General features: G+C 43.7%; 58 protein-coding genes (1 of these 58 running past the window's edge). 19 read left to right on the top strand and 39 right to left on the bottom strand.

Annotation, left to right across the window (positions count from 1 at the left end; all coding sequences use genetic code 11):
* The 5 genes in view from BN1765_RS02840 to BN1765_RS02820 are tightly spaced (at most 49 nt apart) and all read right to left on the bottom strand, a layout consistent with a single transcriptional unit that may run on beyond the window.
* Window positions 1–113, bottom strand: partial view of an ABC transporter substrate-binding protein gene (locus BN1765_RS02840; RefSeq protein WP_050613753.1) — the 5' portion only. It extends 961 nt beyond the left edge of the window; 113 of the gene's 1,074 nt are visible here — the first part of the coding sequence; its start codon is at window positions 111–113; the stop codon falls past the left edge of the window.
* Entirely contained in the window at window positions 110–910 is an 801-nt protein-coding gene (locus tag BN1765_RS02835) for an ABC transporter permease (protein ID WP_050613752.1), read from the bottom strand. Before BN1765_RS02835 ends, BN1765_RS02840 begins: the two co-directional genes overlap by 4 nt.
* The gene (locus BN1765_RS02830; protein ID WP_050613751.1) at window positions 897–1,709 is read right to left on the bottom strand and encodes an ABC transporter permease; all 813 of its coding nucleotides are present in this window, start codon (window positions 1,707–1,709) and stop codon (window positions 897–899) included. Before BN1765_RS02830 ends, BN1765_RS02835 begins: the two co-directional genes overlap by 14 nt.
* Window positions 1,699–2,805, bottom strand: a complete 1,107-nt coding sequence (locus tag BN1765_RS02825) for an ABC transporter ATP-binding protein (RefSeq protein WP_050613750.1) — start codon at window positions 2,803–2,805, stop codon at window positions 1,699–1,701. The genes BN1765_RS02830 and BN1765_RS02825 overlap by 11 nt, the downstream gene beginning before the upstream one ends.
* A gap of 49 nt (window positions 2,806–2,854) precedes the next feature.
* Window positions 2,855–3,400, bottom strand: coding sequence for a helix-turn-helix domain-containing protein (locus BN1765_RS02820; protein ID WP_050613749.1), 546 nt, complete (start codon window positions 3,398–3,400; stop codon window positions 2,855–2,857).
* Between the two features lie 445 nt (window positions 3,401–3,845).
* Between BN1765_RS02820 and BN1765_RS02815 the strand changes: the two genes are divergently transcribed.
* Window positions 3,846–4,328 carry a flavodoxin domain-containing protein gene (locus BN1765_RS02815; protein ID WP_050613748.1) on the top strand — a complete coding sequence of 161 codons (483 nt, stop codon included), beginning with the start codon at window positions 3,846–3,848 and terminating at the stop codon, window positions 4,326–4,328.
* Between the two features lie 105 nt (window positions 4,329–4,433).
* Here the strand turns inward: BN1765_RS02815 and BN1765_RS02810 are convergent, their stop codons facing one another.
* The 9 genes from BN1765_RS02810 to BN1765_RS02770 all read right to left on the bottom strand — a co-directional run bounded on the left by BN1765_RS02810 (window position 4,434) and on the right by BN1765_RS02770 (window position 12,694).
* Entirely contained in the window at window positions 4,434–5,396 is a 963-nt protein-coding gene (locus tag BN1765_RS02810; RefSeq protein ID WP_050613747.1) for a siderophore ABC transporter substrate-binding protein, read from the bottom strand.
* Window positions 5,397–5,417: 21 nt separating this feature from the next.
* Window positions 5,418–6,176, bottom strand: a complete 759-nt coding sequence (locus BN1765_RS02805; RefSeq protein ID WP_050613746.1) for an iron ABC transporter ATP-binding protein — start codon at window positions 6,174–6,176, stop codon at window positions 5,418–5,420.
* Window positions 6,173–7,120: an iron chelate uptake ABC transporter family permease subunit gene (locus BN1765_RS02800; protein ID WP_050613745.1), complete on the bottom strand. Its 948-nt coding sequence runs from the start codon at window positions 7,118–7,120 to the stop codon at window positions 6,173–6,175. Before BN1765_RS02800 ends, BN1765_RS02805 begins: the two co-directional genes overlap by 4 nt.
* The gene (locus BN1765_RS02795) at window positions 7,113–8,063 is read right to left on the bottom strand and encodes an ABC transporter permease (RefSeq protein ID WP_050613744.1); all 951 of its coding nucleotides are present in this window, start codon (window positions 8,061–8,063) and stop codon (window positions 7,113–7,115) included. The genes BN1765_RS02800 and BN1765_RS02795 overlap by 8 nt, the downstream gene beginning before the upstream one ends.
* Window positions 8,064–8,388: 325 nt before the next feature.
* Window positions 8,389–8,733, bottom strand: a complete 345-nt coding sequence (locus BN1765_RS02790; RefSeq protein WP_050613743.1) for a hypothetical protein — start codon at window positions 8,731–8,733, stop codon at window positions 8,389–8,391.
* A gap of 53 nt (window positions 8,734–8,786) precedes the next feature.
* Entirely contained in the window at window positions 8,787–9,812 is a 1,026-nt protein-coding gene (locus BN1765_RS02785; RefSeq protein WP_050613742.1) for a FecCD family ABC transporter permease, read from the bottom strand.
* The gene (locus BN1765_RS02780; protein ID WP_050613741.1) at window positions 9,809–10,816 is read right to left on the bottom strand and encodes a FecCD family ABC transporter permease; all 1,008 of its coding nucleotides are present in this window, start codon (window positions 10,814–10,816) and stop codon (window positions 9,809–9,811) included. Before BN1765_RS02780 ends, BN1765_RS02785 begins: the two co-directional genes overlap by 4 nt.
* A gap of 120 nt (window positions 10,817–10,936) precedes the next feature.
* Window positions 10,937–11,875 (bottom strand): iron-hydroxamate ABC transporter substrate-binding protein, encoded by a 939-nt coding sequence (locus tag BN1765_RS02775; RefSeq protein WP_050613740.1) that lies wholly within the window; start codon window positions 11,873–11,875, stop codon window positions 10,937–10,939.
* Between the two features lie 33 nt (window positions 11,876–11,908).
* Complete coding sequence (locus tag BN1765_RS02770) at window positions 11,909–12,694, bottom strand: ABC transporter ATP-binding protein (RefSeq protein WP_147554240.1); 786 nt, start codon at window positions 12,692–12,694, stop codon at window positions 11,909–11,911.
* 417 nt (window positions 12,695–13,111) lie between these two features.
* Between BN1765_RS02770 and BN1765_RS02765 the strand changes: the two genes are divergently transcribed.
* On the top strand, window positions 13,112–15,418 hold the full coding sequence (locus tag BN1765_RS02765) for a YhgE/Pip family protein (protein WP_050613739.1): 2,307 nt from the start codon (window positions 13,112–13,114) through the stop codon (window positions 15,416–15,418).
* A 45-nt stretch (window positions 15,419–15,463) separates the two neighbouring features.
* On the opposite strand, the gene BN1765_RS02760 is transcribed toward BN1765_RS02765, so the two are convergent.
* The 8 genes from BN1765_RS02760 to BN1765_RS02725 form a co-directional block, all read right to left on the bottom strand.
* Window positions 15,464–17,074 (bottom strand): glycosyltransferase family 4 protein, encoded by a 1,611-nt coding sequence (locus BN1765_RS02760; protein ID WP_050613738.1) that lies wholly within the window; start codon window positions 17,072–17,074, stop codon window positions 15,464–15,466.
* 5 nt (window positions 17,075–17,079) lie between these two features.
* Window positions 17,080–18,171 (bottom strand): tetratricopeptide repeat-containing glycosyltransferase family 2 protein, encoded by a 1,092-nt coding sequence (locus tag BN1765_RS02755; RefSeq protein ID WP_050613737.1) that lies wholly within the window; start codon window positions 18,169–18,171, stop codon window positions 17,080–17,082.
* Window positions 18,172–18,345: 174 nt separating this feature from the next.
* On the bottom strand, window positions 18,346–19,491 hold the full coding sequence (locus BN1765_RS20645; RefSeq protein ID WP_050613736.1) for a BclA C-terminal domain-containing protein: 1,146 nt from the start codon (window positions 19,489–19,491) through the stop codon (window positions 18,346–18,348).
* A 141-nt stretch (window positions 19,492–19,632) separates the two neighbouring features.
* Window positions 19,633–20,058 carry a hypothetical protein gene (locus BN1765_RS02745; RefSeq protein WP_050613735.1) on the bottom strand — a complete coding sequence of 142 codons (426 nt, stop codon included), beginning with the start codon at window positions 20,056–20,058 and terminating at the stop codon, window positions 19,633–19,635.
* A 162-nt stretch (window positions 20,059–20,220) separates the two neighbouring features.
* On the bottom strand, window positions 20,221–21,519 hold the full coding sequence (locus BN1765_RS02740; RefSeq protein ID WP_050613734.1) for an arsenic transporter: 1,299 nt from the start codon (window positions 21,517–21,519) through the stop codon (window positions 20,221–20,223).
* 192 nt (window positions 21,520–21,711) lie between these two features.
* Window positions 21,712–23,292, bottom strand: a complete 1,581-nt coding sequence (locus BN1765_RS02735) for an MDR family MFS transporter (RefSeq protein WP_050613733.1) — start codon at window positions 23,290–23,292, stop codon at window positions 21,712–21,714.
* Between the two features lie 171 nt (window positions 23,293–23,463).
* Window positions 23,464–23,952: a DinB family protein gene (locus tag BN1765_RS02730; protein WP_050613732.1), complete on the bottom strand. Its 489-nt coding sequence runs from the start codon at window positions 23,950–23,952 to the stop codon at window positions 23,464–23,466.
* Window positions 23,953–24,157: 205 nt separating this feature from the next.
* Entirely contained in the window at window positions 24,158–24,463 is a 306-nt protein-coding gene (locus tag BN1765_RS02725; RefSeq protein WP_050613731.1) for a hypothetical protein, read from the bottom strand.
* Between the two features lie 165 nt (window positions 24,464–24,628).
* Here BN1765_RS02725 and BN1765_RS02720 point away from each other — a divergent pair, with 165 nt between their 5' ends.
* On the top strand, window positions 24,629–25,105 hold the full coding sequence (locus BN1765_RS02720) for a 2-thiouracil desulfurase family protein (protein ID WP_050613730.1): 477 nt from the start codon (window positions 24,629–24,631) through the stop codon (window positions 25,103–25,105).
* A 1-nt stretch (window position 25,106) separates the two neighbouring features.
* Here the strand turns inward: BN1765_RS02720 and BN1765_RS02715 are convergent, their stop codons facing one another.
* The 3 genes from BN1765_RS02715 to BN1765_RS02705 form a co-directional block, all read right to left on the bottom strand.
* On the bottom strand, window positions 25,107–25,601 hold the full coding sequence (locus BN1765_RS02715; RefSeq protein ID WP_315969824.1) for a P-loop NTPase family protein: 495 nt from the start codon (window positions 25,599–25,601) through the stop codon (window positions 25,107–25,109).
* 630 nt (window positions 25,602–26,231) lie between these two features.
* Window positions 26,232–27,056 carry a GNAT family N-acetyltransferase gene (locus tag BN1765_RS02710; protein WP_050613729.1) on the bottom strand — a complete coding sequence of 275 codons (825 nt, stop codon included), beginning with the start codon at window positions 27,054–27,056 and terminating at the stop codon, window positions 26,232–26,234.
* 112 nt (window positions 27,057–27,168) lie between these two features.
* Entirely contained in the window at window positions 27,169–28,242 is a 1,074-nt protein-coding gene (locus BN1765_RS02705) for a class I SAM-dependent methyltransferase (protein ID WP_230199493.1), read from the bottom strand.
* Window positions 28,243–28,399: 157 nt separating this feature from the next.
* On the opposite strand from BN1765_RS02705, the gene BN1765_RS02700 reads away from it, so the two are divergent.
* Window positions 28,400–29,062: a lysoplasmalogenase gene (locus tag BN1765_RS02700; protein WP_050613728.1), complete on the top strand. Its 663-nt coding sequence runs from the start codon at window positions 28,400–28,402 to the stop codon at window positions 29,060–29,062.
* 55 nt (window positions 29,063–29,117) lie between these two features.
* On the opposite strand, the gene BN1765_RS02695 is transcribed toward BN1765_RS02700, so the two are convergent.
* Window positions 29,118–30,296 carry an iron-containing alcohol dehydrogenase gene (locus BN1765_RS02695; protein ID WP_050613727.1) on the bottom strand — a complete coding sequence of 393 codons (1,179 nt, stop codon included), beginning with the start codon at window positions 30,294–30,296 and terminating at the stop codon, window positions 29,118–29,120.
* Window positions 30,297–30,470: 174 nt separating this feature from the next.
* Between BN1765_RS02695 and BN1765_RS02690 the strand changes: the two genes are divergently transcribed.
* The 3 genes from BN1765_RS02690 to BN1765_RS02680 all read left to right on the top strand — a co-directional run bounded on the left by BN1765_RS02690 (window position 30,471) and on the right by BN1765_RS02680 (window position 33,164).
* Window positions 30,471–31,409 (top strand): ring-cleaving dioxygenase, encoded by a 939-nt coding sequence (locus tag BN1765_RS02690; protein ID WP_050613726.1) that lies wholly within the window; start codon window positions 30,471–30,473, stop codon window positions 31,407–31,409.
* Between the two features lie 31 nt (window positions 31,410–31,440).
* Window positions 31,441–32,046 (top strand): alpha/beta hydrolase, encoded by a 606-nt coding sequence (locus BN1765_RS02685; protein WP_050613725.1) that lies wholly within the window; start codon window positions 31,441–31,443, stop codon window positions 32,044–32,046.
* Between the two features lie 128 nt (window positions 32,047–32,174).
* Window positions 32,175–33,164, top strand: coding sequence for a Gfo/Idh/MocA family protein (locus BN1765_RS02680; protein WP_050613724.1), 990 nt, complete (start codon window positions 32,175–32,177; stop codon window positions 33,162–33,164).
* A 33-nt stretch (window positions 33,165–33,197) separates the two neighbouring features.
* On the opposite strand, the gene BN1765_RS02675 is transcribed toward BN1765_RS02680, so the two are convergent.
* From BN1765_RS02675 to BN1765_RS02665, 3 genes are all read right to left on the bottom strand, one after another.
* A complete protein-coding gene (locus BN1765_RS02675) occupies window positions 33,198–33,404 on the bottom strand; it encodes a hypothetical protein (protein ID WP_050613723.1) in 207 nt (68 codons plus the stop codon).
* Between the two features lie 191 nt (window positions 33,405–33,595).
* Window positions 33,596–34,804: an MFS transporter gene (locus BN1765_RS02670; protein WP_050613722.1), complete on the bottom strand. Its 1,209-nt coding sequence runs from the start codon at window positions 34,802–34,804 to the stop codon at window positions 33,596–33,598.
* A gap of 390 nt (window positions 34,805–35,194) precedes the next feature.
* Entirely contained in the window at window positions 35,195–35,374 is a 180-nt protein-coding gene (locus BN1765_RS02665) for a hypothetical protein (protein WP_050613721.1), read from the bottom strand.
* 306 nt (window positions 35,375–35,680) lie between these two features.
* Here BN1765_RS02665 and BN1765_RS02660 point away from each other — a divergent pair, with 306 nt between their 5' ends.
* From BN1765_RS02660 to BN1765_RS02645, 4 genes are all read left to right on the top strand, one after another.
* Window positions 35,681–36,148, top strand: coding sequence for a hypothetical protein (locus BN1765_RS02660; RefSeq protein WP_050613720.1), 468 nt, complete (start codon window positions 35,681–35,683; stop codon window positions 36,146–36,148).
* Window positions 36,149–36,228: 80 nt separating this feature from the next.
* Window positions 36,229–36,744 (top strand): PadR family transcriptional regulator, encoded by a 516-nt coding sequence (locus tag BN1765_RS02655; RefSeq protein ID WP_050613719.1) that lies wholly within the window; start codon window positions 36,229–36,231, stop codon window positions 36,742–36,744.
* Between the two features lie 145 nt (window positions 36,745–36,889).
* Window positions 36,890–38,014, top strand: coding sequence for an ABC transporter permease (locus BN1765_RS02650; RefSeq protein ID WP_050613718.1), 1,125 nt, complete (start codon window positions 36,890–36,892; stop codon window positions 38,012–38,014).
* The gene (locus tag BN1765_RS02645; protein ID WP_050613717.1) at window positions 38,014–38,709 is read left to right on the top strand and encodes an ABC transporter ATP-binding protein; all 696 of its coding nucleotides are present in this window, start codon (window positions 38,014–38,016) and stop codon (window positions 38,707–38,709) included. The genes BN1765_RS02650 and BN1765_RS02645 overlap by 1 nt, the downstream gene beginning before the upstream one ends.
* Before the next feature lie 84 nt (window positions 38,710–38,793).
* On the opposite strand, the gene BN1765_RS02640 is transcribed toward BN1765_RS02645, so the two are convergent.
* A complete protein-coding gene (locus BN1765_RS02640; protein ID WP_050613716.1) occupies window positions 38,794–39,282 on the bottom strand; it encodes a DinB family protein in 489 nt (162 codons plus the stop codon).
* A gap of 154 nt (window positions 39,283–39,436) precedes the next feature.
* Window positions 39,437–40,054 carry an NUDIX hydrolase gene (locus tag BN1765_RS02635; protein ID WP_050613715.1) on the bottom strand — a complete coding sequence of 206 codons (618 nt, stop codon included), beginning with the start codon at window positions 40,052–40,054 and terminating at the stop codon, window positions 39,437–39,439.
* 278 nt (window positions 40,055–40,332) lie between these two features.
* Between BN1765_RS02635 and BN1765_RS02630 the strand changes: the two genes are divergently transcribed.
* Window positions 40,333–41,148, top strand: a complete 816-nt coding sequence (locus BN1765_RS02630; protein ID WP_050613714.1) for a MurR/RpiR family transcriptional regulator — start codon at window positions 40,333–40,335, stop codon at window positions 41,146–41,148.
* Between the two features lie 223 nt (window positions 41,149–41,371).
* On the opposite strand, the gene BN1765_RS02625 is transcribed toward BN1765_RS02630, so the two are convergent.
* Both BN1765_RS02625 and BN1765_RS02620 read right to left on the bottom strand, forming a co-directional pair.
* Complete coding sequence (locus BN1765_RS02625) at window positions 41,372–42,058, bottom strand: N-acetylmannosamine-6-phosphate 2-epimerase (protein WP_050613713.1); 687 nt, start codon at window positions 42,056–42,058, stop codon at window positions 41,372–41,374.
* 3 nt (window positions 42,059–42,061) lie between these two features.
* Window positions 42,062–43,603 (bottom strand): maltose/glucose-specific PTS transporter subunit IIC, encoded by a 1,542-nt coding sequence (locus tag BN1765_RS02620; protein WP_050616659.1) that lies wholly within the window; start codon window positions 43,601–43,603, stop codon window positions 42,062–42,064.
* Between the two features lie 345 nt (window positions 43,604–43,948).
* On the opposite strand from BN1765_RS02620, the gene BN1765_RS02615 reads away from it, so the two are divergent.
* From BN1765_RS02615 to BN1765_RS02605, 3 genes are all read left to right on the top strand, one after another.
* Complete coding sequence (locus BN1765_RS02615; protein WP_050613712.1) at window positions 43,949–44,395, top strand: MerR family transcriptional regulator; 447 nt, start codon at window positions 43,949–43,951, stop codon at window positions 44,393–44,395.
* Between the two features lie 18 nt (window positions 44,396–44,413).
* Window positions 44,414–45,100 carry a zinc metallopeptidase gene (locus tag BN1765_RS02610; protein WP_050613711.1) on the top strand — a complete coding sequence of 229 codons (687 nt, stop codon included), beginning with the start codon at window positions 44,414–44,416 and terminating at the stop codon, window positions 45,098–45,100.
* A 73-nt stretch (window positions 45,101–45,173) separates the two neighbouring features.
* Window positions 45,174–46,466 carry a hemolysin family protein gene (locus BN1765_RS02605; protein ID WP_050616658.1) on the top strand — a complete coding sequence of 431 codons (1,293 nt, stop codon included), beginning with the start codon at window positions 45,174–45,176 and terminating at the stop codon, window positions 46,464–46,466.
* Window positions 46,467–46,736: 270 nt separating this feature from the next.
* Here the strand turns inward: BN1765_RS02605 and hflX are convergent, their stop codons facing one another.
* The gene (hflX, locus tag BN1765_RS02600; protein ID WP_050613710.1) at window positions 46,737–48,014 is read right to left on the bottom strand and encodes a GTPase HflX; all 1,278 of its coding nucleotides are present in this window, start codon (window positions 48,012–48,014) and stop codon (window positions 46,737–46,739) included.
* A gap of 657 nt (window positions 48,015–48,671) precedes the next feature.
* Between hflX and BN1765_RS02595 the strand changes: the two genes are divergently transcribed.
* The 3 genes from BN1765_RS02595 to BN1765_RS02585 all read left to right on the top strand — a co-directional run bounded on the left by BN1765_RS02595 (window position 48,672) and on the right by BN1765_RS02585 (window position 52,489).
* Window positions 48,672–49,259, top strand: coding sequence for an NAD(P)H-dependent oxidoreductase (locus BN1765_RS02595; RefSeq protein ID WP_050613709.1), 588 nt, complete (start codon window positions 48,672–48,674; stop codon window positions 49,257–49,259).
* Window positions 49,260–49,355: 96 nt separating this feature from the next.
* Window positions 49,356–50,384, top strand: coding sequence for a serine hydrolase domain-containing protein (locus BN1765_RS02590; protein WP_050613708.1), 1,029 nt, complete (start codon window positions 49,356–49,358; stop codon window positions 50,382–50,384).
* A 641-nt stretch (window positions 50,385–51,025) separates the two neighbouring features.
* The gene (locus tag BN1765_RS02585) at window positions 51,026–52,489 is read left to right on the top strand and encodes an NADP-dependent glyceraldehyde-3-phosphate dehydrogenase (protein ID WP_050613707.1); all 1,464 of its coding nucleotides are present in this window, start codon (window positions 51,026–51,028) and stop codon (window positions 52,487–52,489) included.
* 122 nt (window positions 52,490–52,611) lie between these two features.
* Here BN1765_RS02585 and BN1765_RS02580 read toward each other — a convergent pair whose 3' ends face one another.
* From BN1765_RS02580 to BN1765_RS20700, 5 genes are all read right to left on the bottom strand, one after another.
* Window positions 52,612–52,845: a glutaredoxin family protein gene (locus BN1765_RS02580; RefSeq protein WP_050613706.1), complete on the bottom strand. Its 234-nt coding sequence runs from the start codon at window positions 52,843–52,845 to the stop codon at window positions 52,612–52,614.
* A gap of 54 nt (window positions 52,846–52,899) precedes the next feature.
* Window positions 52,900–53,196 (bottom strand): rhodanese-like domain-containing protein, encoded by a 297-nt coding sequence (locus BN1765_RS02575; protein ID WP_050613705.1) that lies wholly within the window; start codon window positions 53,194–53,196, stop codon window positions 52,900–52,902.
* A gap of 125 nt (window positions 53,197–53,321) precedes the next feature.
* Window positions 53,322–53,555 (bottom strand): glutaredoxin family protein, encoded by a 234-nt coding sequence (locus BN1765_RS02570; protein WP_050613704.1) that lies wholly within the window; start codon window positions 53,553–53,555, stop codon window positions 53,322–53,324.
* Window positions 53,556–53,738: 183 nt separating this feature from the next.
* Window positions 53,739–54,935, bottom strand: coding sequence for a class I SAM-dependent rRNA methyltransferase (locus BN1765_RS02565; RefSeq protein ID WP_147554136.1), 1,197 nt, complete (start codon window positions 54,933–54,935; stop codon window positions 53,739–53,741).
* A gap of 139 nt (window positions 54,936–55,074) precedes the next feature.
* The gene (locus tag BN1765_RS20700; RefSeq protein ID WP_390621187.1) at window positions 55,075–55,482 is read right to left on the bottom strand and encodes a methyl-accepting chemotaxis protein; all 408 of its coding nucleotides are present in this window, start codon (window positions 55,480–55,482) and stop codon (window positions 55,075–55,077) included.
* 749 nt (window positions 55,483–56,231) lie between these two features.
* Between BN1765_RS20700 and BN1765_RS02555 the strand changes: the two genes are divergently transcribed.
* Complete coding sequence (locus tag BN1765_RS02555; protein ID WP_050613702.1) at window positions 56,232–57,647, top strand: MBL fold metallo-hydrolase; 1,416 nt, start codon at window positions 56,232–56,234, stop codon at window positions 57,645–57,647.
* The last annotated feature ends 24 nt before the right edge of the window (window positions 57,648–57,671 follow it).

Below are 57,671 nucleotides of genomic sequence, written 5' to 3'. Positions count from 1 at the left end.
GTGACCGTTTTATCCCCTGAATATCCTTCAGAAGCATTCAAATGGTTGATAAGATACAAAATGCCGAAAGACACGACAAAAACTAAAATAAACACACGTGTTAATTGCTTCATTTCTTAGCCCCCACTTTCGGGCGGATATTGCGTTGAGTAATAAAGTAGTAACCGATGACCAGCACAACAGTGAATAAGAAAATCAATGTGGATAGTGCATTAATCTGTAGAGAGATTCCTCTGCGGGCAAGTGAATAGATCTCAACGGATAGAGTGGAGAATCCATTCCCGGTTACAAAGAACGTTACTGCAAAATCATCCAGAGAGTACGTCAATGCCATAAAGAAGCCGGCAAATATCCCAGGAGTGATGTAAGGGATGATGACCTTCGACAATACATCAAATTTGCTTGCTCCCAGGTCAGTGGCCGCATCAATCAATGATGTGCTCATCTCCTGCAGTTTAGGCAGAACCATGATGACGACAATTGGAATAGAAAAGGCGATATGCGATAGCAATACCGAAACAAATCCCAATTTAATGCCAATCATCGTAAAGAGAATCAGGAACGATGCCCCAATAATGACATCCGGGCTGACAATCAATACATTATTCAGCGACAGAATCGTGTTTTTTGTTTTTTTGTTTTTCATATATAAGATGGACAAAGCACCCAATACGCCGATAATCGTCGCGATTGCGGCTGATAACAGGGCGATGACCAATGTGTTCAATACGATAATCCATAGGCGTGTATCCTGAAGCACTTCTTTATACCAATCCAATGTGAATCCATCAAATCCGGTCATATTGCCGGCGCTATTGAACGAATAAAACATCAGGTAAAAAATCGGCGCATACAGAATGAAGAACACAACCATCAAATAAATAGTAGATAGCTTACTATTTTTTTTCATGTTTCATCCCTCGCTTCCGTTTGCCAGTCACGCCCATAATGATAAACATGACAATGATTAAGAATACAGCGATCGTGGCACCCATTCCCCAGTCCTGTGTAACAAGGAAATGCTGTTCAATAGCTGTACCAAGTGTGATGACACGGTTGCCGGCAATCAGTCTCGTAATCATGAAGAGCGATAGCGCCGGTATGAATACGGCTTGGCATCCGGCCTTTACGCCGTCGATCGTTAACGGGAAAACGACCCGTTTAAAGGTGATCCAGTTGGAAGCCCCCAAATCCAGCGATGCGGATAGCAAGGAAGGATTCAATTTTTCCAACGCATTGAAAATCGGCAAAATCATAAACGGGATGAAAATATAGACAGACACAAAGATAAAACTGAAGTCTGTAAACATAATCTGTTTGGAGCCTATTCCAATCACATCGAAGAAGGAATTGATAGGACCATACGTTCCGAAAATGCCGATGAATGCATATGCTTTCAATAATAAATTAATCCATGATGGCAGTATGATCAGCAATAACCATAATTGCTTATGCTTGGTTTTGGTCAGCAGATAAGCCGTCGGATAAGCAATTAACAAAGAAAAAGCCGTAATTAAAAAGGCATACCAAAACGAACTCAGTACCATTTTTAAATAAACGGGCGTGAAGAACTTCTGGTAGTTAATCAGAGAAAAGCTTCCTTCTATATCAAAGAATGAATAATACACAACAAGAACAATAGGCGCTATGACGAATAAAAGAATCCATACATAATATGGAATGGAATACAGTAGGCGATTAGTCTTCATTTTCTGCCTCTTCATAAGCTTCTAGGCGCGCATCGAATTCTTCTTCAGTCTCGCCTGGACGCATTACGTGGATTGCTTCAGGCTCAAAGAATAGCCCTATCTCTTCGCCGACCAACGCTTTCTTAGTGGAATGGACAAGCCACTCATTTCCATCCTTGTCATAGCATGAAATTTCATAATGGACGCCGCGGAATAATTGCGTATCCACCTTCACTTGCAGTTTGCCTTGCTCCGGTGAAGTAATCTCCAGATCCTCCGGCCGTATCACAATTTCAACCGCTTCATTCGGTTTTAGGCCGGCATCCACACATTCAAATTGTTTGCCTGTAAATTCCACCAGGTAATCTTCTATCATTTTCCCTGGCACAATGTTAGACTCTCCGATAAAGTCGGCAACAAAACGGTTGATCGGCTCATCATAGATATCGATTGGCGTGCCGCTTTGTTCGATGTTTCCTCTGTTCAAAACAAAAATTTCGTCACTCATAGCCAACGCTTCTTCTTGGTCATGCGTTACAAAGATGAAGGTGATGCCCAGACGGCGCTGCAACTCTCTCAATTCATACTGCATTTCTGTCCGCAACTTCAAATCCAATGCAGATAACGGTTCATCAAGCAGGATAACCTCAGGTTCATTGACGATAGCACGTGCGATTGCCACACGTTGGCGTTGGCCGCCGGACATTTCGCTGATTTCTCTGTTTTCATAGCCCACAAGGTTGACGAACTTAAGGGCCTCTTTCACTTTTTGTGTGATGGCGTCATTTTTCATTTTTTTGATGCGCAGCCCGAATGCAACATTTTCGAATACATTCAGATGCGGGAACAATGCATAGTCCTGAAAGACCGTGTTCACTTGTCTTTGGTTGGCAGGCACATTGTTGATCAATTTATTGTTAAAGTATATTTTACCCTTGGAAGGGCTTGTGAATCCGGCAATAAGGCGGAGAATTGTTGTTTTTCCGCAACCGGAAGGGCCAAGCAATGTATAGAATTTTCCTCTTTCAATCTCAAAGCTGACCTCATTTAGTACGGCAGGATCATCGTCATATTGCTTAGTGACCCCTTCAAACCGAATAATAGTTTGTTCTGTCATTGTAGTCTCCTTTTCCCGGTATTTCCCAGTCATTTTAAGTAATCAAATCTTACAGATATGAATCTGTTGCAACTAATATCAGTTGCGAATGGCCGGGGTTTTCATTGACGATCTGATGCCTGTCGGAGGCATGGAAGTAAATGGCCTCCCCCGCTTTCGCATAGTATTCGTTTCTTCCCAGCAGAACTTTCACTTTTCCTTTTAATACGTAACCGAACGTTTCGGATAATGAAGGTTCGAACACTTTGTACTCCCCTTCTTTTTGAAACGTAAGGATAATGGGCTCCATTTCTTTTTCATTGGATTCTGGCACAAGCCACTGGATATGGTAGCCTCGCTCTTCATCCTCAAAGCATGTCTGGTCTTCCTCTGTATACACCACTTTTTGCACTTGGTCCTCTTCACTGAAGAATTCCTTCGGGGAACAGCCAAGCACTTCAAGGATATTAAAAAACGTTTCTATGGAAGGTGAGCTTAAATCCCGTTCCAATTGTGATATATAACCTTTGCTCAAATCAGTCCGTTCACCCAATTCTTCTTGAGTTAACCCTTTTTTCAATCGTAGATTTTTCATTTTCCTTCCGATCAATTGCATGATTATATAACCCCATATTGTTTAAAGTTAGTAAACTTCCGATAATTATTGTTTATTGTTACTTTACTTAGAGTTTACTTTTACCATTAGCTATTATACAAGATTGTCCTAAAACTTCAATAGAAAATACTTTATTTCCCCACACTATTTTTACCTGTTCTACCTGGTGCGAAGATTCGAAGTGGGATAGCGGCAATAAGATCTCAACTGATGTTCGTTAGGGGAAAAAGGATATCGAAAGTTTCACTGTGCAGAATAGACAGGCTGATTTTTCCTATATAGATATGTATTTCACTTCCATCTGTATTTCAAACAAACTCTTTCGGCTTTCCTCTATGGGTGGGGCTGTATATCCAATAATCGTCTAAACCTTTTATTATTTCAGAAAAATATTTATAATAAAAGTACATCCTGATAACTACTAATGATAAAGGTTGTGAACAAAATGAGTTGTTTAATCGTTTATGCATCGAGAAACGGCAGTACTGAAAAATGCGCGCTGAATCTGCATGAAAAACTAGATGATTCCGTCATTCTCAACCTTGAGGAGTGTAGCCCTCCGCTCTCTGAATTTAACACCATCATAATCGGCAGCTGCATTCGCTTTGGAAAAATCCATAAACTCGCCAGAGAATTTATCAACACGAACTTGGATATTTTATTGCAAAAGAAAGTAGCTATTTTTATTTGCTGCGGCATGCAGGAGCAGGTTGAAGACCATTTTAAATTAAACTTTCCGCCTGCACTCTTAGAGCACGCCATGGCGGCCGTGAGCCTTGGCGGCGAATTCCCCGACCATCCCGGCAAACGCCTAGATGCTTTCGTCCTGCGCCAGGTACGCAAAAATTTTAGTAAAGAAAAGAAGCCGCTGCCGCATATTGACGAAGATAAAATAGATGCTTTGGCCCGTACTGTCTGCAATCCGTGAAGCAGGCCCTTTTTGGCCATATTAAAAACCCGCATCCATTTATAGCGGATGCGGGTTTTATCTCTATGAAGAAAAGAGGGGGGCTCTTTTCGGATGGAGACATGATTATTTTGTAATAGCGCTTGAAACTTCATTCACCATTTCTGCGACTGATTCTAGACCGCCGCCAGATAGGTACCAGTAGTTAGGATCCAAGTAAACAATGTGGCCATCCTTATAGGCATTTGTTTTCTTCACTAAATCGTTCTCTACTGTTTTCTTTGCTCCTGAATCTTTTCCATCTTCACTTGTCACTACCTTATCGCGGTCCACAACGAATAAGTAGTCAGGATTTTGTTTCAGTACGTATTCAAATGAAGCTGTTTGGCCATGAGGCGATTTGCTGTCAATATTCTTGTCTGATGGAGTGACGCCAAATTCATCATGGATGATGCCGAAGCGTGATTGCGTGCCGTAAGCACTGATTTTGCCGCCGGATGCAAGAATGATAAGTCCTTTCTTATCAGGATCGACTTTATCCTTCAGCTGTTGCACGGAATCTTTCACAGCAGACAATTCTTTATTGGCTTGCTTTTCTTTATCGAAAATTTGGCCGATTGTCTTCACATTGCTTTCGAATGACTTCATGTAATCCTTTGTATCAACGCCCATATAAATGGTAGGTGCGATTTCACTGAACTTATCGTAGGAATCCGCTTGTCTGCCGGAAATAATGATTAGATCAGGCTGGATTTCATTGATTGCTTCAAAATCCGGCTCTTTTAAGCCACCGACATTTTTATACTTAGAATCTTTGTATTCCTTCAGATAAGATGGAACATTGTCTTGAGGAACGCCAGTCACATCAATGCCCAATTTATTCATTGTATCAAGAGTGCCAAAGTCGAACACAACCACTTTTTTAGGATTGGCAGGCACTTTGGTTTCGCCGTAATCATGTTTGACAGTAATTGTTTTTTGTTCTTCTTTGCTGCCATTGCTTTCATCTTTCTTGTCATCTTGTGCACCGCAAGCTGCCAGCACGATTGTAAATAGAGCAAACATAATCGCGATCAATGATTTTTTCATTTTCTGCACCTCTTCATTTTATTACGTAAAATATACGCATATTTTTTGGCAATTTACATTTTGGATAGCGATATCCATATCATAAATATCTCTTAGCACATCCGAATTGATAATCTCTTCAGCAGGTCCTTCTTTGACGATTTTCCCATCCTTTAATGCGACGATATAATCGGAATAACAGGAAGCGAAGTTGATATCGTGTATCACGATGACAATCGTTTTGCCTAGTTCGTTCACCAAGCGGCGCAGAATCTTCATAATCTGGACAGAGTGCTTCATATCCAGATTATTCAACGGCTCATCCAAAAGGATATATTCCGTATCCTGTGCAATGACCATCGCAATATAAGCCCTTTGCCGCTGCCCACCGCTCAATTGGTCAAGATACTTATCCTGCAAATCTTCCAATTCCATATAGGCAATGGCTTCATCTACTTTTCTCCAGTCTTCTTTGGATAATCGGCCCTGCGAGTATGGAAAGCGGCCAAAAGATACCAGTTCCCGGATGGTCAAGCGGATATTGATATGGTTCGTTTGCTTAAGAATGGCGATTTTACGCGCCAAATCATTGCTTTTGATCTTGCCGATATCATTCCCCTCTATTAATACTTCACCCGTATCCTTGGCGATCAAGCGGCTAATCATGGACAACAATGTACTCTTCCCCGCTCCATTCGGCCCGATGAAAGACGTGATTTTTCCTTTTTGGATAGAGACAGAAACATCATCCACAACACTTTTGTTACCATACAATTTTGTTACATTCGCTACTTCAATCATGTCCGATTCTCCTTTAATAGAAGATATATAAAGTAAATGCCACCGATAAAATTAATAATGACACTCAGTGTAGTTGAGAAGGTGAACACTCTCTCAACAAGCAAAAGGCCTCCGACTAACGCTGTAATACTGATAAGGACCGATCCTAGGATCAAATATGTATGTTTATACGTTCCCAGGAATTGATACGCTACATTGACGACAAGCAGGCCAAGGAATGTAATCGGGCCTACCAAAGCTGTAGAGATGGAGATCAATACAGCCACAACCACCAATAACCTTCTGACCACATAATCATATGGAACACCTAGGTTGATGGCTTGTTCCCTTCCCAGCGCCAAGACGTCCAGATATTTAATGAACTTCAGCGAGTAAAGGAAAATGGCAACAATGCCTATGATGGATATCGTTAATAAATCCGTGTTTACATTATTGAAGCTGGCAAACATTTTATCTTGGATCCTTGTATATTCATCCGGATCGATCAACACTTGCATGAAGGTTGAAGCGCTTTGGAATAGCGTGCCGAATACAAGGCCCAGAAGCAACAGAAAGTACAGATTCTGCCCTTCCCTTTTGAACAGCAACCGATAAAGGAATCCGACGAAAATGATCATCAGGACAATTGTAATGAGGAAATTGACATTTTTATTGACGACGCTCAGAGTCGTAGACCCAAAAGCAAAAATCAATACAGTCTGGATCAGCATATAAAGGGAATCCAATCCAATGATGCTCGGTGTCAAGATCCGGTTATTCGTAATCGTCTGGAATACAACAGTTGAAAAAGCAATGCATGTACCGGTAAGGACGACGGCCAACATTTTATATCCTCTTCTCGGAAGCACATATTCCGGAAAATTCCCCATTTCCGTGAATATGAACACGCCGATCAAGGTAATGGCCACTACTCCCACTAAGGTTAGTTTCGCTTTATCACTCATAGGCTCTTCTCCTTAATAGCAAGTAAGCAAAGATGGCGCTGCCTATTACTCCAACTGTCATGCCGATCGGGATTTCGTACGGAAAAATAACCAAACGGCCCAGAACGTCACACACCAATATAAAAACGGCTCCCAGCAATGCTGTATGCGGCAAATTATTCTTTAAATGATCACCCTTATAAATGGAAACAATATTCGGGATAATCAAACCAAGAAACGGGATGGTCCCCACTGTGAGAATAACGACAGCCGTAATCATTGCCACTAAGATTAAGCCGGTATTGACCACTTGCTTATATTTCAGTCCCAGGTTCAGGGCAAAATCCTCGCCCATTCCCGCTACCGTAAATTTGTTGGCAAATAAATATGCCAGAACCATTAATGGGATCGAGATATAAATCATCTCGTATTTGCCTGTCATGATGCCGGAGAAATCCCCCTGCAGCCAAGCAGACATATTTTGGATCAGGTTGTTTTTATAGGCAAAGAAGGTCGTTATGGAACTAACGATATTCCCAAACATCAGCCCTACCAGAGGGATGAAAACCGCATCCTTGAATTTGATTTTGTCTAAGATTTTCATGAAGATCAAGGTTCCCGCCAAAGCAAAAGCAAAGGCAATCAGCATTTTTTCCATTTGGGATGCTGAGGAAAAAAGAAGCATGCTCACCATGATTCCAAGCCGTGCTGAATCCATTGTTCCCGCAGTAGTCGGCGAAACAAATTTATTTCTGGTCAATTGTTGCATAATCAAACCAGCCAAACTCATGCTCATGCCCGCTACTATGATACTGACCAGGCGCGGCAAGCGGCTGATTAGCAAAATTTCTTTCTGCTCATCGCTTAAGCTGAACAAATCCAAGGGTGAAACATCACTCACTCCAATGAAGATGCTTATAAAAGATAATATAATTAATCCACTCAGTAGGTATCTTTTCTTCATAGGAATCCTCTTTTCAACAACCTGCCATAATGACGACGTTTTCTTTCGAAAGACAATCATTCTCAGGATACCTGTAAAAATAGCACACTGCACATGACTCGATTTCGCGAAATCTGTTTCTTTTTTACCGATACTGAGAATATAACTTACATAACAAATGATAATGATTATCATTACCACTTGTCAACACCAATTTTGTATTTTTTTCGATTATTTTTCCATTTTTCCTGGCTCTCTCTCAAAACAATGGGTGATTTAGGCAGGAAGAACCTAACTCCGCCCACTAAAAAAAGACAGCCAAATGGCTGCCTTTCTTCTTCCATATTCAGAATGCATCTTCATTATTTAAGGTGGTTCTTCCCAAAATCCCCATTGAATCTATATGGGCCTTCGTTTCCGCATCTCCCAATTGATAGATTTTTTCATACAGGGAAATCAGCCGTGAATCATATTCATCGTTTTCTTTGTCATGATGGTATTCCAGAAAAGGAATCTGCGCCCGAAAATGCGTCTTTAAGTCACTGTCATACAATTCGTTTGCTAGGACTTCAATATCACGATACTCCTGGTCAGTGGCTATAATCCGGAATTGGCTGTCCCCTTCCTGTGGCTCCCTGGAAACCTGGCCGCTTTGGATACTTATATAATATACTTCTTGTCCGTCTTGCATATGGATCATCTCCTTTTTAGAAGATTTACCACAAAACAGGAAAAATAATCCTTTTACACACGGGATTTAGCAAGCAAGTAGATGAAATAAGGAGCCCCAACCACTGCTACAACAATTCCAGTTGGAATCCCGCTCGGCTGGAGGATCATCCGGGCAATTGTGTCACTGTTCAGCACAAGCAAAGCGCCCACCAGAGCCGATGCCGGCAACAAGTAACGGTGGTTTGTGCCCACCAGCCTTCTTGCCAAGTGCGGGGCGATTAAGCCGGCAAAGCCGATACTGCCGCTTACCGATACACACGATGCTGCCAGGGCCGTTGCGAATATAAGCAATAAAATCCGCTCTTTTCCTACGGCAACCCCCAAACCACTGGAGAGATCCTTTCCAAATGACAGGGCATCCAGCACTCTTGCTTTCACAAAGGACAGCGGCAGCAACACGATTAGCCAAGGCAGAAGGACAATCACGTAATCCCACGTTTTGCCCCAAATATTCCCGGACAGCCATTTGGCCATAAACTGAAATTCATCCGGCCTTAAACGGATGGTGAACATGATCATCACGCCGGCAATTGCTGCGCTTAAACCGATCCCCACTAACACAAGACGCGATGGATCAATCCCCTCATTCTTCCGGTATGAAAACAGATATAAAAGGACAGCTGTGAGGGCACTTCCTATAAAGGCTGCGAATGGAAGGGCAAGCAGATGTTGGATGGATTCAGACTGAAAGAACAACAGATAGACCACAATCATGATGCCGGCTCCATTATTAATGCCCAGAATGCCTGGATCAGCCAATTCATTTCGCGTCAGCGCCTGCAGGATACAGCCGGACACGGCAAGCCCCATTCCAACTAGGACAGCCATCACGATGCGCGGCATTCTCATCTGGAATAAAATCAAATTTTCCTGCCCATTGCCATTGCCGAATAATGTCCGGATTACTTGTCCCGGCGAAAGGCTTATTTGGCCCAGTGAAACGGAAATGAGAATACTGACTATGATCAGCACAAAAAATATAGCCAAGTAAATGGCTTTTTTACGGTTACGTCGCCTCATTAATTCATGCATATTCATATTAGCTTTCTCCTTCTCGTCACTAAATAGATGAAGAAAGGAACAGAGATGAACGATATAATGGCACCGATCGGCGTTTCGAACGGCGGATTAAGCGTACGTGCCCCAATGTCAGCCAAAAGCATCAATGCCGCTCCAGCAACCGCACTTCCCGGTATGATCCAGCGATAGTCGACTCCTACGATATAACGGACGATATGAGGAACAACCAAGCCGACAAAAGCAATCGAACCGACCGTAGCTACAGCGGAACCCGCCAGCAATAGAACAACAATCGTAGCTATTGCTTTTACTAGCACAATATTCTGCCCCAGTCCTGTCGCCACGTCTTCTCCGAAGCTTAGGACCGTTACTTTACCTGAAATGGCCACTGCCCCTGCAAGGGAGACTATAATCACTGGAAGAAGGATTTGGATATCATTCCATGTCAATGTTGCCACTCCTCCCGATGTCCAGAACGTCAAATCTTTGCTGACATTGAAATACAGAGCAACCCCTTGGGCAAGCGCGCTTAATAAAGCGGAAACCGCCGCTCCTGCCAGTACTATCCGGAAAGGCGACATGGCGCCCTTAACCAGCCAGACGGACATAAACACAAGCAATGCCCCCAAGCCTGCCCCGACAAAAGAAAAGGCTAGATGCCCCATAAAGCCTAAAGCAGGAAAAAAGGCAAAGCTAATCGCCAACAGGAAAGAAGCGCCTGCATTTAAACCAAGCAATCCTGAATCTGCAAGCGGATTCCGGGTCATTCCCTGCATGATGGCACCTGCAGCCGCTAAGGCACTGCCGACTAGGGCGGCACTGATTTCTCTCGGAAGTCTAACATCTCTGACAATTATATGTTCTGTCATCTCATGATTGTAGTGGGCAATCGCCTGCCATACCGTACCAAGCTCTATATGGGCCGATCCCACAATCACACCAAATGGAATAAGGAGAAAAACCAGAATAAGGCCAGAAGTAATCAACGCCAATCCCCTTTTTCTGTTCTTATGCTGCTCCATTATAAATAGCCACCTCGCTTCCCATTAACACCTGTTCACCCTATATTTGAAAATTAGGTTTCCAGACAGTAAGAAAACGACAAAAACGGATGGCTTTTGTCGTTTACGTCTTCTTCTGTTTTATTTACCTGTCAAATTTGAAACAATCTCATCCATAATGTGATCCAGTGTAACCGGGTCGGAGAAATAAGATGTTTTTGGATTTAACGGAAATACATTTCCCGCTTTTACAGCAGGAAGGCTCTTCCAAACCGTACTGTTCTTAATTTTATCATTGGATGATTCTTCGCCTGCCCAGCTGCCGAAGAAAATATAATCGCCAGCATATTCAGGGATATTCTCTAATGATACTTCAGCAAATCCACTCTTGTCGATGACATTTTTTTGGACAGCTTCCGGAGCTTTCAAGCCAAGCGCCTTATAGATGACTTCTCCCCCGCGGCCGAAGTTATCACCAAAAACGTATACGCCTTTTGAGAAGCTTTCCATGATTGATACAGTCTTGTCACCTACAGCCGACTGTACTTTTTCCTTGTTTGCCGCAACTTTATCATTCCACTCGGCTATCCATTCCTTCGCTTCTTTTTCTTTATTCACCAATTGGCCAATGGTTGTCATGTTTTCAAGATAGTCGCGTTTGCCCCACTCGAAAGCAACAGTTGGTGCAATATCCTGAAGAGATTTAATGTTTTCATCTGTCGTGCCTGTAATAATCAGATCCGGTTTAAGAGAAAGGATTTTTTCCAATGCATCCGATGTCACTTCTTCTGTACCGTCTAGCTTTCCTTCAAAATAAGGGTTTTCAAGAGCTAGCTTTTGAGCGGCTACCGGCTTTATTCCGACCTGCAATAAATATCCTACATAAGAAGCTTCTAGAACAACCACCTTTTTAGGATTAGCCGGTACGTCTATTGTGCCGTTATCTGCCTTAAAAGAAACGGTTTTCTCGTCTTTGTGATCTTTTTTATCTGATGTATCATTGTTATTATTGCTGCAGGCTCCTAGCATCATGAACATGCAGAGCATGATGAAAGCCCCTGCCATTTTCCATTTTTTCATCTTCTAATCAACCTCGCTTCTTTTATCTTATTATTAATGTGCTAAATCATAGGATAAACATACTGGCTTATTGGTGTTGGGATCGGTAACGATTGTTGCATGAATGCCAAAAACCTCCAGAAGCACTTCTTTCGTCATGACTTCCTCCGCTTTACCGAAATGGACGACCTTGCCTTTCTTCAATGCACAGATATAATCCGAAAAACGGACAGCCTGGTTAATATCATGAAGAACCATCGCAATGGTGCGCCCCTCCTTCTGGTTCAAGTGGTTCAAAAGTTCCAACACTTCCATCTGGTGGGCCATATCTAAGTAAGTTGTCGGTTCATCCAACAGCACCAATTCTGTTTCCTGAGCCAGTGCCATTGCAATCCACGCCCGTTGGCGCTGGCCTCCTGAAAGCTCGTCCACATGGCGGTCATGGAACGCGGACATCCCGGTGACGCCAAGCGCCCACTCAATCACCTCTTTATCCTTCGCAGTTAAGCGCCCCATCCCTTTTTGATAGGGATATCTGCCATATGAAACAAGCTCATAAATGGTCATACCCACAGGCGCTTCTGGAGATTGCGGCAATATAGCCATCTGCATGGCAATCTCTTTTGTAGAAAGAGAATGTATATCTTTCCCATCCAAAAGGACTGAACCTGAACGCGGCTTATGAAGCCGGGCGATTGTTTTTAAGATCGTTGATTTCCCGCATCCATTTGCGCCTATAAAAGATGTGATTTTTCCTTTTGGAATATTTATAGTGAGATTTTGAACGACATTTTCTTTTTCATACCCGATCGATAAATCCTTGGTTTCTATGTGTGATATAGTAATCACCTCACTCATACTGACTATGATAATCATTATCAAGTATAGTAATATACTTATTGAATCGCAACCTCTGTATTCAAAAATACCGGGCTTATTTCTATAGTAGAATCTATTTTTATCTTTTTTCCACCATTCATGCATATTAAACGCAAATAATAGTCCATAAGTATGACCAATAGCTACTAAACCAAAAATTTTCATGAATAAAAAGAAGGTATTTAAACAAAAATTCAGAATATTATATAATTATGAATGTAATGAATAGCCATTCATTACATTCATGTAAACGGCTGTTTTCAAAAGCTTTGTTGCTTTTTACTAAATTGGCGCCCGCTTTTCACAGCAATTAACAACGAATTAAAACAACAGCCTTTTAGAAAACAGTACAAAAAATGAATATATTGGAGGTCTTGTATGAAAGATTCCGCTGTATCTCTTGCTCGAATGAAAGATAGGAGAGGCGTTTTCATCGCTCTTGCAGCCGCTATCTTGGTGCCGCTCATTTTTGCAGCCATTATTCTTACTCCTACCTGGGGCCCTTATGACAACTTGTCCAATTTACCGGTTGCCGTTGTGAATGAAGATGAAGGTGCCCTTTCAGGCGAAACACCCGTCAATGTCGGTAAAGACTTAGTAGCCGACCTGAAAAAGAACAAAACCCTTGGCTGGGATTTTGTAGATGCTAGAGAAGCTGAGGAAGGTATGAAAAATCTGGACTATTATATGGTTATCCAAATTCCTAAAGACTTCTCGCAGAGAGTAACGACCGTATTGACGGACAATCCTACAGTTCCCGAACTGGTGTATACCCAAAATGAAGGGCTGCATTTCATGGCCGCCCAGGTGACCAAAAGCGCCACCGAAAGGATCCGCGAGCAATTGGCCAATAAAATCACTGCCACCTATGCTCAAAATATGTTCGATCAGTTGAGCCAAATTGCATCCGGCTTTACAGACGGCGCAGATGGCTCTAATAAACTCCACGATGGCTCTGTCACCCTAAAAGATGGAACAGGCCAAATCCTCCAGTCTCTTCAATCTAAATCCGGCGATATCAGTAAACTCGCTGATGGAACACAGGAATTGAAAAGCGGGACAGACACCTTACTTCAATCACTTCAATCCAAAGCAGGAGACATCTCCAAATTAGCAGCGGGGACAGCCAAAGCGAAGGATGGGACCGGGCAACTCCTTCAGGCCCTGCAAGGCGGCACAGGCAGCATTAACCAACTGGCTGCAGGATCCAAAGAGTTACAAAATGGAGCAAATTCCCTGCAAGACGGTTCCAGCAAAGTATTAACCGGGTTAAAATCTGCCCAGGCCGGCAGCAAAACATTAAATGATGGTTTGGCTAAGCTAGCGCCCGGAAGCAAAGAAATGGCTGCTGGCGTCGGTACCGCTGTGGATGCAATCGGTTCAAAACTGGAGCCGGGTGCACAGCAAGTCGCTGCGGGCATTGAGCAAATGTCTAAACACCCTATGTTAGGACCTATATTGGCCGTAAATCCGGACTTCCAGAAGTTATTGGCTGGCAGCAAGGAACTGGCTGGTGGGCTGAATCAACTAAAACAAAAATCAGTTGCATTGAAGACAGGCGCAGACCAACTTGCCGGAGGACTTGCGCAGGCCGCTCCAGGAGCCTCTCAATTGAAAGCAGGCCTTGACCAATTAGTCGCTGGACAATCACAAGTGGTTCAAGGATCTGCGAAGCTAGCAGGCGGTGCTGCCAAGCTTGCGAATGGAAACGCTTCCTTAACCGGATCTTGGGGCAAGCTGACAAACTCTGTCGCTACACTTGATAACGGCATGTCTGTCATCAACGATGGAAACCACTCTGTGGATGCAGGTTGGAAAAACCTTACTACCGGGGCACAAAAGCTGAATTCAGGCATGACACAAGTCAATGACGGCAACCAGACAGTTAAAGTCGGCTGGAACGATCTGACTGCTGGAGTGCAGCAAGTCGACAATGGCATCCTCCAATTGCAAGATGGCTCAAAGCAGCTCGCTTCGGGATTGCAGGGAGGCGCTTCAAAAGTAAATGCTATAAAAGTAAACCAGGATAATATCAATATGTTCTCTTCTCCGGTTGAATTAACGGGCAAGACGATTCACTCTTTCCCGATGTACCGCTATGCGAACGCACCCTATATTTTGTCGCTTGCTTTATTTGTAGGTGTGCTTGTTCTGACTCTGCTTTTTGATATCCACAAACCATATGATCTGGCTGTTTCCAGCTTCCGATGGTATTTCGGCATTTATGCAAAACTTGCAGGATTGGCTGCCATTCAGGCTATCATTATGAGCGCTTTTGCTTTATTCTTTATCAGGCTTAGTGTTTCTAATGGCATCCTGCTTATGTTATTTGCGATTCTTGCCAGCGTGACATTCCTTGCCATGGTGTTCTTCCTGATAGCACTGGCCGGAAATATCGGCAGATTCCTGGCAGTTGCATTTCTGGTCTTGCAATTATCCACCACTGGCGCAAGCTTACCGGTTGCCATGCTGCCTGAGGGGCTGCGGGCACTTAGCTCCTGGCTGCCGATGCGTTACTCGATCGATAGTTTCCGTGCCCTTGTATCGTTGGACAACACAAGTTCCGCTTGGGGAAATCTGAGCATCCTGCTTATCTATTTAATCGTCTCCATTCTCTTAATCAGCCTTGTTGCCTTGTTCAGCAGCAAAAGACATCTTTCCTCAGACCGTCCGTTGGAGGCGTAGACGAACAGAAAAAGGATCCGCCCGGTCTTGGCGCGGATCCTTTCTTTATTCTGTCAGGGTTCTCATATAGTCAACCAATTGGGGCATTACTTTTTCATAACGGAAATCCAGTGCGGTCATACGGCCATTGGCTGCCAAATACCTTCTTTTTTCTTGATCCGCCAACAGGCTTGCAACATGCTCGGCCAGAGCCCAGTGATCTCCCGGTTCAGCCATCAGGCAATTATAGTGATTCAGAGCATACTCCTTCACGCCTCCACAATCCGTCATCACAACCGGTAAACCGCATGCCATCGCTTCTAGCGGCGGCATGCCAAAACCTTCATACCATGATGTGTACAGAAATAAATCCGCATTCTGATAACAACTGACCAACTCGGATTCTTTCGGCTGGACAATGTATTCGATTGGAAAAACGGCAGTATGCGCAGGCACTGTTTGGCAAACCCATTTCACCTTGAATCGATGTCCCTTTGCCCATACAATGGACAAGGTTTTAATGGCATCATTAAACGATTTGAAACGCAAATTCGGATTACCCACCAATAGTATGGTCGGTCTATCGGATGGTGGCCTTGACTCAACTGGCGTATATTTTTCGACATCAATGCCATTTGGGAGCACATCCGTCTCCAATCCATACCGCGCAGAAAGGACTCTAGAAACAAAATTCGAGACACTTAGTATGGGAATCCCAGCCTTATAACAAAGTGCAAGGCTTGAACGTATCGCTTGTATATGGCTGTATTCGGGAATATCGCCAAATAGTGATTCATGCCCCTGTTCCCAATAGAACACAGGGGTATTCGCATTTTGCATTTCGGCTAGCTGGTAGATCCATCCTGCCACAATCACATCACAGTCTCTGCAATGATCCTTTAACAAATGATCGAGCGGCACGAGCACTTGGCGGTCCACCTCTATATCCGCCCACTTGGGAAGAACTGTACTGCCTTCCTCTCCCTTAAAAAAAGCCGTAATATGGTGGCCTTGTTTATGGAGCAAATCCATCTGGTTCAACAGCATTTTCATGCCTCCGGTCATTCCGTGGTGCGGTAAAAGATAACCGATTTTCAAAGGCTTTTCCTGCTGCTTGCTTTTCTTTTCATCTGGAAAAAACTTAAATATATATGCTCCGTTATCCCCTACTTTCACTTCACTGAAATGATAATCATAGTCAGCGAAATCCACAATCGACCATCGGCTTCGGTGTGTCTCCAATTCATTCCCCAAGTAGTCACCTTGCACGGAAGGAATAATCGGGGTAGAGACAATTAATGAAGTATTGGTAATTGCAAGTAGCTGGTCGATCAATTGAAGTCCCTCTTCTTTGTCAAAATGCTCCAGAACATCGATCAATAATAATGTGTCATAACTCTGGGTGAGCTCCGGCAAAACCTTTGATACCTTCCCATAATAAACGTGGTCATACACATAATCATGGATAGGATTCCGATACCCTTCGAACCCTTCAATTCCATCGATTTGTAGGAGCCAGGCTTTCTTGTCGTAGCGTTCATATGGAATATCAAAGGCTTCCCGCAGCAAGAAGCCGTATTTTCCAAAACCGATTCCTATATCCAATACAGACTTCGGCTGATCCAGCATAACCAAATCAATGATCGCCGGGACCGCCTGATACCAACTGGTTGGCAATTATCCTACACCTCCCTCTCTTTCATTACATTCTCTAAATACTGTTTATTGTTTAAAATGCTCGCGTTATTCGGCTGGTATAGGCGGGCTATTTCATTATGGTAATAGGCCTGTTCGATTTTTCCGATCGCGTCATAGCAAACGCATAGCTGCAAATGGGGAAGCCAGGTGTAATAGGCATAGTTGATAAAGGCCCCCGTTGCCTTTACTCTCTCTGGATCTGATTCAGCTGCTTGTTTATACCAGTAGATGGCCTGTTCATATTTTTTCTCCTGCAGGCGCAAATACCCAAACTTGAAGCATAGGCTGGCCCGTGGCAAATCGTATGTGAAGGACTCCAGAATATACGCTTCCGCTTCTTTTTTTCTGCCTAACTGCAGCAATGCTTCGGCAGCCTGGTCGCAGGCGCGTATACAGTCCTCCACCCAGCCCCTCTTCGTATCCAGGAATGAACGGTAATTCTCAACAGCTCTCTCGAATAATCCATGGTCCATACATTCATTGCCGAAATAATAGAGATCGCGGGGACTGAATTCATGCCCGTCTTTTAGTTGTTTCTCATAGATTCGTAAATTTCGGTCAGATTTGGTTGTTTTCGCGCTTCTGTGGGTAATACAAATATCACTATGAAAAATAGGGCCGCTCACGTCCAAAAATTCATGAACCGCACCAATCCACTTATACTGCCTCGCCGTTTTGACCAACCGGTTTCTGCTGAGACTGCTGACGGGGATCCCATTCTCATCAGTGGCCAGTACATAAACCATTTGGACTGAATCATAGGATGTATCCAGTGTCTCTTTCAATCTCTTGATCTTCTCCTGGTCTTCCTTCAAGATGACATCATCGGCATCAAGCCACAGCGTATACTCCTTGGTTGCTTTGGAGAAAGCGAAATTACGGGCCTCTGCAAAACTATCTACCCAAACAAAATCATAGATATTGTCCGTGTAATTTTGAGCTATTCTTTTAGTCTCATCAGTTGAACCGGTGTCGACAATAATAATTTCATCCACCAAGTCTTTTACACTGTCTAAACACCGGGCCAATACCGCTTCTTCGTTTTTTACGATCATACATAAACTGACCGAAATCAAAAGAACCCCTCCTATTCAACCCTCCTGACAATATATGCGTATCAGGGGATGTCCTACTCATATTTCCCGAAAGAAAAAGCTGTTTCGTCCATTCTTTGCCATGCCATCCAATCTAGCTAAAAAATGCCCAGCATCGATTGTGTTGCTGGGCATTTTTTATTTTTTGCAAACCAACTATGCAAGTCTAACAATCGCTACGTTTGCGCCTGATCCGCCCCCAAATAGTGTCGCGTTGCCCACTGAACCGAACAGTTGCAGTGTAACTGTCGTATTCGCAGGGACAGTTACTATCACCTTATTCTTAAATCCTAACATTGTCAGCGCTGGTGAAATCTGAGAAGCAACATTCCCGGCTCCATTTATTAATAACCGCGATCCGACATTCAGCCCAGCTATTAATTGAATGGTGTAATCAATATAGTATCTTCCAGCTTCTAATAACGTGAATGTATCGGTAGCAAACGTAATTCCAGGACCGATATCTTGAGAATCAGGCAACGGAATATTGGTGCCGTCCACTGAAACTTCAATTTGCCCTCCCCCTGTATTGGCCGCATAAGCGGAAGTAGCTGTCGTCCCTGTTCCGGTGGCTCCCGTTGGCCCCATCACTCCCACAGGGCCGGTTGCTCCTGCTAATCCGGTGGCTCCCGTTGGCCCCATTACTCCTGCTGGCCCGGTTGCTCCTGCTAATCCGGTGGCTCCTGTTGGCCCCATTACTCCTGCTGGCCCGGTTGCTCCTGCTAATCCGGTGGCTCCTGTTGGCCCCATTACTCCTGCTGGCCCGGTTGCTCCTTTGGCTCCTAATGTCCCCGGCGGTAATAGGACCGTGAAATCAGGTAAAGTGCCTGGCACTCCTACCGGTCCATTTACGTTGGCGGCGTATATTCCGCCTTCATGATAAACAATCTGTCCCCTTGGATATAACGGTGCAAGTTCCGAATTGAAAACTGTCATATCAGTCAGGCCAATGCCAGCCCGACCGGTCGCCCCCGTGGCTCCTATGGCCCCCGTTGGCCCCATTACTCCTGCTGGCCCGGTTGCTCCTGTTGGCCCGGTCGCTCCTGTTGGCCCCATTGCTATCGCCAGGCCGGTCACTTCTTCTAATCCTGTGGCTCCCGTTGGTCCCATTATTCCTGCCAGGCCGGTTGCTTCTTCTAATCCTGTGGCTCCTATTGCATTTCTGCCTGTTCCTCCTGTAGATCCCTGAAGGTCCAACTGTTCAGGCATTCCGGAGGTAAAACCGCTAGCACCCGGAAAGCCGCCACTTGGTATAAAATCGCGTTTACTTGACTTGCGACGGTATGAGCGTTTTTTCCCCACTGTGCAATCCCCTTTCATTCTTCTATTTCCGGTTATGTTATGAAAAAGCATAACTATATGTAACCAAGCAATCTTATTTTTAGTAAAAAAAGGCTTCCACATAAAAAAAAGCATTGCCACCGAGGGACAATGCTTTCTTCCTTATTTATTTTTCGAGAGTTCTTTATAAGCGATCACTTTTAAAGCCTGAATTTCATCAGGTGATAATTTTTTCTCCACCTGGCTCATGATTTCTTCTTTAGAAGCTGTACCGTTACTCACTTGAGTCTGCATGTTCTTTAGTTTACTGATCCCCACTTTTCGTACAAGAACCCTAGTGGCCTCCTCTTTTGTATGGAATGGAAGTTCACTTTCATCCACATTGGCACCTTCTTGGACGAATTTTTTCAGTTCGGGATCCTTCTCGATGTACTTTTTCACAGCTTCCACTTGCCCGCTGTTTTCTAATTGGTCTGAAACCATATCCATCACTTTGTCTGAAGCATAATTAGTGCCGAAATAATAAATGCCATAACCAGCTGCAGCTAAAATAACAGCCAGTACAAGGATTACTTTTAAAAATTTCATGCACATTCCTCCCCCTTTTACCTGTCCCCAGAATACAACTTGGAATCAGTTCTTGGCAAACGCAAAGCATCGTCACCAAAGTGATTACATGATATACCGTCCATTAACAGCGGGCAACTACCAGCCTATCAATCTGCCAAATTCGAATTAAATCTTTTACAGTTAATAAATAATCCGCAGCCAAATATATAATCCGGCCAATGTGACGAATAAAGTAGGAACCGTCAAGATGATCCCTACCCTAAAATAATATCCCCATGATATATGGAATCCTTTATTCCGAAGCACATGCAACCAAAGAAGTGTTGCCAATGAACCGATTGGTGTCATTTTCGGGCCAAGATCAGAGCCGATTACATTGCTAAACACCATGGCTTCATGCAGGATACCAGTCGCCTGTATATCCGAAATGGCCAATGCATTTATCATAACAGTAGGGAGATTATTCATAACAGCTGACAATACAGCCGCTATGAATCCTGTACCCACCGTCGCCGCAAACAAGCCGTGATCGGCAATCCAAGCAATCGCGTTTGCAAGAAGGCTTGTTAATCCCGCATTTTTCAGTCCGTACACGACAACATACATGCCGATTGAAAAGAAAACGATATTCCAGGGAGCACCTTTAATGACTGCGGGAATCGAAACAGCTGTGCTTTTTTTGGCCAATAAAAGAAAAATCACACTGATGGCTATTGCTATAAAGGAAACCGGAATGCCGATTTCTTCCCCTCCAAAATAGCCAATTAATAACAGTCCCAATACCCACCAGGCATAGCGGAACATTTTAGGATCCTTAATGGCTTGAGCTGGACATTTCACTTGTTTTGGATCATATGTACGCGGCAAATCTTTTCGGAACAGCAAATACAGCACAATGATGCTGCCGATTAAACTGAAAAAATTCGGCACAATCATCCGTGAAGCGTATTCGCCGAACGTAATATGGAAAAAATCAGCTGATACAATATTAACTAAATTACTTACAATGAAAGGCAATGAAGTTGTATCAGCAATAAAGCCGCTGGCCATGATGAAAGGAATAATCATCCGGTCTTTGAAGTTCAAAGCCCTGACCATGGCAAGGACAATAGGAGTCAGAATAAGGGCTCCTCCATCATTAGCAAATAAAGCCGAAACAATGGCGCCAAGCAAGGAAATAAGCAGGAACATGACCAGTCCATTCCCTCTTGCCAGTCTGGCCATATGCAATGCTGCCCATTCGAAGAAGCCTATTTCGTCCAGGATTAATGAAATAACGATCAAGGCAACAAAGGTAAGAGTCGCATTCCAGACAATACCGGTGACATCCATCACATCCTGAAAGGTCACTATGTGAAAAAGGAGGGCCAGAATCGCTCCACCGCAAGCACTCCAGCCAATCCCCAGGCCGCCTGGCTGTCTGATGACCAAAGCCAGTGTACCAATAAATAGAATAATTGCAATCGTCGTTGTATACATCCTTACACCCCATAATTATTTGCTTCGTTTCTTGTCTGAAACTCTCTTCTTATGATAGAGTCAGCCTTCACGCAATGCAATAAAGTGAAACTTTGGGGACAAAAAGAAAAAGGCTTTCACCCTCAAACTCAATAGATGAAAGCCTTTCTGCTTAATTCCTACTGGCGTTCCCCTCATACTCTTTTATGGCTTTTATTCCTCTGTATCCGACCATTTATGTTCTTTCAACGCTTTATCTCTTTTAATCCGGCCATTGCCTATGAATAAAGCTGCAGCGATACCGAAGATAATGAAAATTAACCCGGTAAGAAATACAGTGGAAAAGGAATTAGCCCAGGCGGCGCTGATTCCTTTTATGATTTCTGCCCGCAGCTCGGAAGGAAATGGGATTCTCGACGGTTCAACCAGAAGGCCGAACAGGACATCTGTTTTTTCAGATAAAGCTTCCAAAGCCTTTTGTGCCATAGATGCATGTGCAGACGAACTTTCTTTCAACATATTTGAAACGATTGTATGATTCATGACACTATTCAAAACCGTCACCCCGATTGTTCCGCCGATTGAACGAAAGAATGTCGCCGCCGACGTCACCGCCCCCAATTGGGAAGATGAAAATTCACTCTGGATTGCAATCGTAATGGTCGGCATGACGAGCCCCATTCCAAGGCCAAGTACTACCATGTAAGAATAAGCCTGCAACCGGGTGGAATCGAGTCCCATCGTACTCATCAAATAAAAGCCGAGAGCCGCAATACACATACCGGCCGCCAAAACGGTACGGAATTTTAATCTCAACAATAATCTTCCCCCGATGACGCTTGAAACAATCAAGGCAATCATCATTGGCGTCATTGTTGAGCCAGCCTGTGTAGGCGATACGCCCAATATGCCTTGCATAAACATAGGCACAAACATAACGGCCCCGAACATCCCTAATCCAAGAAAAAAACCAAGGGCATTCGAAACGGCAAATACCCTGTTTTTAAAAAAGGCTAAATCCAGAACGGGGTCTTTTACTCTTCTTTCGATATAAGCGAAAATAAGCAATAGGACAAATACCGTTCCAAAAAGCGCGTAAGATGTAGGCGAATTCCAAGCGAATTTATCCCCTCCGAATGTCATCCCTAGCAATAGCAGGATAATGGCAGGAATCAGCGTAAAAATCCCAAAGAAATCGATAGAGACTTTACCCTTGCGCACAGGTTCATGCTTTAAGCCGTTAAAGATTAAAAGGGCGGATATGAATCCGAATGGCATATTGATTAAAAAGATCCAGTGCCAGCTCACATAATCGACGATGATCCCTCCCAGGAATGGCCCTAAAACAGAACTCAGTCCATATAAAGCCCCGAACACACCCTGCCATTTGGCTCTTTGTTCGGCGGTGAATATATCGCCTATGATGGTTTGCGAAAGGGGCATGATCATCCCGCCTCCGACTCCCTGCAACCCCCTGTAAAGAACAAGCTGTTCCATCGTGTTGGCTGTCGCGCATAACCCTGAACCGATGACAAAAATAATCGCGCCAAGCAAATAAAGCTTTCTTCTTCCATAAATATCAGACAGCTTCCCGACGATCGGCACAACCGTTGTTGAAGCAATCATATAGGCTGTCGTGACCCAGGCAAAGATGTTGAACCCATTCAGTTCGGCTACTATTGTTGGCATAGCTGTCCCGACAACTGTTTGTTCCAGCGAACTGAAAAACATACCGATCATCAATCCTGTCAACACCCTATTTTTGTGGATGCCAGGTGAAACGATTGATTTCATGCTTTTCTCCTTTAGGAAAGTAAAAAAATGATTTGATACTAACTCTTTCTTTTTAGGATGGGCTAATTGCACAAAAAAATTCTTAATCAAACGTTTGATTAAGAGAGTAAAAAGCAGGAAAAAACGGACCTTTATCCAAAGGTCCGCTTTATGTTGTACTATGAAATCGGGTTATTTTTTCATCGCTTCCATTTCTTCTTTAGAAGGGCCATACACACCAGGGATCACAAGGCCTGCCTGACGCATCAGAACAGTCATTTGTCCTCGATGATGCGTCTGATGATTGAGCAATCGTTTGACAAGATCACTCTTGGATAGCTGTTTCCCCATCATAGAAACCTCTTCCGCCATGTCTTGGTCAGACCATTGCTCCTTGATCGCCTGCCCGAAATCAGCCGTTATCTTTCTGTACGTTTCCGCAATTTCCTTGGCGGACGATGGAACAGGAGCATCCTTTTCCACCCCGTGAAATTCAAGTCCCAACCCCTTTGAAAAGAAACCTAACACAGAAGAAAGATGCCAACCCAATTCACCTAACTTAAAGAAACCAGGCGCCACTTCCTGCTGCAAAGATTCATCCGTCAGCACATCCAGTTCTTTTTGGGTAATCCTTGCTTCCTCTTGCCAATCTTTTAGGAATTCATCAACTGATTGATACATCGCATTCACTCCTTATAGAACATGATCTCTCTCCATTATCCCATAACCGATATCTATTCTCCTTCTTGATGCTTATATTCTTCACCTGGGAAAAAAGCAGACAAATAGGGCACTCTTCATCGGCTCTCCCTAAAAACCGTCAGTGGAGATATCAAGATGGAATCATGAGAAAAGGCACCTCTCCTACCGGGGCGCCTCTTTTGCATCAGCTGGCCATTTTCTGGTTTTGCGCAGCATCGATCAATATAAAAATGGCGGACAAAATATGTAAAATCATACCCAGAAACGGAATCCACCCTACAACAGAAGTAACAATGCCCAGTATGTTTCCCGTGGCTTTCATGCCATTATTATAGGCAAGAGCAACGACTATTATATGAAGAATGAACATGATGGCCAGAGGAGTCCATGAAAAGCTTAGGATGACCGTCCCCCCTATCAAAGGAATACCCAGAAAAGCTTCCAGCCCGCCAGTCACCCATTTCAGTATATTTACATTAGCAGCATTCATTTTTCCGCACCTCTTTTCACTTTCCTTTTTACCTGCATAAAGAGGAAATAAACATCAAAATAAAACCTACTTTTGTCCAATCAGTAAACAGATTCTTTCTACGAAAACATTCACATGATATGGTAAGAGGGTATCTTAACTAGTTGAAGAAAGAGGGAAACACCCATGATTCTGATCAGTTCCTGTCTGGCAGGCAGCATGTGCCGCTATAATGCAACCCACTGCCTGGAAACCAAACTTCATACATTAATCAAAGAAAAGAAAGCAGTCATGGCTTGCCCGGAATTACTGGGCGGATTATCCACCCCTCGGGAGCCCGCAGAGATTCAGGGAGGTACGGGCAGAGACGTTCTTGAGGGGAAGGCCCAAGTGCTGACAGCTTCAGGAAAAGATGTGACGCAGGCTTTTATCAATGGTGCCAATAAGACACTTGCGTATGCCCGGCAAATTAACGCTACTCTTGTTGTATTAAAGGAAAACAGTCCTTCTTGCGGGTCTACTTCCATTTATGATGGATCTTTTCAGGGAGTGAAGCAAAAAGGGGAAGGCGTGACGGCAGCATTGTTGCGAAAAGAAGGATTTGCGGTCATGTCAGAAGAAGAGTTCCTGCAAACATGGATGTCTCATTCAGCTGAGGATTAAATTAACTGGTGATTTTTAATGTACGGAGGTAGCCATCCACCTCCCCTTTGCTTTTCAGGATGACTACCTCTTTTGTGGTTGATGCCTCCTTCAATCTTTTGTGCATAGCCGCTTTTCTTGCCTTATACGTACTGATCATAAAATGGATGAATGCAACATCCATTTTATCCGGGCATCCTTCCGCCATATCCATCCTTGTTTTTCCGTGGTTAGCTACCCTTCTTTTGAGCACTCGATAAAGGCATGTCCGCAAAGGGAGTTCTAAATAAATAATGGTATCCGCCCTTTCCATACGAGTTGGCAGAGAACTGCTGTAATTGCCGTCTATAATCCACTTTTCCTCCCTGGCCAATTCTTCTTGTGCTAATCTAAATTCCTCTTCTTCTGCTTGAATCCAGCCTGGTTTCCAAAAATAAGCATCAAGATGGTAGACAGGAAGCTGCAGGATGGCGCCCAAGGCTGAAGGTAGACTTCCCCACTCCAGCAGAAACGCCAATCACGATTATTCTATTCACACTATCCCTCCTTATTTTAAAATTACATAAAGTGAAACTTTAATCGTTGGGTTTCCTTTCATCCCCCTACACTTGTTCTTTATTCAACTGGCCGGTTCTAAGAAATACAGTAAAAAAATAAAAAGCATCTATTACGATGCTTTCACAGTGTTGAAAAACAATCTTTTCAATGAACAAAATAGAAAAACGGCTTCAATACCTCCTTTTAAAAAAGTAAAAAAAGAGCCAAGGTGCAAGCGACGATTGATATCCGCTCCAGGATGCTCGCTTTCCGCGGGGCGGGCGGTGAGCCTCCTCGGCGCGCATCGCCTGTGGGGTCTCACCTGTCCCGCTGATCCCGCAGGAGTCTCGCACCTTCCGCTCCTATCAATCAACCTTATGATCAATCACTCACCTTATTTAAAAACAACCACCTTTTAGAAAATAGACTGGTGATAAGATGGATGACTCAATACCTAAAAAGGTTTCGTTTTATGAGACCACAAGTCAACAGGTAAGACCGTCGACAAATGAGCTGGACGTTGAGTATGATAAAAAACGCCATGGCTGACGGATGGTACCATGGAATTCATAAAGTAAAAGCACTTGGTGAGTGCCATCATTACGATGCTTTATCTTGCATACGCATAATAATCCTGCGTATGATATGCCTCAAATCCGCTTCGTTTATACAACTGAAGTGCTCGCTCGTTTTTCACAGCCACTTCGAGGCGGAGATCTTCCTGTCTTTGTGCTTCAAGGCTAACCGTCTGCCTTAAAGCACTTGCCCCGATTCCTTTTCCTTGTTCGTCCGGATGGATGGCAAAGCCATTGATCCACGTTTCATCTTTGTTGCGGGACACCTGGATTTTGCCGACCGCCGCACCATTATGCCCAATCATATAGGCATCTTTACCGCTCCCCTCTTTGAAAGGGCCATCGTAATCGGATGCCTGCGCGTCCTTTATTCCAAAACAAAGGGCATCAAGTTCCATTTGAAAAGGGACATCTTTTGGCATAGCTTTCCTGAGTGTGACAGGAGTTGCACCTCCATCCTGCTCCAATGGAAATAAAGGATTCCATTTCATTTGGATTTCCGAAAATTCATAGGATGCCCGATGCTTCTCCAGCCATTTTTTGGCCGAAAGAGAACCCGCCGGCGCATTGAGAAGGATCTGTTCTCCATCAGGAATCATGGCCATCAGCCTATCAAATAATAAGCTGAACACTCCTTTTCGGCGGTAATCCGGATGGACCATCCCGCAGACTTCCACTTCATTGCCGAATTTATAGAAAGCGATGAATGCAGCAAGCTTTTCGCGGCCATAATGAAGGATTTCGCATTCTTCCTTTCTGCTTGATAGTGTGGGAATATTCAATTTCAACTGAATGCCGTCATACTGCTCGCATTCCTGCTGTAATTGTTGAATTTCGTTTAATTGGTGTTCGGTTAACATATTAATGCCCCTATTCTTTTATAGTGAGAACACTTTTGAAAAGACATTCTTGCTTTCTCTTAAACAATTGAATCTTTTCCCCAGAATCCGTAAGCCGGTTTGGCCCAAATCTCTATCGCGGCCGGGCGACGATTCCGTTATGGACCTTTATATAACCATGGCGGAGGATCTCAAAGCCGCCCTCATAAACGTACAAACCCATCTGCCTGATATCCATCAACTCCCGGTAAGTATGATTCATGACATCCGCCATAATTTCATAAAATAATTTGGATTTCAGCTGCGATCTTGGCGTCGTCATAATGGCATATCCTCCAGGTTTTAAAAACTTCCTATGCCAGTCCATGACCTCCTGCTTATATCGGTCGGGGAAATGCTCAAGAAGCCCGACGCTGATCACCACATCAAATTCCTTCCCGAATGAAAGATTGCGGATATCATCAATTACATACTCGATGTTCATTTTTTCTTTATGCCATACTTTTGGGTGGCCCGATGATGGATTGATGCCAAGGAACGGATAACGCTCTGGAAAATGGCCGAAACGGTCTGTCGCACAAAATTCATCGTAATCGACCATAACCACTTCTCCTCCAGGATACATCGCATAAAATTGCATGGCTTCATAGCCTTCTGCCGCACCAAGGAACAGGATTCGCGGCTTCTGCAGATCCAGTCCTTCAAATAGTGCCCGTTTTCCCCGCGGATCCCAGATGCCATCAGATATGCGGTGGACATAATTCCAAATGGATAAGCGGATTGTTTCTCCAAGCGCTTCTTTCACATCACCTAACTTAAAGCGCGCCAAATGCCGGCGCATCTCTTTTTTTGCCTGCGATAATTCGGCGGGCACATCTTTCACAAACCACTCATGAAAAGATTTATTGAAGAATTCCCAAGATGTTTTCGCAGACATATCCCCATTTTCTTTTTCCCATTCTTTTTTTGAACGAGCCACGCTTTTGACTTCATAGGGCTTGCCAATCGCTTTCCACGTGACTTGCGACCAATCAAGCACTTGATTTGCATTGATGAATTGGTCAAGATTCTTATTCGTCGGATTTCTAAGGTCGATCCTGTAGCTTGGCTTTAGTTCCGTATAGCCGAATTCATAAACGGCGGGATGCATCATTTCCTCTTCCCTCATCGCCAATGAAAGCCCTCCATTCATCCACCATTTTCCCATTCACCTACATATTCGCCATAAAACGCCCATTTCCTTTCTTCATTCTATGAAGGGTCCCTACCATGTATCCTGCTTCTTTTTTTGCCAGGATAGAGAGGGTTTTTGTCCAGAGCAGCGAATATACACATAACCCCGAATGCGAAGGAGGCAGTGATACTTGAAAAGAACGTTTATCTTGATTTTATTTGCCGTTGCTTCACTCTTATTCACTTTTGAGATACCGAAGGAAAAGGATTCCGTCCACTTGCTATTTAAAATAATTCCTCTTGTCCTTTTACTCTTGATGGTATGGATGCGCCCCAACTCGCATCTAAAAAGATGGATCTTGGCCGGCCTTGCCTTTTGCATGCTTGGAGATGCATTCATTATTTTCGCTTTTCTTCCGGGCCTGGTTTTTTTCCTGATAGGCCATCTCTTTTACATCGGAGCTTTCTTGACGCGCAAAAAAGAAGGCCTGCTGCCTGCTTTATCGCTCCTTCCCATTGCCATCTACGGTGTCTATATGGGCTGGAAAATGGTCAACGCTTTGCAGCAATCGGAGCAATCCTCCCTGATTATTCCTGTGATCATTTATATCCTTGCCATTTCACTGATGGGTTGGGCAGCCATTATGACCAGAAATCTATACGCGGCAATAGGGAGCCTTTTATTCATCACTTCGGACAGTATCCTATCGTGGAATTTATTCGTTTCTTCCGTCAACCATGCGGCTGTTTGGATTATGCTTACCTATTATGCAGCACAAGGGCTGATCGCTTGTAGCATACCGGCCGGCAAAAAAGAAATATACATCAGGCGGACAAACTATCAGATCAAATAGCAAGGCAGGTCCAATCCCTTGGGCTTGGGGCCTGCCTATTCGATTCACCCTTCACTTATTCTGTTTCCCCTCTTTTTCCTCCAGAAAGCGCTTGTCCAAATAAAAGAATAAACTCTTTTTGCGTCAATGGGCCGCGTGTTGCCATATCTGAGGAAAGATGTGCAGCCCGCGCAGCTAATTCTTCCGCTTCGGAGCACCTTGCCTCAGGTAGAGCAATCGAGCCAACCGGATCCAAAGTCAACGGAGCGGCAAGCGTTTTCCATTTCTCGATGGCTTCACAAGCCGTTTCTTCCGTTGTTTTCCCCCTTGGATCCACTCCCAACTTTTTAGCCGCTTCAGCATGTTTTTGAAGATAAAACGGCATATGGTATTCAAATACAACCGGCAAGGCTAGGATGCAGGCCTCTTCTGACCGCATGCCGTACAGGCCGCTTAATGATTCAGCCATTATACGAACCGTTTTCGCTTCCGCAAAGTTGTATGCAATTCCTGCCATCAAGCCGCCCATCATCAATCGTTGCCTAGCTTCCATCTCTTCTAAATCCCGCTGGAATTGACCGGCCATCAATTCGATTGCATACCCGGACAAAGCTTCTGAAAAAGGATCTGCTTCTCTCTGTGTATAGGCATCAACAGCTTGGGCCAAGGCAGCCAACCCATCAAAAGCCATCGTGCGCGCAGAGAGGCGATCTGTTATATCGGGATCCAATATGGCGACTTTCGGGGCAATCCGGCGATCGTAAATGACCCTTTTACGTAAGGTCTTGGCATCAGTCACCGTTGCCAAAAAGGAAGTGGCACTGCCTGTTCCCAACACAGTAGGGATGGCAATGAGTGGTGTGCTATCAGCGATAAGTGTATGCGGGCCGAACCGTTCCCGGGCAGTACCCCCATGCGCTAAAAGCACACCTACCACTTTAGCCATATCGATACACTCCCCGCTTCCAAGGCCGATTAATAGATCCACTTTTTCTTTTTTTGCCCTGCGAAAAGCTTCCATACAATCTGTATCTAGCGGGTGCAATGGAACAGAATCATACAGAAGATAAGGAATCCTCCCATGATCCAGTATTTTGGCCACCCTCTCTGCTATACCCGATTGCACCGCCTTTTGATTGGTCACAACCATCGCGCGGCTCCCCTTCATTTCTTTGATGTAATCGAGCAGTAGATGGACCTTTTTTGTGCCGAACTCAATTATTGTAGGTATGTTACATGTAAAACTTCCTTTCATATAAACGCCCCCTCTTTTATCCTGGCTTTTAAACTGTTCTGATTTGCCGCCTCCTTGACGCCAAAAACAGCAGAAGCACATTTTTTGACGTTCCAGATAAAAAGACGTACGATTATCTCTAATTAGAGATATTTAAATTAGAAATAATTGGCCTTTTCGAAAGGAGTATTCTATATGACAAAACAAACAAAAGGCATACACCATATTACTGCCATAGTAGGCCACCCTCAGGAAAATGCCGACTTTTATGCTGGTTTCCTCGGCCTTCGCCTCGTCAAAAAAACAATCAACTTTGATGATCCCGGAACCTATCATCTCTATTTCGGCGATGAAATAGGAAATCCTGGTACCATTATTACCTTTTTCCCGTGGCCCGGCGCCCATCAAGGAAAGAATGGCAGCGGCCAGGTAGGCATCACTTCATACGCTGTGCCGCCGGGTTCCTTTCCTTTCTGGGAAAAGCGTCTTCACGCCTATAATATCGAATACTTAAAAATTACACGCTTCGGTGAAGATTCCCTGCTTTTTGATGATCTTCATGGCTTGCACATCGAACTTGTTGAACGGGAAGAAGGTCCGGCCAACGCGTGGGCGAATGACGGATTCTCTTCAAAGGTAGCCATTAAAGGGTTTGCCGGCGCCACCCTCCTAACTGCCCAGCCCGAGCAAACAGGCCTCTTGCTTGAAAAGGTTATGGGGCTTACAAAAGTGGGTAAAGATAAAGACTTTGTCAGATATCAATCAATCGGAGACCTGGGAAATAGAATCGATGTCAAACAAACCGTTATGCCTAAAGGCCAAATGGGGGTCGGCACTGTGCACCATATTGCCTGGAGAGCAGAGAATGATGCCGATCAGCTTGACTGGAAGGACTATCTTGAAACGGAAGGAATGCAGGTGACCCCAGTAAAAGAACGGCAGTATTTCAACGCTGTTTACTTTCGGGAACCAGGCAGCATCTTGTTTGAGATTGCTACAGATCCACCAGGATTCACAATCGATGAAACACGAGAAGAACTGGGCACAAAACTGATGCTGCCGAAGTGGTATGAACCGCAGCGCGGATCTATTGAAGAAATGCTTGCTCCGTTTGAAGTGCGGAAACTCGATTAAGAAGGAAACGCAAATAGAGAGGAGAACCACCATGAAACATATATTTAAAAAAGGAACGAAAGCGGATGGCACAACTTTATTGCTGTTGCACGGAACCGGCGGAACTGAAACAGATTTGCTGCCGATTGCCGAAATGATCGACCCAGAAGCGAATGTTTTGAGCGTCCGGGGAAATGTCCTCGAAAACGGAATGCCCCGATTTTTCCGCCGTTTGGAGGAAGGCGTATTCGATGAGGAGGACTTATTGTTGAGAACAGATGAATTGAATGATTTCTTAATCGAAGCCTCCGAGAAATACGGCTTCGACCGCAATCTGATTGTGGCAATCGGTTATTCAAACGGCGCTAATATTGCTGCCAGCTTACTGTTCCATCACCGCTATGCATTAAAGGGAGCGATCCTTCTTCATCCAATGGTTCCTCGGCGCGGGGTAGAATTGCCTGATTTGACCGGAACCGCTGTCTTTATTTCAGCAGGGACCAATGACCCCATCTGTCCAAAATCTGAAGCAAGAGAATTGCGGGACCTATTGGACGGAGCCCATGCTTCTGTGCAGCTGCAATGGGAAGATTACGGACATCAATTAACACAATCAGAAATCATGCTGGCCGGACAATGGTATAAAACACACTTCTAAATTTGTCCGGCAAAAGACCCTTTCAGTGCTGCTGAAGGGTCTTTTGATGTATGTGCTTATCGCAGCCTTCCATTCTCCAACCTGAAATCGCTATAATATATATATATTAAGAAAGGGAGGCTATACATATGATACGCTTTGGATTGATTGGAACCAACTGGATTACAGACCGATTCCTAGACGCTGCTTCAGGGATAGATGACTTCCAATTGAAGGCCGTCTATTCCCGGTCGGAAGAAAAAGCAAAGGAATTTGCACAAAAGCATGGAGCAGAGCTTACATTCACAGATATAGAAACGATGGCCAAGCACGAAGGCATCGATGCTATCTATATTGCCAGCCCTAACGCATTGCATGCAGAACAAGCGATTCTATGCATGCAGAATGGCAAGCATGTACTCTGTGAAAAACCGCTGGCATCCAATGCCAAAGAAGTGAAAGAAATGATTGCTGCAGCAAAGAGCAACGGTGTCTTACTGATGGAAGCCATGAAATCCACTTTCATCCCAAGTTTTATGGCCATTAAAGACCATTTGCACAAAATTGGCCCTGTCCGCCGCTATACAGCTTCGTTCTGCCAATACTCTTCTAGGTATGATGCTTATAGAGCCGGTGAAATCCTGAATGCCTTCAAACCTGAGTTATCGAACGGTTCATTGATGGATATCGGCATCTATTGTCTGTATCCGGCCATCACATTATTCGGAAAGCCTACCAGCATTAAAGCCAATGGCCTTTTGCTCGATTCCGGCGTAGACGGACAGGGGAGCATTTTGTTGCAATACGACGAAATGGAAGCAGTGATCACCTATTCTAAAATTACAGATTCCGCACTTCCTAACGAAATTCAGGGGGAAGATGGCACCATTCTCATTGACAAGATCAGCTCACCAGCAAAAGTAACACTGTTGAAACGGGACGGCTCGACAGAAGATCTATCTCAGCCTCAAGTTTCGAATACCATGTTTTATGAAATAAACGAATTCATTTCATTGATCAAAGCAAATAAGACAGAGTCAGCTATCAATACATTTGAACGATCCTTGGCAGCTGCAGAGATCATGGATGAAGCAAGAAAACAGATTGGTGTTGTTTATCCGGCAGACACCCATTCATGAGAACACCAAAAAGCTTAGAGATATAATCGGTCTCTAAGCTTTTTCTAAATTTTCTGTTATTTCTGTGGATACAATAGGAGCTAGAGGCACCTTTTCTTGTTTCTTAGCCATCTCTTCCGCACGCTTCTGACTGGACAAATATTGCCACATCCATAGAGGAATCAATAATGGAGCGATATAGTAGCAACCGATCATAACCACTTTACTGACAAAGATAAATACCATCGCAAGTGTCGCCATCGAATCATTCCTTCCATTTATTTTCCTTTTCATACATTTTATGTCTAAAATGTGAAAAATGCAAGCGTTTACAAAAGAAAAACTAAAAAATAGGTATTTTTTCATTGACAAATTATTTGATTTATATTCAAGTATACTTTCATATCCAAACAAGGCCCAAATCACCGATTAGGGCCTTGCCTGTTTATCATCTATTTTTGATCTAATAATCGCTTTTGTTTCCTCCAAATAGTAAATACTCCGAATAAGAGGATCAGGGATGCTCCTATAAATAGCGAACGGATATCCCATGCCTCCGCAACTGAACCGGCAAGAAGTGATGAACAGCCAAACACCAATCCGATCAGAGAGCCTTGGGCCGCATAAACCTTGGGGAGTTGTTCTGCCGGGACATTTTTCTGGATCATAGTCACTGTGACAATTTGCTGGAGTTCCTCACCAAAGCCGTATGCAAAGGACAGCGCCAACGCAATAATAGGCATTGTTGTTAAGCCAAACAATAACGTCACAATAGAAAGTCCCGCTGTAAAGAAAATCAACATACGGCTCTTTCTTTTTTCAATCCAGGCAGTCCATTTCATTCCGGCGGCACCGCCCGTGATCAAGCCAAGAAAAAAGCATGTATTGATGAATCCCCACCAAGTTTGCGATACACCTAATTGTTGCTCCACATATACATACAAAATGGCCGCAATCCAAACCACATTTGCTGCCGCACCAAGAAACATCAACAAAGTAAGATACCGAAGCGCCCGGTATTCCCAGATCAACCGCCAACCTTCCTGGAGAGAAGAACGCATATTTTGTTTTTTAGCGGTTTCACCGCTGGCAGGCAAACGAGTTTCCTGGATAAATCCCATCACGGCTGTAGAAATCACATACAGCAAGCATGTAGCCACTAAAAGCCCATCATCTCCAATCAACACGCATAAAATACCACCAAAAGCCCAGCCGCCCAGCTGGACCACCTGATCCAACATTGAGGTGAATGCATTCGCCTTCATCCATTCTTTCTCCTCCACCAATCTTGGCAGCAACGCCCCTTTTGCCGGATTTGCCCAACCATCAAGGAATGAGATGATAAAAACAAATGTAAACACGAACATTAGCTGGGGATTTTCCCAAGCAAATAAGAAAGCCGCCAGACAGGCCAACAGCATGGTCTTGCCAGCCTGGGAGTAAACCAATACCCTCTTTAATGGCCAGCGGTCGATTACTAGCGGAGCAGCAAAGCCAGCCAGAAACTGTGCGATTGTTATGGTAAACGGCAAAGCAGCGGTCACGAAGGCAGACTCGGACAGGCGGTATAAGGCCGTTATCAAACTAACAATATAAAAAACATCCCCTGAATTAGCCAGCATTTGGCCGATCCATAAACATCTAAACGATCTTGTTTTCATCACTTCTACCCCTTTTTCTCATGTTATTTCATCTGACATGCAGGGATAGATTCTTACACTGGCCAACCTCCTTCAAGCGCCTATTTCCATCAGTTTATACAAATGAAAAACCTACACTCGTTTCACGTCCTTTCAGCATACTGAAATCAAAATAGATCCTTTGCTATATAAAATAAAACTTAGATCAGCTTGGGGCTCATATCCCCCACTGATGTTTAGGTGAACCAACTGGATTCTTATTATCGCTTGATCTCCCACTTTGTCGTTTTCACTCTCGTGTTGAAGCAGGAGTCTTAGACGCCAGTCAGAACGTTAAAAAAAGCCCTCTTGAATTCTATTACTTTATAGAATTCAAGAGGGCTTGCCTATATTCCTTTCTATTTATCCATATCATTCAACAGATTCATACATCAATACAGTTACATGATGTTCTGCTTGAAGTTGCCGGGTTTCCTGAGCGGACACTGGCTTGAAACCAAGCATTGCCGTAATGGCGTGCATAATGACAAACGAGCAGATAAAGCAAATCAATACAATAAGCGTCAATTTAAAGACAGGCATTAACTTCATGACCGCTTCCTCCTTCTTATGGTTTGACCAAATCACGCTATCTCCAGCATCCCATTCAGCTTGCACTTTATTTATTTGTACTTCTATTACCATTTCTCTATGAAACTAAACCTTATTTCCAACTGGGCAGCGATGGCTTTTTTACACTGTATTGACTACCCCATTATTTGGTGTAATATTTTGAGTTGTAAGTTAAGAAAGATTAAGCTCCATAATCCTGTGCACTACAGTGAAAACGTAGGAAGGTTAAAGGCCTTTAAGAGCAGGATAAACTTTGAATAAACGGAAAGGGAGAACAAACCACCTATGTATACAGTAAAAAATGCCATGATCGGCATCATTCTCATTTTAACAGTAGCCGGGCTCTCATCCCATGTGTTCTTTCCTTTTGACGATACAACAGCTTATGTGAAGAATGCGTCTGCAGACCCTCTTACCAAAAAGAATCTCCTTGCGGCTGCCGGTCCATATTTTAAAGAATCTGCTTTACTTATCGATAAAACCCGTTTCTATAAGGACGGCAAACAATATCCGATTCCTTATCGATCCGGCAGCAATCTGCATGTTTTCATAGAAAACAAAGGAAGCAGAACACTAGCATACACGCTCGCCTCCCCTCAGGGCACCTTAAAAGAGGGTGTTTTGGCCTCGGGTACATCAACCGACCAGAAAGTAACCGATCCCACACCAGGCTTTATCTATCAATTATCTGTCAGAGATACAGCAGGAAGAGGCGGCTCTGTAAAAATCCAAGCATGGGCCGGCCAAAACTGATTGCAGATTCAGCAAGAAGGACTATTCATTGCCTGAAGTGCTATACTAATAAATAGAAAAAGATAGAGGAGGATCTCTCCATGAACCAACGATCATTGGTTATCTTAGGATTATTGATGTCTCAAAGCCAACACGGCTATCAAATTAACGAATTCATTGAACGAAATTTAAATAATATTACCGATATGAAAAAACCGACTGCATATGCGACACTGGATAAACTGAGCCGCAAAGGGTACATCGATGAACGTCTAGAGCAGGAAGGAAATAGGCCGCCAAGAAAAGTGTATACAATCAACGAAAAAGGAACTGCCTATTTTTATGAACTATTGCTTCAAAATCTAAGCGCCCCTGAGAGCATCCATTTCCAAGGCGATATCGGCTTGATGTTTATCGACCACCTTCCCCTTGAACAAAGTATAGCCGCTTTACATGTCCGACTCCAAAATAGCCAGAAGCTGCTCGACCAATTGAAAAAGATGCCGGAACATGAAGAAGGCATCGGTGTAAATCTAGCCATGAAACATAAATGGCAAATGCTCCAAACAGAAATCCAATTCTTGAAACAGACCATTGCCGACCTCCAGGATCAATAACTTGCCGACAAAGGCTCAGCTACCCTTGCTGGGTTTTTTTTCGTCCGATTAGTCAAACTTGACCATTTAGGGAGAACAGGGCTATACTAAAGTAGATTAGTCAATAATGATTAATCAAATTCATACAATACAAGGGGTGGAATACATGTTTCTGGCTTTAAAAGAATTAAAGCACGGTAAACTGCGCTTTCTGATGATTGGCCTCATTTTTGTTCTTATTTCCTGGCTCGTTTTCTTATTATCGGGCTTAGGGACAGGCCTTAATACCCTTAGCGCAGCTTCATTCAAGAATATTGACGCTAACTACGTAGCCTTCGAGAAAGGCGCTCGCGCTTCAATGAGCCGATCCATCATTTCGGAAGACGCCATGGATCAGATAAAGGAGCAAAAGAATGTTAACAAAGTGGCTCCGCTCGGCGCAGTAAGTGTCACTATTATGAAAGATAAAAAACATATAAACGACGATGATAAATATGACGTCACCGTTCTCGGGGCTGAACCAAATAGCTTTCTGATCCCCAAAGTGACAGAGGGCAAGACGATTTCCGCTTCCCGTCCCAATGATGTGATCGTCAACGATTCCTTAAAAGATAAGGGCTTCAAAATTGGTGACACAGTAAAAGTCGAAAGTTCAGATGAAAAAATGAAGATTGTGGGCTTTATGCATAACGAAACCTATAACCATGTAGCCACCGTCTATGCGCCGGTAGATAAATTCCGGAGCATGCGCTTTGCGGCCCCAAAATCAGATGACGGCGTGAAGAATCCAGTTAACGCCATCATGATTCAAGGGGATGATCTTAATGCCAAACAAATCGAGAAAAATATACCCGGCCTAGAAGTCGTCACAAAAGATACAGCTATCCAGGGCATGCCTGGCCATAAAGAAGAGAATGGAACCATCACTATGATGCTTGTCTTCTTACTTGCCATATCGGCCGTAGTAATCGCCGTATTCTTCTACGTTCTTACACTGCAGAAGTCAAACCAATTCGGTATTATGAAAGCCATCGGCGCAAGCAATGGATTCCTCGGTCGGACAATTGTTTCCCAGGTCTTCATTCTGTCATTATCAAGCATACTGGTTGGTGCATTGCTGGCTTATCTGGTAGCAGTCATTCTGCCTGAGGGCACACCATTCTCCCTTGATCCTAAGCTTGTACTGATATATGGTATCGTCCTATTGATTGTCTCTGTACTAAGTTCTATCTTGTCTGTGCGCAAAATTACAAAAATAGATCCGCTTCAAGCAATTGGGAGGGTTGAATAATGTCTGGTATTCAGTTGAAAAATGTATCTAAATATTACGAGGAAGGCGAAAGTAAAGTCATTGCGCTGGATCACGTATCCTTGACTGTAGAACCCGGAGAGTTTGTCGCCATCATTGGTCCTTCCGGTTCAGGTAAAAGCACCTTTCTTTCCATAGCCGGAGCTTTGCTGCAAGCATCAGAAGGCGAAGTCATCCTTAACGGAACCAAAATCGCCGGACAGACTCAAAAAGAATTATCGCGGATTCGCCTTAAAGAAATAGGCTTCATTCTACAAACATCCAATCTCGTACCCTACTTAACCGTATTGGACCAATTGCTGCTGGTGAAAAAAATGAGTGGTAAAGTAAAAACAGCAGACCGCATATTTGCACAAGACTTGCTGAAGGATTTGGGTTTAGGAAAAAAACTGCAGAAGTTTCCTGACCAATTATCAGGAGGCGAACGCCAGCGAACCGCTATTGCGCGCGCATTCGTCAATGACCCAGATATCATTCTGGCAGACGAGCCTACTGCCAGCCTGGACACACACCGGGCACATGAGGTTGTCCAATTGATCGCCAAGGAAGTAAAAGCACGCAATAAAGCGGCCATTATGGTTACCCATGATGAGCGGATGCTTACCTATTGCGACCGTGTCTATCATATGGAGGACGGCAAACTGTCGCCGGTGCCCCATACTCCAGCACATGCCTAAAAATTGAATGAGAGAGGCGGATAAACCGTCTCTCTTCTTTTTTTAAATCGTTCATGTTTCATGTGAAACGTTATTCAAAATATTTTACACTATCTGTTTTTTCTCGACGGAACACTCAAGAAAGCGCTTTAATAACTGGATATGCGAAAGATGTATGCCCTCATGGTAAATGGTGCGGACAAGAACTTGCGAAAGTGTCTGCATGCCCGATTCGATGGGTGCGTACTCGATCTCCAGTCGATTGCCGTATTTTTCTTTAATATAATTCACCTGGTTGCTTAATTGGAGGATTAAATTTTTCATGGTTGGCGGAGACGTCTGCCATACTGTTGGACTTGTGCCATGCCCGAACCAATTATGGTACTCTTCCGGTATATAGATGGGCTCTTTCGTCAAATGCTGTATCCATAAATATTGATCCAGGTAAATATGGCCGGCGTTCCAGCGGATATTATTGTGGAAGCCATCGGGAATCATGTCGGCTTGTTCTTCACTGACTGTATGGAGAAGATGGATTAACTGCTGGCGATAGTCATTCAATTGGTTGAACAGAATCTCATGTTTCTTTGACATTTTGGGTAGCCTCCGTCCCATTCCTTTTTTATACAGCTGTTTTATCCAACTGTAAGATAATTCTAATAATTAACACCCTTTTTGTCAATTGAGCCTCCTAGAAAAAATGTTCCATACTCAGAACCGCGCCGGAAAAGAAACAGTTCTGGTTGGGTCAATCAATGGCGGCTTGCTTATCCGGATTGCGGTCAAATTCAAACATCAGGCGAAGCTGTGTTTCTGTATTGCGCCGGTAAGAGAGAGGCGGCAATTCATCCTCCCCAAAGAAGGCTATTCCTTTCGTTTCAATTCCTTTTTCCGCATGGCCACCCACAATTTTGCATTGGATAAATAGTTTATAGTAATGGAATGGCTGCCTTTGCAGCGGATATTTATTGCTGTCCAAAACTGCCAGTAATTTAACCGGCTCCACGTCATAACCGGTTTCCTCTTTCAACTCTTTCGTCACATTTTCACTTGGCGACAAACCGACATCACCAAACCCGCCAGGCAATGCCCATCTGTCATCCATCTTTTCCTTCACAAGCAAGATTTTCCCTTCACGGAAAGCAACACCACGGACGTCCACTTTAGGGGTTTGGTACCCACTTTCTTCTGCAAACATGGCTTTGATCGCATCCACTTCAAGGCCAGAATGATCGGCCATCATTTCTGCGCTTATGTTCAAAAGCTCTTCATACCTTTCCCTATCAAAAATATCTTTTGAAAAAGCCAGGCCAGATTGCCCGACAGATTGAATACGCCTTGCCCAATCAATCCATTTGTCGCTCATAAGCCCCCTCCTTTATCACGCTATATAATAGCTCCTTTTTTTGGTCTATGAATTAAACAATCAGCATAGCAGACATATTGCTGTGTATACTAACCGTTTAACTTGATTTCTCCCCTTATTTAACAACTATTTATTCGAATGTAATCTATATCCAAACAATTAACAAGAGAATGATCATCCTATATATTCTATGATGAAAATAAAACATCGAATAGGATTCAACCCTATTATTTGAGATAATAGAAAGGAATAAGTGAAATATAGGATGGGATAATGCAATGAAAAAATACTATGTATTGGATAGCATACAAAGGAACTACCACACATTTTCAATGAAAGAAAAGGAAATTGCCGACTACGTTTTGAACCATAAAGAAACAATTCTTAACATTAATATCAAGGATCTCGCCCAAAAAACGAATGCTTCAACCTCGACCATTACCCGCTTTTGCAAGAAAATAGGCGTGGAAAATTTTGTTGAATTCAAGATTTTACTTAACCGTGAAGTGGAAAAAACCAACGAATCAAATGACACATTCGAATTGGTAAACCATATGTATAATGTCATTATTAAATCTACCCAAGAGTTGGTTGACCATGAACAGATCAAACGAATCATCCACATCATGAAACAAACACCAAACATCCTGATATTTGGATTGGGCAGTTCTGGTCTTACAGCCCTTGAGCTAAAATACCGGCTAATGAGGATGGGATTCAACGTTGATGCCATCATCGACCCCCATATGATGTTAATGGGATCAGCCCTTATCCAACCTAACAGTTTGGTATTCTGCATCTCAAACTCCGGCACTAGTGCGGAAGTGATCAACGCAGCCAGCATCGCAAAAGAAAATGGTGGATATGTCATCAGCATCACCAACTACGATCACACAAAGCTTACTGAAGTTTCCGATGAAGTCATCTTTACATCCAGCTTAAAAATCATCGACCAAGACAACTTCATCAACAGCCAATTATCCATCTTCTACATTCTCGACATCGTCAGCATGCTCTTGCTCGAAGATCCAGCCTACCTAGAAAAAAGAAAAAAAACCCTCGAAACCATCCACAAAATGAGAGGCGAACAATAAAGAAAAGCGAAAGGGCACGTTTAGCTCCGTAATAAACTGGAGTGTTTCTCTCAAGATAAAGGAAACACAGCGAGCGTAGAGAGCTGATGTTGACTTATTGAAGAGAGAAACGCGAAGTTTGCTAGTCCCTGGCTGCTGCAGCTAAATCAAGAAAAGCGAAAGACCTCCGTCCCGCGACGAATAAAGCCCCCTGCTTATAACCAGGGGGCTTTATTCATGTGATTTATCTGATTGCATCCACAAAGCGCTTAGCAATTTGTTGTGGCCTTGTTATGGCGCCTCCGACGACGACCGCATGAACACCAAGCTCCAGTGTCCGTTTCGCCATTTCGGGCGTTAGTACATTCCCTTCAGCGATTACCGGAATGGACAGTGATCCTATAATCTGTTTTAATATAGCAAAATCTTCATCAAACAATTTATGGGCGGATGTCTTCGTCGTGTAGCCGACCAATGTGGTGGACACACAATCGAACCCTAATTTTTCAGCATAAATAGCTTCTTCCAGCGTGGAGATATCAGCCATTAAAGCAATATTGGGAAATGCTGTACGAATCTCCGTATAGAACTCCTTCAATGTTTTGCCTTCAGGACGCAAGCGATCTGTACTGTCCAGAGCAATCATCTCACAGCCACTTCCCACCAACTCTTCGATTTCCTTCATTGTTGCTGTGATATAGATGTCGGAATCCACATAGTCTCGCTTGACAATCCCTACAACAGGCAAAGCAACTTGTTTTTTGATTTCAATAATATCTTCTTTTGAATTGGCACGTATGCCAACCGCTCCTGCACTTTCAGCCGCAACGGCCATCCGGCCCATGATGAATGAGCTGTGCAACGGTTCATTTTCCAACGCTTGGCAGGAGACAATCAACCCGCCTTTTACTTCAGATAAAAAATTCTTCATTTATTACGCCCCCATTAATTCTTCTACTTCGTTCTTGATAATAGTGACATGTGGACCGTAGATAACTTGTATCCCATTGCCCTTTTTAACGATTCCTTTAGAACCTGTGCTTCTCAATATATCATCTGCTACGAGGCTGCTATCCTTTACGGTGACGCGCAAGCGAGTTGCGCAACAATCCACATCCTCAATATTTCCCAGACCACCAAGACCTTTAATAATAGTTTGGGCTCTTTCACTTGTTGCTACTGCTGCAATTTCATCCTGCACTTGATCATCTTCGCGGCCAGGAGTTTTGAAGTTGAATTTCACAATAACAAAACGGAAAGTAAAGTAATACAAGGCAAACCACACTGCACCGATCACCGGTACCCATAAGAAGTTTGTTTTGTCATTGCCCTGCAGAATGCCGAATAAAACATAGTCGATAAATCCGCCCGAGAAGGTTTGCCCGATTGTGATCTGAAGAATGTGGGCCATCATGAAAGCAAGCCCGTCAAATACCGCATGGATCACGTAAAGTGCTGGCGCTACAAATAAGAAAGAGAATTCAAGGGGTTCTGTAATCCCTGTCAGGAAGCTGGTTAATGCAGCACCAAGCATAAGTCCCCCAACAATCTTTTTCTTTTCCGGCTTAGCCGTATGATAGATGGCAAGAGCAGCGCCAAGCAGTCCAAACATCATCGTGATAAAACGACCTGACATAAAACGGGCGGTTCCTATATAGAACTCCTTCGTGCTTGGGTCGGCCAATTGGGCAAAGAATATTTTTTGCGTACCTTCCACCACTTGGCCGTTGATGATCATAGAACCTCCAAGACCCGTCGTCCAGAACGGCATATAGAAAATATGATGGAGACCAAAAGGCCCCAATAAACGCAAAATCAACCCATAGAAGAAAGTGCCGATATAACCTGTCTTTTCAATCAGTCCCCCGAGATTGAAAATACCTGATTGAATCGGAGGCCATACAAGATACATGAACACCCCAAGAAAAATAGCAGCGAACGATGTAATAATCGGAACAAAACGCGACCCGCCGAAAAATCCCAGGAATTGAGGCAATTCAATTTTATTAAAGCGATTATGAAGGAAAGAAGTAATGATACCGACAAAAGCGCCGCCGAACACCCCTGTCTCCAACGTCTGGATGCCAAGAATCATTCCCTGCCCGACAGATGCCAGCTCGTCAGGCTTCGCTAACTCCCCCGTAATCGTGAGCATTGCATTGATTGTTGCATTCATAACCAAATATCCAAGAACAGCCGCTAAACCTGCTGTTCCTTTATCGCTTTTTGCTAAGCCCACAGCGATTCCTACTGCAAATATAAGTGCTAGATTGGCGAAAACGATATTCCCTGCGGAACTCATAATCTGAAATATATATTGAAGCCACGGCGTATCCAAAAATGGATAAGCAACCAATGTATTGGGATTGGACAAAGCACCGCCAATTCCCAACAAAAGACCCGCTGCCGGCAATACGGCAATTGGAAGCATAAAAGACTTACCAAACTTTTGAGCCTTCTCGAAGAAAACACCCATCATAATTCATCCCCTTTATGAAAATCATTTTCATAATTATTTTAAATTGTAAGTGTTTTCAAGTCAATAAATATATTTCTACTTTATTTCTCAAAAACTCATGGCCTACCCTAGGAAAAGCTGGCATCCCTGAGCGGACACTCAATCAATGTACCTTAAATCCAGACCAACAACTGCCTACAATCGGTTTACGGTCTCTCTAGAGCAGTAACTTAATAAAAGCTATGACTATTTTTAGGAATCTTAAACTTTTCTTAAGGTTAATAGCTTATGATATGATTAAGACAGGTGTACACACCTTTTAAATTTTCTCTATTTTCAATTACTTAGGGGGCAAGTTTCTTAGTGTTGTACCCTAAGCAGCACGTGACAGTTTCGGGAGGGGATTCTATTGGGATCGGGAGAATAAGAATAGGCGAATTGGCGCAAATGACCAATGTATCAAAACGGACAATTGATTACTATACAAACATCGGCTTATTGACAGCTGAGCGTACTCCTTCAAACTATCGTTATTATACAAACGAAGCTGTACAAACATTGAATACTATTAAAGAATTAAAAAATAAGAACATGTCACTGGAAGAAATAAAAAGAAAATTTAACGAAGAAGCAAACAATGATATCGATCTTGGAGAATTAAAGCACAAGCTTCAGGGGCTAGAGAAAAATGTATTAGAGATCGTAGAACTGCTCCAAGAGAAGAAAATCAATAAAAATGATTTAATCCGCAAGCAGTTATCCCATGAAAGCTTCACTTTAATCCAAGCATTATTAATATTATTAATGTAGGAGGCAAACTGAATTTACATGTTATTTCACCCCATGGATCTACTTATATTCCTTGCACTTGGGCTTTCGATTTGGGCCCAATTCAAAGTGAAAGGCAACTTCAATAAATGGTCCCAAGTACCGACCAAAACAGGTTTCTCCGGTGCCGAAACGGCCCGCAAGCTATTGGATGACAACGGTTTGAGCGATATTCCGATCGAAGTGGTGCCCGGAGCCCTTTCCGACCACTATGATCCAGCTAACCGGGTTGTCCGCCTTTCCGAAGACGTTTATCACGGCAAATCTATTGCATCTATTTCGGTCGCTGCCCATGAAATTGGCCATGCGATCCAGCACAAACAATCGTACAGAGCGCTAGTTTGGCGTTCAAAGCTATTCCCTGTGGCCAACTTCGCCTCTGGGATAGCCCCACTGTTGTTCATCGGCGGGATTCTTTTATCCCAATCGAACTTAATAGGGATTGGGATTATTCTCTTCTCAGCAGCCGTCGCCTTTCAATTGGTTACGCTGCCGGTTGAATTCAATGCCAGCAGCAGGGCTAGACAGCTGATGGTTGAGGAAGGCATCCTCTATAATGAGGAAGAACATGGCGTCAAGAAAGTCTTGAATGCAGCCGCTTTGACATACGTAGCCGCTGCCTTAATGTCCCTTTTTGAACTGCTGAAATTTGTCATGATCTTCTTTCAGAGCAATGACGATGAATAACATACAACATCTTAATCAACGATAGACATCACAGGAGGTGTAAGCCTTGCCGCAGTATGCGGCAGGGCAAAATTTGGAGATTTTTAATTTAATACTTGTAGCAATCTTAATTGCACTTACCGGCTTTTTCGTGGCAGCAGAATTTGCTATGGTAAAAGTGCGGATATCGCGCATCAATCAATTGATTGATGAAGGCCGGCGCGGCGCACAAGCGGCAAAACATGTCGTTTCCCATTTGGATGAATACTTATCCGCCTGTCAGCTCGGCATTACCGTTACAGCCTTGGGATTAGGTTGGTTGGGGGAACCTACAGTGAAAAAACTGCTTTACCCGGTTTTCCATTACTTCCATATTTCGAGCTCCGTCAGCCATATCCTATCATTTATTATTGCTTTTGTGGCTGTGACCTTCCTTCATGTGGTCATCGGGGAACTAGCTCCTAAAACAATTGCCATCCAAAAAGCGGAGACAATCACCTTGATGTTTGCTGGGCCAATTATGTGGTTCTACAAGATTATGTTTCCATTCATATGGTTATTAAATGGTTCAGCGCGCCTGTTGGTCGGCCTATTCGGCTACAAGCCAGCCACTGAACACGAAGCATCGCACTCTGAAGAAGAATTGCGGATGATTCTTTCGGACAGTTATAAGAGCGGGGAAATCAATCAGACAGAACTGACTTACGTCAATAACATTTTTGAATTTGATAACCGCATCGCCAAGGAAATTATGGTTCCACGGACCAACATCGTTACCATTCCTATCGACGCTACACTTGGAGAAGTATGGGAAACAATCGAGGTTGAAAAATACACGCGCTATCCGATTGTGGATGGAGATAAAGACAATATCGTTGGCATCATCAACATTAAGGATGTCATGAGCGCATTGCGCATCCATCAACAGACCGACCGTCCCCTTATGAACATCATGAAGCCGATCATCAGCATGATTGAAACCATACCGATCAACGAACTGCTTCTGCGCATGCAGAAGGAACGAATGCAGATGGCTGTGCTGTTCGATGAATACGGCGGCACTTCCGGAATCGTAACGGTGGAAGATATCATTGAAGAAATTGTCGGTGAAATTCGCGATGAGTTCGACACCGATGAAGTCCCTGACATCCGCCAGCTTTCTGACCATCATTACCTGTTAAGCAGCATGGTGCTGGTGGAAGATGCCAATGAACTGCTTGGCATTTCCCTCTCCGATGAGGAAGTCGATACAATCGGCGGCTGGATCCTTTCTCAAAAATACGACGTCCAAGTAGGCGACGTCATTGAGGCAGATGGATATGCCTTCACAATCACAGAGATGGATAACCTGCAGATCCTCTATATCGACGTACAGCGAATCGCCTAAATAAAAGGAGGTGTGTCCCTTTCGCGGATATTCCTCCTTTTTTGTTTCCTAGAAACTCCATCAACTTCACCCTTTCTTCAAGGTTAAGTGCGTTTGTGAAAGAAATACAAGGAATCTATGGATACTCCATTACAATCCCTTGAAAGCGATTGAAAGAAGCAAGCCCCAGCCTTACAATAAAAAATAGATTTGACATTAACCTACTAAAACTAATAATTTACTGCGAGAGAAAAGGCCTTAGTTATGATCACTAAGGCCTTTTTTCTTTGCTTATTTTGCAATTACATATTGTTTGTATTTCTCATAATCAGCTAAACGGCACTCCATTTTTAACAATGTCCCTTCTTCTTCATAAGAGGCCGATGTAACATTGGCATTAGAGTTGAAGTAAGAGACCAGGTGCCCTTCTTCAAAAGGAATGAGCATGGTGCATGTGACATAATCCTTGAAGATGTGCTTGCGTATTTCTGTATTTAGTTCCTTCAAGCCTTCTTTTTTCTTCGCCGATATGAAAATCTTGTCATTTTCTACGCGTGGATATTCCTCTCCCGTTTGGTCCGCCTTATTGTAGACGATTAGAGTAGGGACTCCCTCGATATCCATTTCCTTCAGCGTTTCATTCGTCGTTTGGATCATCTGTCGATAGTGGGGATTGGAAAAGTCGACGACATGGATCAATAAATCCGCATTGGCCGCTTCTTCCAAAGTAGATCGGAATGCTTTGACCAGATGATGCGGAAGTTTTTTGACGAAACCGACTGTATCTGTCAATAGATACGATTTACGGTCTGGCTGTTCGATTTTCCGGATGGACGTTTCCAATGTAGCGAACAGCATATTCTTTTCGAATACCTGCTTATGTGCAGATTCATTAAACAGTTCAATCATCCCATTCATAATGGTCGATTTGCCGGCATTCGTATAGCCTACCAGGGAAACGACCGGCACTTCATTCTTTTTGCGCTGTCTCCGTTGCACTTCACGCTGGGCAACATGCACGGATAGTTCTTTGCGGAGAAAAGCAATCTTTGCTTCGATGCGGCGGCGGTCCAACTCGAGTTTTGTTTCCCCGGCACCTCTGTTGGTCAGGCCTTCTCCTCCGCCCCCTCCCTGGCGTCCGAGCGAAGCCCGCAAGCCAACTAGGCGCGGCAGCATATACTGCAATCTTGCCATTTCCACCTGCATCTGCGCTTCACGGGTTTTTGCCCGGCGCGCAAAGATATCAAGAATCAGAATGGTACGGTCAATTACTTTACAATCAAGATCGGCCTCCAAGTTGCGGATTTGCGATGGGGACAATTCATCATCAAAGATGACTGTGTCGGCATCTTGCATTTCTTTCAATGCCGCCACTTCCTCGATTTTCCCTTTGCCGATATAATGCGAGTTATTGACGCGGTCCAGTTTCTGCGTAACTTGCCCCACCACTTCCACATCGCATGCAGCAGCCAACTCTCCAAGCTCCTCCATAGAATATTGAAAATCGAAATCATCTTCATTCTGTAGATTAACCCCGACTAATATCGCTTTTTCACGTTGTTCTGTCATTTATATTCCTCCTAAACAATGCTGGATTTCATAAAATACCCCTACATTATGATGAAAAACTTCCTAATTTATTTGCTTCCAAAAACGTTGCCGCCCATCTATATATTGCCGTTCCTACCGTTTTTCTACCTCCCGCTCAAACACATAAACAACCCTTCTCTAAAAATACAAAAAAACACAGGCTATGTGCATGTGTCGACCATAAACGGGCGTCCGATGACAGACAGTGCCGAAAAAAATCTCTTCCGTCCGGAATGAAAGTCAATTGGCATTGAGTCCAGCCTTTAATAGGCAATGAATCAGACATATATAATTGAACTATTCTTAAGAAGCGAAAAAGTGTTTCTTACGTCTAAAGGGGTTTCCTTAAAAATAGGCAGACTAATCCCGTTTACTCCGCAGACATGCAGAGCCTTTGAACACTATTCAGTTAGCGCCGTTCAAAGCTTGGAAACGTAATCTGCAAAAAAACATGACAGGAAACCCTCCGTTCTCTTAAAGTTACTTGCATGATATCACTTACCATATTGAAAAACAACTATTACTGTCAGACAATTTTCTACATGTACCATAATTGACATCCCATGCAGTCTTTTCCTCCCTTATTCAAAGGCTATAATACGGATACAAACCATCCTTAAAAGGAGGAAGAACGTTATGAAACATCTGATCGTTTTTGCCCATCCATCCCAGGACAGCTTCAATGGGGCTATCCTGAAAACCATCTGCACTCAATTGCAGAATCAGGGCCAGCCAGTCGAAATCAGGGATCTTTATCGCCTTTCTTTCAGCCCAGTGCTGACACAGGATGAAATTCGGGGATTCAAGGAATTATCTTATTCCAAAGATATAGCGAAAGAACAAGACTATATCGACTGGGCGGATGTCCTTTATTTTATCTATCCGACGTGGTGGTATGCGGCACCTGCCATTCTGAAAGGTTACTTCGACCGCGTCCTGTCTTCCGGCTTCGCTTTTCAATCGACCTTGGAAGGGCCGGCCGGACTTCTAAAAGGCAAAAAAGCATTCGTCATTGAAACCGCCGGCGATACGGAAAAATCATTGGCCATCCGCGGTTTGAGCGAAAACATGCGCCATACGATCGACCAAGGGATCCTCGGATATTGCGGTATTGAAGTCGTGCAGCATTTCATCTTGGCAGGCATACACGACTTAAGCAATGAAGAAAGACAACTGCACTTAGACAAGATTTCCGGTACGATTGCCTCCTTTTGCATGACATAAAAAAAGGATATTTATCCGCCGGTTCCGAAGTCTAATTAGAGAAGCAACCTGAATAACGGCTCCAAATGCTCTTAAATCGGAACAAAGGATGATGGGATGTTAGAGAAAAAGGAAACCAATCAATTCCAGCCAGTGCTGGAACATGTCCAAAGCAGTTATGAACAATTAAAGGCCTCAGCAGCAGCCTGTATTGTTATTCATAAGGATAACATAGCGGCCGAGAAATACTGGGGCACAATCGAAAAAGCCATGGCTCCCCCAGCTATGGACTACCAATTTTATGTGGCTTCGGTCAGAAAGTGCTATATCGGCTATGCTGCTGCCTACTGTGTGGTTAATGGCTTTATTGATCGTTTAGATGATTTAGCAACAACCTATATAGATGATCTGCCTGCGAGCATGCTTGAAGGAGTGACAATCCGCCATCTATTGACACATACTCATGGACTTCAAAAAACAGGAGAAACAATGGCCCGGGAATTTGCCCCGGGCACTGGCTGGGCTTACCGGGGCATCAATATTCATTTGTTAGACAAGATAATCAAGAAAACATCTGGCTTATCGATCCAAGATATAGTCAGACCCGTATTTAAGTCCCTAGGCTTCAAACATACAGGCTGGCAATCAATTGCCAGCCCCAACATGGTTAAAGTGCTGTCAGAGGATGACTATCCGCCTTTTGCACTTGCAGACAATACAGACGGCAGCCAAATGAATATGTATGTCTCTCCGCGGGAACTGGCTTTTTGGGGCTATCTTCATCTAAAAAAAGGAAGAATAAACGAAAGCCAGCTTGTTCCTGAACCGATTATTAAGTTGGCAACCTCGCTGCATACTCCAGAGGGCATACCCGCAGATGATCCAAGAAACGGATGTTTATGGTTCGTAAAAGATGGCGATCGAAAGCGGTCAGAGATTGGTCCCCGGGTTCCGGATGGCTCTTATCAAATCCTCGGCTATACAGGTGTGACGCTTTTGGTCATCCCTTCTCTAGAACTGTGTGCGGTCCGAATGTTCAATAGGCTTGGCTCCACGCCTGGATACGACTATCTGGAAGATGTCCGTACTTTTGGCGACTCGGTTGCCGTTTGCGCATTGGCGGGCCTTTCCCCGCGGTCTACCTAAAGCTTGATGCCCGGACTTTTTACTGCCTGGTAATGCCTTAGATCATTAGCTCTAGAATCATCATTCTTAGAACCTTCACATAAAACGAAATCAAATTAAAACAGGCATTAGATCACTGAAGCTCATACGTGATTTTAAACGTATATGGGCTTTTTTATTATTCTAAAATATTAATTATTGCAAATGACGGATACAATTGTTAGGGTATTAGTATGGAAATCACAAAAGGAAGAGGAAAAGTATATCCCTTTTAGCATCCCCGTATTTATTGTATGATAGATCAAAAATCAGCAGTAATCATGCGCACTAAAAACAAGTAAAGGAATTGTTTATTGAACAATCGATCATACATAACTCCAAAACAGTTGCTATGGAAACTGTTACTTATGTAAATAAATTGCTCTCCTTTAAAATTATATTCCAAACATAAGGGAATCTTAAAGAGAAACAGTGCAAGCTATCCTTTATTAAGGGTTTCCGGAGCTGAAATCCCATTTTAGCCATTATAAAACCAACCGATGGCCAAGAAAAATGGCAGTAAGGCGGTGCTCGTAATGGCGAAACACACAAGTAGCTGAAAAAAGGTTTAAATACGCCATTACTGACGATGGTTCTAAATTTTAACAAAAGAGGTAAATTAAATGATCAACGAGATAAAGAATTCAAACAATGAGTGTAAAAAATTATTGAATGGACAATGGAAGGAAAGCGAAAATGGAGATTACATAGAAATCTTCTCCCCTTTAACTAACTCTTCTTTAGGAAAAGTGCCTGCTATGACTAAAGAAGAAGTGGATGAAGCTATCAAAAATAGTAAGGAAGCCCAAAAACAGTGGAGACTTATCCCAATGCATACGAGGGTCGAACTGTTATATAAAGTAGCGAGCCTTCTGGAAGAACAAGCAGATCACTTAGCAGAATTGGTTATGATGGAAGTAGCGAAAGATAAGAAAAGCGCCAAATCAGAAGTGCTTCGAACAGCAGATTTAATTCGGTTCACAGCGGATACAGCCAAAACCATACAAGGAGAACATCTCCAAGGCGATACATTCCCAGGAGGAAACAAAAATAAGATTGGCATGGTAACTAGAGAGCCTTTAGGGGTCGTTTTGGCTATATCACCATTTAACTATCCGGTTAATTTAGCCGCATCCAAAATAGCACCGGCACTAGTGGGCGGAAATACCGTCGTTTTCAAACCTGCAACACAAGGAAGTTTAAGCGGATTGTATTTGGTTAAAATCTTCGAAGAGGCAGGCTTGCCACCAGGCGTAATCAACACGGTCACAGGAAAAGGCAGCGTGATCGGCGACTATGTTGTTACACATCCTGATATCAGTTTCATCAACTTCACTGGAAGCTCTGAAATCGGGGCAAGAATTTCACAAATGTCCAAGATGATTCATGTCCTAATGGAGCTTGGAGGAAAAGACGCTGCAATCGTATTGAAAGATGCAGATTTAGATTTAACGGCCAAGAACATTGTATCTGGGGCTTTTGCCTACTCAGGACAAAGATGCACAGCAATAAAAAGAGTATTGGTTGTCGACGAAGTAGCGGATGCATTAGTCAATAAGATTAAAATAGAAATGGAAAAGCTGAAGGTTGGAAATCCATTGGAACTGGAAGCCGCCGATGTGGTTCCGTTAATTGATGCCAACAGCGCAGATTTCGTCGAAGGACTAATCACTGATGCAGTTGAATTGGGCGGTAAGGTAATTGTCGGAGGAAAACGGGAAGGCAATTTAATTTATCCAACTTTAATTGATGATGTAACGAAAGAAATGAGAGTGGCTTGGGAAGAGCCATTTGGCCCGGTATTGCCTGTCATCAGAGTTAAAGATGCAGAAGAAGCAATCACGATTGCGAACGAATCCGAGTACGGATTGCAATCATCTGTCTTTACAAATAACATAAATGACGCGTTTTATGTAGCAAACAAATTAGAGGTCGGTTCCGTCCAAGTGAACAACAAAACGGAGAGAGGGCCGGACCATTTCCCATTCTCAGGCATCAAGAATTCCGGTGTTGGTGTCCAAGGGATCAGATATTCGATTGAAGCAATGACAAGACTTAAATCAACAGTAATTAATCTGAACAAATAATGAAACTATCTTCGCTTAAAAGGGCTCAATTACGTTGAGCCCTTTTTGATTAAGTGCAAAGATATTTATAAGAAAACATATAAAAAGAACGCCGGTCTTATCCGGCGTTCTTGATTCATCCATTATCCACGAAGATACTGCATGGCTGACTGAGGGTCGAACCCTAATATCCATTGGCCATTTATGTTCGTTTGTGGAACCCCCATCTGTCCGGTTGTTTGAACCAGTTTTTGCATTTGTTCCGGATGTTTGCTTACATTTACTTCTTTATATGCAACGTGGTTTTCATTCAAGAAATTTTTCATCATTGTGCAATAAGGGCAAGTTGTAGTTGTGTAGATTGTTACATCATTCATAATTATACCCTCCTCAAAATAATATGTTTTTCCAGACGGAAACACAGTTTGCGCTTACTCTGTAGGGCCTTCCCATGCAAGCATGCCGCCAGTCATATTGGTGACTTTATAACCTTGCTGCTCCAAGTATTGTGTGGCCTTCCCGCTTCTTCCGCCGGAACGGCATACCATAATATATTCTTTACCAGGATCTAATTCATTCACACGTTCTGGAATGGTGCCCAATGCGATATGCTTTGCCCCCGGGATTTTCCCCTGTGCTACTTCGTCATCTTCGCGCACGTCAATAATTGTTGGGTTTGTACCCTTGCTCACTAACTCTTCTACTTCTTTTGCTGATATTTCTTTCATCATCAATTCCTCCTTCAACATCATTTACTTTTTTAAGGCTTTACATCCTTTACCCAATAAATAACCTTTTCTACCAATGGTTTCTTTTTCCTATTTTACGCTTTCCTGCATCGATTAGCCAGATTTCAGGCATCCAGTGCTTTCAAGATGCTATCCGGATGGTAGCCAACAATCCATTGTCCCTCAATCTCAGTCTGCGGGAGTCCCATCTGTCCGGAGGAATTCAGCAGCATTTGCACCAAATCAGGCTGGCGGTCCACCGACACTTCTTTGTATTCAATTCCCTCACGATTTAAAAACTGCTTCAGCACATCACAATACGCGCAATTGGACATAGAGTACACTGTTACGTTTTTCACTGTGCCCCTCCTTCAAGCAGGAATACTACCTAACTGTTAATATACATATATTATACCACCTGGGGTATATTCGGCCCACTATTTTGCTCAGGGATTACATCTATGTAAAGGGCGCAGTTTGCACCGCACCCTTTTTCCTATTGTTACACAATCATACTCGTTATCAGATAAGATACTTGCCGTCTATTTGTTCACACGGATGAAGACAACCTTTAAGTAATTTCCTTCCGGGAATGACCGGATATGCTTAAAATCGGACGGTAAACTGTATTCTTCGAGAATCGTATACTTGGCATTCATTTCTTTGCAGGCTGTTTGGATGAACCCTTTGAAATGCTTCATGTTGAATGCCGAGCTATTGGTGGATGCCACGATGACCCCCTCATTTTTGGTAATGGCGATTGTTTCCTTCAATAGTTCCTTATAATCCTTGGCCGCACTGAACGTTCGTTTTTTTGTTTTAGCAAAGCTCGGCGGATCGAGGATGACTAAATCAAAGCTTCGCTGTTTGCGGGCCGCATATTTGAAATATTGAAAAACATCGTCCACCACAATCTGCTGTGTTTTAGGATCAATGCCATTCACATTAAATTGTTCTTCTGTCTTGGCACGGCTGCGGTTGGCCACGTCTACACTGGTAGTCATCCGGGCGCCTCCAAGAGCAGCGTTCACTGAAAAAGCGCCTGTATAGGAGAACATATTCAATACTTCCGCACTGGCAGAATACCGCTCCTTGATCGCTTTCCGCACTTCCCGCTGGTCAAGGAAGATGCCGGTCATGGCGCCATCGTTCAGGTACACGGCAAAATTCACGCCATTCTCTTTCACAATTAACGGGAATGAACCTCGTTCCCCTGCCACAAAATCATCGTCTTCTACGTATTGGCCTTTGCTGTCAAAGCGTTTCTTTTCATAGATGCCGATATAATGGACTGTTTCTTTAAGCGCGGACAATATGTCGGCACGGAATGAATAGATTCCCTTGCTGTACCATTGGATCATATAAAAACCGTCATAATAATCAATCGTGATCCCGCCGATTCCGTCGCCTTCCCCATTGAACACCCTGAAGGCAGTCGTCTGTTCATCTTGGTACAGCTGCTTGCGGAGGTTGATTGCTGCAGCGAACTTACGGCTAAAAAAGGCATGGTCGATCTTTTCTTCTTTGCAGTCTGTCAGTACCCATCCCAGCCCTTTATTTTGATTGCCGTAGTAGGCAGTAGCAAGATAGTGGTGATGTTCATCCACCAGTTGGAGCAATTGTCCTTCATCTTTCAGCTTTTCAGGCACGCTAACTGCTTCTTTCTCCAGCAGCGGGTATCCCTTACGTATTTTATCGCTATATTTTTTCTTCAATTGTAATGTGATCAATTTGGCCAAACACCTTTCATTCACTAGATAGGAAGCCATGCTCCTTGTCCATTTCTTTTGGTCGCTAGTCCATTATGACATATTTGCAGACCATTCAGCCAATTCACACAAAAAAATCTATATAGCTTTCCCTCTGCAGTTCATTCCTTTATAGTGAAGCATCCATCTTCTTAACTACATAGGAAGCTAAGTTATCAGCTGTTGAACTGATTTCCTTCACTGTTTCGGAAATTTGTTCAATGGCCATCGCCTGCTGTTCTGTAAACTGATTAATGCCATTGAAAGCTGAATCCAGGTTTTCGATGGCTTTTTGGATGTTCTTTGTGATGGAATCGATTTGTGTCACCTGCTCTTTCGAATTGGTGGCGAGCTTTCGGATTTCGTCCGCTACAACAGAGAACCCCCTGCCGGCTTCCCCAGCGCGTGCAGCCTCGATCGCAGCGTTCAAACCGAGCAGATTGCTTTGGTCGGATACCGCCTTAACGACCTTGGAAATCAAACCTATTTGTTCCGCTCCCGAGCTGACCTCTACCATTTGGTGTGTGATATCCTCCATCCTCGTTGCCAATACAGCCGCTGAACTATTAATTTCCTCTAGGCTGGCAGCCGTTTCCCCCACAATAGCGGATAAGTTCTCCACCACTCCATTCAGTTGAGTTACATATTCTAGGCTGGAGCCGACCCCCACGCCGCCTATCACCGTGCCATTGCTATCTTTAAGCGGCAATACCTTGCTCGAAAAAGACACACCAAACATTTCTTCCCCCACCATACCAGTCATCTCACGGTCCTGGCGGATTGCCGTTGCCAGGATATCTCCATCCCGTAAAGCTTCTCCGGGCTTTAGATTGAGTGAAAAGGTCTCTGCCGGGACAGAAATCTTCAGCTTCTCGGTATCATAGACACTAACTGTAATATCGTCCTGCACTAATTTATTCAAGTAAGGAGCTACCATTATAAATGCTTCCAAAATAGACATTTCTTTTGCCTTTGTCTCTACATTCACCATATTAACCGTATACCCCTCTCTACCTTTATTCTTATAGTTTGTTCTTTTATACAGCCAAACACTGGTCGTCCCTCTCATTGCAATCGTTTCCAACGAAGTGAAACTTTGATTATTTAGGACGTTCATTCCTAAGCGGCCATTCGTTAGATCCGTTCTTTAGCCACTAAATAATCTAATAATACTATCGTCTGGTTTTATGGATTCTTAAGCCGGCTCTTTCTTTTCTTCCTTCCCGTGTTTCCCTCCCAACATACCGGGTAGAGTATATAAACAAACACGTCAAAGGAGGAATTGCTATGCTATTGCGTTATTATTACGATGAAAAATTGGCCCAGGCTTCCTATATGGTTGGCTGTCAGGCAACAGGCGAGGCATTGGTCATTGATCCGATGAGAAACATCCAGCCGTATCTTGAGACAGCAGCCAAAGAAGGGTTCACCATTACAGGGGCAGTTGAGACACATATCCATGCAGATTTCGTATCCGGTTCACGAGAACTGGCCCACCATTGCGGATCTACTCTCTATTTATCGGATGAAGGAGATGCAGACTGGAAGTATCAGCAGTTGTCTGATTGGAAAGTCGAATTGTTAAAGGATGGCAGTGTATTCCACATAGGCAAAATCAAATTCGAAGTTATCCATACGCCGGGCCATACACCGGAAAGCCTCTCCTTCCTGCTTACGGATACAGGAGGAAAAGCCGATGAACCAATGGGCATCTTCACTGGCGATTTTATCTTTGTCGGAGATATCGGCCGGCCCGATTTGTTGGAAAAAGCCGCCCAAGCAAAGGGTTCTTCGAAAAAAGGCGCGGCGGATATGTTTCAATCCATTCAAAAAAGTAAGCAACTGCCCGATTTTCTTCAAATCTGGCCGGGGCATGGAGCAGGAAGCGCGTGCGGTAAATCTCTGGGCGCGATTCCAACCACAACAGTCGGATATGAAAAGCGGTTCAATTGGGCATTCAAGGAGAACAAGCAGGATTCGTTCACCGCTGCCCTTTTGGAAGGACAGCCGGAACCACCGCATTATTTTTCGCGCATGAAAAAAGTAAATAAAGAAGGCGCATGCTTGCTTAAGGATTTGCCGGAAATCTATCTGTTCACTTCCTATCAAGAGCTTGACCATATCCTTTCCAATGAAGGGCAAGTCATCGACACGCGCCCTGCCGATGAGTTTTCTAGAGGGCATATTCCAGGAACAATCAATATCCCATTGAATAAAGGATTTGCCAATTGGGCAGGATGGCTGGTCGATTACGGCAAACCTCTTTATATACTTGGCCATGCGGCAGAATTGGAAGAAATCAAAACGGCCCTTTATTCCATCGGAGCTGATCGATTCACCGCCTTAGGCGATATTGAAAGCCTTCTTAAAACAGCTCCTCAATTGGAAGGCTACACAAATGTAACGCCATCTGAAATGGAAAAGAAAGTTGCAGATGGGGAAGTGCATGTATTGGATGTCCGGACAGAAGCAGAGTGGAAGGAAGGACATATAAAAGGTGCTCAGCATATCATGCTCGGCGATCTCCCGCAGCATATCGATGAGGTGGAACAAGATAAACCGATTATGGTACAATGCGGTTCCGGTGTACGGTCTGCCATTGCCGCTTCTATTCTGCAGGCAAACGGAATCACCGATATCAATAACCAGCTCGGCGGGTATTCCCGTTGGGTAAACGACACGAAAACACCTGCCCATTCATGAAAAAAAACCGCCGATCCATGGCGG

This window comes from Bacillus testis (assembly GCF_001243895.1).
Classification (GTDB): Bacteria; Bacillota; Bacilli; order Bacillales; family DSM-1321; genus Bacillus_AD; species Bacillus_AD testis.
This window is presented reverse-complemented; position numbering and strand designations above follow the sequence as displayed.

What these genes read in the sequence shown, in the direction of transcription:
- BN1765_RS02835 (WP_050613752.1), bottom strand. Translation starts at nt 910, where the DNA reads ATGAAAAAAAATAGTAAGCTATCTACTATTTATTTGATGGTTGTGTTC.
- BN1765_RS02830 (WP_050613751.1), bottom strand. Translation starts at nt 1,709, where the DNA reads ATGAAGACTAATCGCCTACTGTATTCCATTCCATATTATGTATGGATT.
- BN1765_RS02825 (WP_050613750.1), bottom strand. Translation starts at nt 2,805, where the DNA reads ATGACAGAACAAACTATTATTCGGTTTGAAGGGGTCACTAAGCAATAT.
- BN1765_RS02820 (WP_050613749.1), bottom strand. Translation starts at nt 3,400, where the DNA reads ATGCAATTGATCGGAAGGAAAATGAAAAATCTACGATTGAAAAAAGGG.
- BN1765_RS02815 (WP_050613748.1), top strand. Translation starts at nt 3,846, where the DNA reads ATGAGTTGTTTAATCGTTTATGCATCGAGAAACGGCAGTACTGAAAAA.
- BN1765_RS02810 (WP_050613747.1), bottom strand. Translation starts at nt 5,396, where the DNA reads ATGAAAAAATCATTGATCGCGATTATGTTTGCTCTATTTACAATCGTG.
- BN1765_RS02805 (WP_050613746.1), bottom strand. Translation starts at nt 6,176, where the DNA reads ATGATTGAAGTAGCGAATGTAACAAAATTGTATGGTAACAAAAGTGTT.
- BN1765_RS02800 (WP_050613745.1), bottom strand. Translation starts at nt 7,120, where the DNA reads ATGAGTGATAAAGCGAAACTAACCTTAGTGGGAGTAGTGGCCATTACC.
- BN1765_RS02795 (WP_050613744.1), bottom strand. Translation starts at nt 8,063, where the DNA reads ATGAAGAAAAGATACCTACTGAGTGGATTAATTATATTATCTTTTATA.
- BN1765_RS02790 (WP_050613743.1), bottom strand. Translation starts at nt 8,733, where the DNA reads ATGCAAGACGGACAAGAAGTATATTATATAAGTATCCAAAGCGGCCAG.
- BN1765_RS02785 (WP_050613742.1), bottom strand. Translation starts at nt 9,812, where the DNA reads ATGAATATGCATGAATTAATGAGGCGACGTAACCGTAAAAAAGCCATT.
- BN1765_RS02780 (WP_050613741.1), bottom strand. Translation starts at nt 10,816, where the DNA reads ATGGAGCAGCATAAGAACAGAAAAAGGGGATTGGCGTTGATTACTTCT.
- BN1765_RS02775 (WP_050613740.1), bottom strand. Translation starts at nt 11,875, where the DNA reads ATGAAAAAATGGAAAATGGCAGGGGCTTTCATCATGCTCTGCATGTTC.
- BN1765_RS02765 (WP_050613739.1), top strand. Translation starts at nt 13,112, where the DNA reads ATGAAAGATTCCGCTGTATCTCTTGCTCGAATGAAAGATAGGAGAGGC.
- BN1765_RS02745 (WP_050613735.1), bottom strand. Translation starts at nt 20,058, where the DNA reads ATGAAATTTTTAAAAGTAATCCTTGTACTGGCTGTTATTTTAGCTGCA.
- BN1765_RS02740 (WP_050613734.1), bottom strand. Translation starts at nt 21,519, where the DNA reads ATGTATACAACGACGATTGCAATTATTCTATTTATTGGTACACTGGCT.
- BN1765_RS02735 (WP_050613733.1), bottom strand. Translation starts at nt 23,292, where the DNA reads ATGAAATCAATCGTTTCACCTGGCATCCACAAAAATAGGGTGTTGACA.
- BN1765_RS02730 (WP_050613732.1), bottom strand. Translation starts at nt 23,952, where the DNA reads ATGTATCAATCAGTTGATGAATTCCTAAAAGATTGGCAAGAGGAAGCA.
- BN1765_RS02725 (WP_050613731.1), bottom strand. Translation starts at nt 24,463, where the DNA reads ATGAATGCTGCTAATGTAAATATACTGAAATGGGTGACTGGCGGGCTG.
- BN1765_RS02720 (WP_050613730.1), top strand. Translation starts at nt 24,629, where the DNA reads ATGATTCTGATCAGTTCCTGTCTGGCAGGCAGCATGTGCCGCTATAAT.
- BN1765_RS02710 (WP_050613729.1), bottom strand. Translation starts at nt 27,056, where the DNA reads ATGTTAACCGAACACCAATTAAACGAAATTCAACAATTACAGCAGGAA.
- BN1765_RS02705 (WP_230199493.1), bottom strand. Translation starts at nt 28,242, where the DNA reads ATGGGAAAATGGTGGATGAATGGAGGGCTTTCATTGGCGATGAGGGAA.
- BN1765_RS02695 (WP_050613727.1), bottom strand. Translation starts at nt 30,296, where the DNA reads ATGAAAGGAAGTTTTACATGTAACATACCTACAATAATTGAGTTCGGC.
- BN1765_RS02690 (WP_050613726.1), top strand. Translation starts at nt 30,471, where the DNA reads ATGACAAAACAAACAAAAGGCATACACCATATTACTGCCATAGTAGGC.
- BN1765_RS02685 (WP_050613725.1), top strand. Translation starts at nt 31,441, where the DNA reads ATGAAACATATATTTAAAAAAGGAACGAAAGCGGATGGCACAACTTTA.
- BN1765_RS02680 (WP_050613724.1), top strand. Translation starts at nt 32,175, where the DNA reads ATGATACGCTTTGGATTGATTGGAACCAACTGGATTACAGACCGATTC.
- BN1765_RS02675 (WP_050613723.1), bottom strand. Translation starts at nt 33,404, where the DNA reads ATGGCGACACTTGCGATGGTATTTATCTTTGTCAGTAAAGTGGTTATG.
- BN1765_RS02670 (WP_050613722.1), bottom strand. Translation starts at nt 34,804, where the DNA reads ATGAAAACAAGATCGTTTAGATGTTTATGGATCGGCCAAATGCTGGCT.
- BN1765_RS02665 (WP_050613721.1), bottom strand. Translation starts at nt 35,374, where the DNA reads ATGAAGTTAATGCCTGTCTTTAAATTGACGCTTATTGTATTGATTTGC.
- BN1765_RS02660 (WP_050613720.1), top strand. Translation starts at nt 35,681, where the DNA reads ATGTATACAGTAAAAAATGCCATGATCGGCATCATTCTCATTTTAACA.
- BN1765_RS02655 (WP_050613719.1), top strand. Translation starts at nt 36,229, where the DNA reads ATGAACCAACGATCATTGGTTATCTTAGGATTATTGATGTCTCAAAGC.
- BN1765_RS02650 (WP_050613718.1), top strand. Translation starts at nt 36,890, where the DNA reads ATGTTTCTGGCTTTAAAAGAATTAAAGCACGGTAAACTGCGCTTTCTG.
- BN1765_RS02645 (WP_050613717.1), top strand. Translation starts at nt 38,014, where the DNA reads ATGTCTGGTATTCAGTTGAAAAATGTATCTAAATATTACGAGGAAGGC.
- BN1765_RS02640 (WP_050613716.1), bottom strand. Translation starts at nt 39,282, where the DNA reads ATGTCAAAGAAACATGAGATTCTGTTCAACCAATTGAATGACTATCGC.
- BN1765_RS02635 (WP_050613715.1), bottom strand. Translation starts at nt 40,054, where the DNA reads ATGAGCGACAAATGGATTGATTGGGCAAGGCGTATTCAATCTGTCGGG.
- BN1765_RS02630 (WP_050613714.1), top strand. Translation starts at nt 40,333, where the DNA reads ATGAAAAAATACTATGTATTGGATAGCATACAAAGGAACTACCACACA.
- BN1765_RS02625 (WP_050613713.1), bottom strand. Translation starts at nt 42,058, where the DNA reads ATGAAGAATTTTTTATCTGAAGTAAAAGGCGGGTTGATTGTCTCCTGC.
- BN1765_RS02620 (WP_050616659.1), bottom strand. Translation starts at nt 43,603, where the DNA reads ATGGGTGTTTTCTTCGAGAAGGCTCAAAAGTTTGGTAAGTCTTTTATG.
- BN1765_RS02610 (WP_050613711.1), top strand. Translation starts at nt 44,414, where the DNA reads ATGTTATTTCACCCCATGGATCTACTTATATTCCTTGCACTTGGGCTT.
- hflX (WP_050613710.1), bottom strand. Translation starts at nt 48,014, where the DNA reads ATGACAGAACAACGTGAAAAAGCGATATTAGTCGGGGTTAATCTACAG.
- BN1765_RS02595 (WP_050613709.1), top strand. Translation starts at nt 48,672, where the DNA reads ATGAAACATCTGATCGTTTTTGCCCATCCATCCCAGGACAGCTTCAAT.
- BN1765_RS02590 (WP_050613708.1), top strand. Translation starts at nt 49,356, where the DNA reads ATGTTAGAGAAAAAGGAAACCAATCAATTCCAGCCAGTGCTGGAACAT.
- BN1765_RS02585 (WP_050613707.1), top strand. Translation starts at nt 51,026, where the DNA reads ATGATCAACGAGATAAAGAATTCAAACAATGAGTGTAAAAAATTATTG.
- BN1765_RS02580 (WP_050613706.1), bottom strand. Translation starts at nt 52,845, where the DNA reads ATGAATGATGTAACAATCTACACAACTACAACTTGCCCTTATTGCACA.
- BN1765_RS02575 (WP_050613705.1), bottom strand. Translation starts at nt 53,196, where the DNA reads ATGAAAGAAATATCAGCAAAAGAAGTAGAAGAGTTAGTGAGCAAGGGT.
- BN1765_RS20700 (WP_390621187.1), bottom strand. Translation starts at nt 55,482, where the DNA reads ATGGAGGATATCACACACCAAATGGTAGAGGTCAGCTCGGGAGCGGAA.
- BN1765_RS02555 (WP_050613702.1), top strand. Translation starts at nt 56,232, where the DNA reads ATGCTATTGCGTTATTATTACGATGAAAAATTGGCCCAGGCTTCCTAT.